The organism is Marinobacter lacisalsi, from assembly GCF_042651045.1.
In the GTDB taxonomy this organism is placed as follows: Bacteria; Pseudomonadota; Gammaproteobacteria; order Pseudomonadales; family Oleiphilaceae; genus Marinobacter; species Marinobacter lacisalsi.
In genome coordinates, this window is sequence record NZ_JBHSDI010000060.1 from 1 (window position 1) to 57,489 (window position 57,489).

At 61.3% G+C, this 57,489-nt stretch carries 48 protein-coding genes (1 of these 48 only partly in view); 24 read left to right on the top strand and 24 right to left on the bottom strand.

Translation table 11 applies throughout. From position 1 onward, the window contains the following. Positions 1–328: 328 nt before the first annotated feature. The 4 genes from ACFOZ5_RS16775 to ACFOZ5_RS16790 are packed head-to-tail and all read right to left on the bottom strand — an operon-like array spanning position 329 to position 3,938. A complete protein-coding gene (locus ACFOZ5_RS16775; protein WP_379889414.1) occupies positions 329–1,129 on the bottom strand; it encodes an inositol monophosphatase family protein in 801 nt (266 codons plus the stop codon). A gap of 58 nt (positions 1,130–1,187) precedes the next feature. Next, positions 1,188–2,354: an HlyD family secretion protein gene (locus ACFOZ5_RS16780; RefSeq protein WP_379889416.1), complete on the bottom strand. Its 1,167-nt coding sequence runs from the start codon at positions 2,352–2,354 to the stop codon at positions 1,188–1,190. Between the two features lie 20 nt (positions 2,355–2,374). Next, entirely contained in the window at positions 2,375–3,295 is a 921-nt protein-coding gene (locus tag ACFOZ5_RS16785) for an MFS transporter (RefSeq protein WP_379889418.1), read from the bottom strand. 25 nt (positions 3,296–3,320) lie between these two features. Next, positions 3,321–3,938 (bottom strand): MFS transporter, encoded by a 618-nt coding sequence (locus ACFOZ5_RS16790; RefSeq protein WP_379889420.1) that lies wholly within the window; start codon positions 3,936–3,938, stop codon positions 3,321–3,323. A gap of 137 nt (positions 3,939–4,075) precedes the next feature. On the opposite strand from ACFOZ5_RS16790, the gene ACFOZ5_RS16795 reads away from it, so the two are divergent. Together ACFOZ5_RS16795 and ACFOZ5_RS16800 are read left to right on the top strand one after the other, a co-directional pair. After that, positions 4,076–5,020, top strand: a complete 945-nt coding sequence (locus ACFOZ5_RS16795; protein WP_379889422.1) for a LysR family transcriptional regulator — start codon at positions 4,076–4,078, stop codon at positions 5,018–5,020. A gap of 147 nt (positions 5,021–5,167) precedes the next feature. Then, positions 5,168–5,389, top strand: a complete 222-nt coding sequence (locus ACFOZ5_RS16800) for a hypothetical protein (RefSeq protein WP_379889424.1) — start codon at positions 5,168–5,170, stop codon at positions 5,387–5,389. 68 nt (positions 5,390–5,457) lie between these two features. Here the strand turns inward: ACFOZ5_RS16800 and ACFOZ5_RS16805 are convergent, their stop codons facing one another. The 3 genes from ACFOZ5_RS16805 to ACFOZ5_RS16815 form a co-directional block, all read right to left on the bottom strand. Further along, positions 5,458–6,759, bottom strand: a complete 1,302-nt coding sequence (locus ACFOZ5_RS16805) for a pyridoxal phosphate-dependent aminotransferase (protein WP_379889426.1) — start codon at positions 6,757–6,759, stop codon at positions 5,458–5,460. A 173-nt stretch (positions 6,760–6,932) separates the two neighbouring features. Then, positions 6,933–8,624, bottom strand: coding sequence for an acetolactate synthase large subunit (locus ACFOZ5_RS16810; RefSeq protein ID WP_379889428.1), 1,692 nt, complete (start codon positions 8,622–8,624; stop codon positions 6,933–6,935). Between the two features lie 69 nt (positions 8,625–8,693). Next, positions 8,694–9,008 (bottom strand): DUF3301 domain-containing protein, encoded by a 315-nt coding sequence (locus ACFOZ5_RS16815; RefSeq protein ID WP_379889430.1) that lies wholly within the window; start codon positions 9,006–9,008, stop codon positions 8,694–8,696. A 217-nt stretch (positions 9,009–9,225) separates the two neighbouring features. Here ACFOZ5_RS16815 and ACFOZ5_RS16820 point away from each other — a divergent pair, with 217 nt between their 5' ends. Both ACFOZ5_RS16820 and ACFOZ5_RS16825 read left to right on the top strand, forming a co-directional pair. After that, entirely contained in the window at positions 9,226–9,720 is a 495-nt protein-coding gene (locus tag ACFOZ5_RS16820; RefSeq protein WP_379889432.1) for a DnaJ domain-containing protein, read from the top strand. A gap of 209 nt (positions 9,721–9,929) precedes the next feature. Beyond that, a complete protein-coding gene (locus ACFOZ5_RS16825; RefSeq protein ID WP_379889434.1) occupies positions 9,930–11,063 on the top strand; it encodes a glutathione S-transferase family protein in 1,134 nt (377 codons plus the stop codon). A 12-nt stretch (positions 11,064–11,075) separates the two neighbouring features. Here ACFOZ5_RS16825 and ACFOZ5_RS16830 read toward each other — a convergent pair whose 3' ends face one another. Both ACFOZ5_RS16830 and ACFOZ5_RS16835 read right to left on the bottom strand, forming a co-directional pair. Continuing rightward, positions 11,076–12,065 carry an adenosine deaminase gene (locus ACFOZ5_RS16830; RefSeq protein ID WP_379889436.1) on the bottom strand — a complete coding sequence of 330 codons (990 nt, stop codon included), beginning with the start codon at positions 12,063–12,065 and terminating at the stop codon, positions 11,076–11,078. 10 nt (positions 12,066–12,075) lie between these two features. After that, complete coding sequence (locus ACFOZ5_RS16835) at positions 12,076–12,858, bottom strand: secretin (protein ID WP_379889438.1); 783 nt, start codon at positions 12,856–12,858, stop codon at positions 12,076–12,078. 345 nt (positions 12,859–13,203) lie between these two features. Between ACFOZ5_RS16835 and ACFOZ5_RS16840 the strand changes: the two genes are divergently transcribed. Further along, positions 13,204–14,280 (top strand): 3-deoxy-7-phosphoheptulonate synthase, encoded by a 1,077-nt coding sequence (locus tag ACFOZ5_RS16840; protein ID WP_379889440.1) that lies wholly within the window; start codon positions 13,204–13,206, stop codon positions 14,278–14,280. A 197-nt stretch (positions 14,281–14,477) separates the two neighbouring features. Here the strand turns inward: ACFOZ5_RS16840 and ACFOZ5_RS16845 are convergent, their stop codons facing one another. After that, positions 14,478–15,131 (bottom strand): LysE family translocator, encoded by a 654-nt coding sequence (locus ACFOZ5_RS16845; RefSeq protein ID WP_379889442.1) that lies wholly within the window; start codon positions 15,129–15,131, stop codon positions 14,478–14,480. A gap of 136 nt (positions 15,132–15,267) precedes the next feature. Here ACFOZ5_RS16845 and ACFOZ5_RS16850 point away from each other — a divergent pair, with 136 nt between their 5' ends. Beyond that, positions 15,268–16,713, top strand: a complete 1,446-nt coding sequence (locus ACFOZ5_RS16850; protein ID WP_379889444.1) for a dihydrolipoyl dehydrogenase — start codon at positions 15,268–15,270, stop codon at positions 16,711–16,713. 81 nt (positions 16,714–16,794) lie between these two features. Here the strand turns inward: ACFOZ5_RS16850 and ACFOZ5_RS16855 are convergent, their stop codons facing one another. Next, positions 16,795–17,067, bottom strand: a complete 273-nt coding sequence (locus tag ACFOZ5_RS16855; protein ID WP_379889446.1) for a DUF2061 domain-containing protein — start codon at positions 17,065–17,067, stop codon at positions 16,795–16,797. A 262-nt stretch (positions 17,068–17,329) separates the two neighbouring features. On the opposite strand from ACFOZ5_RS16855, the gene ACFOZ5_RS16860 reads away from it, so the two are divergent. From ACFOZ5_RS16860 to ACFOZ5_RS16870, 3 genes are all read left to right on the top strand, one after another. Continuing rightward, positions 17,330–17,803, top strand: coding sequence for a Dps family protein (locus ACFOZ5_RS16860; protein ID WP_379889448.1), 474 nt, complete (start codon positions 17,330–17,332; stop codon positions 17,801–17,803). 554 nt (positions 17,804–18,357) lie between these two features. Further along, positions 18,358–19,014, top strand: a complete 657-nt coding sequence (locus ACFOZ5_RS16865) for a YccT family protein (protein ID WP_379889450.1) — start codon at positions 18,358–18,360, stop codon at positions 19,012–19,014. A gap of 35 nt (positions 19,015–19,049) precedes the next feature. Then, positions 19,050–19,985, top strand: coding sequence for a porin (locus ACFOZ5_RS16870; protein WP_379889452.1), 936 nt, complete (start codon positions 19,050–19,052; stop codon positions 19,983–19,985). A gap of 82 nt (positions 19,986–20,067) precedes the next feature. Here the strand turns inward: ACFOZ5_RS16870 and ACFOZ5_RS16875 are convergent, their stop codons facing one another. After that, entirely contained in the window at positions 20,068–21,234 is a 1,167-nt protein-coding gene (locus tag ACFOZ5_RS16875; RefSeq protein ID WP_379889454.1) for an NAD(P)/FAD-dependent oxidoreductase, read from the bottom strand. Positions 21,235–21,451: 217 nt separating this feature from the next. Further along, positions 21,452–22,744: an MgtC/SapB family protein gene (locus ACFOZ5_RS16880; RefSeq protein WP_379889456.1), complete on the bottom strand. Its 1,293-nt coding sequence runs from the start codon at positions 22,742–22,744 to the stop codon at positions 21,452–21,454. 279 nt (positions 22,745–23,023) lie between these two features. Here ACFOZ5_RS16880 and ACFOZ5_RS16885 point away from each other — a divergent pair, with 279 nt between their 5' ends. From ACFOZ5_RS16885 to ACFOZ5_RS16900, 4 genes are all read left to right on the top strand, one after another. Next, positions 23,024–25,264, top strand: a complete 2,241-nt coding sequence (locus ACFOZ5_RS16885; protein WP_379889458.1) for an ATPase, T2SS/T4P/T4SS family — start codon at positions 23,024–23,026, stop codon at positions 25,262–25,264. Position 25,265: 1 nt separating this feature from the next. Then, the gene (locus ACFOZ5_RS16890) at positions 25,266–26,348 is read left to right on the top strand and encodes an ATP-binding protein (protein ID WP_379889460.1); all 1,083 of its coding nucleotides are present in this window, start codon (positions 25,266–25,268) and stop codon (positions 26,346–26,348) included. 127 nt (positions 26,349–26,475) lie between these two features. Further along, complete coding sequence (locus ACFOZ5_RS16895) at positions 26,476–27,306, top strand: TlpA family protein disulfide reductase (protein WP_379889462.1); 831 nt, start codon at positions 26,476–26,478, stop codon at positions 27,304–27,306. A 110-nt stretch (positions 27,307–27,416) separates the two neighbouring features. Then, entirely contained in the window at positions 27,417–28,484 is a 1,068-nt protein-coding gene (locus ACFOZ5_RS16900) for a beta-N-acetylglucosaminidase domain-containing protein (RefSeq protein WP_379889464.1), read from the top strand. A gap of 24 nt (positions 28,485–28,508) precedes the next feature. On the opposite strand, the gene ACFOZ5_RS16905 is transcribed toward ACFOZ5_RS16900, so the two are convergent. Beyond that, positions 28,509–29,504: a ChaN family lipoprotein gene (locus tag ACFOZ5_RS16905; RefSeq protein ID WP_379889466.1), complete on the bottom strand. Its 996-nt coding sequence runs from the start codon at positions 29,502–29,504 to the stop codon at positions 28,509–28,511. Positions 29,505–29,619: 115 nt separating this feature from the next. Between ACFOZ5_RS16905 and ACFOZ5_RS16910 the strand changes: the two genes are divergently transcribed. Together ACFOZ5_RS16910 and ACFOZ5_RS16915 are read left to right on the top strand one after the other, a co-directional pair. Further along, positions 29,620–31,584 (top strand): CASTOR/POLLUX-related putative ion channel, encoded by a 1,965-nt coding sequence (locus tag ACFOZ5_RS16910; RefSeq protein ID WP_379889468.1) that lies wholly within the window; start codon positions 29,620–29,622, stop codon positions 31,582–31,584. A gap of 193 nt (positions 31,585–31,777) precedes the next feature. Then, positions 31,778–33,367 carry an isocitrate lyase gene (locus tag ACFOZ5_RS16915; protein WP_379889470.1) on the top strand — a complete coding sequence of 530 codons (1,590 nt, stop codon included), beginning with the start codon at positions 31,778–31,780 and terminating at the stop codon, positions 33,365–33,367. Between the two features lie 124 nt (positions 33,368–33,491). Here ACFOZ5_RS16915 and ACFOZ5_RS16920 read toward each other — a convergent pair whose 3' ends face one another. The 3 genes from ACFOZ5_RS16920 to ACFOZ5_RS16930 all read right to left on the bottom strand — a co-directional run bounded on the left by ACFOZ5_RS16920 (position 33,492) and on the right by ACFOZ5_RS16930 (position 38,470). Continuing rightward, complete coding sequence (locus ACFOZ5_RS16920; RefSeq protein ID WP_379889472.1) at positions 33,492–34,148, bottom strand: response regulator; 657 nt, start codon at positions 34,146–34,148, stop codon at positions 33,492–33,494. Then, entirely contained in the window at positions 34,145–36,355 is a 2,211-nt protein-coding gene (locus tag ACFOZ5_RS16925) for an ATP-binding protein (protein ID WP_379889474.1), read from the bottom strand. The genes ACFOZ5_RS16920 and ACFOZ5_RS16925 overlap by 4 nt, the downstream gene beginning before the upstream one ends. Positions 36,356–36,460: 105 nt before the next feature. Further along, the gene (locus ACFOZ5_RS16930; RefSeq protein WP_379889476.1) at positions 36,461–38,470 is read right to left on the bottom strand and encodes a hypothetical protein; all 2,010 of its coding nucleotides are present in this window, start codon (positions 38,468–38,470) and stop codon (positions 36,461–36,463) included. A 118-nt stretch (positions 38,471–38,588) separates the two neighbouring features. Between ACFOZ5_RS16930 and ACFOZ5_RS16935 the strand changes: the two genes are divergently transcribed. The 3 genes from ACFOZ5_RS16935 (at position 38,589) to ACFOZ5_RS16945 (ending at position 42,573) form a co-directional block, all read left to right on the top strand. After that, complete coding sequence (locus tag ACFOZ5_RS16935; protein WP_379889647.1) at positions 38,589–40,355, top strand: SLC13 family permease; 1,767 nt, start codon at positions 38,589–38,591, stop codon at positions 40,353–40,355. Positions 40,356–40,440: 85 nt separating this feature from the next. Further along, positions 40,441–41,787 (top strand): selenoneine synthase SenA, encoded by a 1,347-nt coding sequence (gene senA / locus ACFOZ5_RS16940; protein ID WP_379889478.1) that lies wholly within the window; start codon positions 40,441–40,443, stop codon positions 41,785–41,787. 42 nt (positions 41,788–41,829) lie between these two features. Further along, entirely contained in the window at positions 41,830–42,573 is a 744-nt protein-coding gene (locus ACFOZ5_RS16945; protein WP_379889480.1) for a putative 4-mercaptohistidine N1-methyltransferase, read from the top strand. Between the two features lie 428 nt (positions 42,574–43,001). Here ACFOZ5_RS16945 and ACFOZ5_RS16950 read toward each other — a convergent pair whose 3' ends face one another. The 6 genes from ACFOZ5_RS16950 to ACFOZ5_RS16975 form a co-directional block, all read right to left on the bottom strand. Next, positions 43,002–44,231, bottom strand: coding sequence for a heme biosynthesis HemY N-terminal domain-containing protein (locus ACFOZ5_RS16950; protein WP_379889482.1), 1,230 nt, complete (start codon positions 44,229–44,231; stop codon positions 43,002–43,004). Continuing rightward, positions 44,228–45,391 (bottom strand): uroporphyrinogen-III C-methyltransferase, encoded by a 1,164-nt coding sequence (locus ACFOZ5_RS16955; protein ID WP_379889484.1) that lies wholly within the window; start codon positions 45,389–45,391, stop codon positions 44,228–44,230. The genes ACFOZ5_RS16950 and ACFOZ5_RS16955 overlap by 4 nt, the downstream gene beginning before the upstream one ends. A 2-nt stretch (positions 45,392–45,393) precedes the next feature. Then, positions 45,394–46,227: a uroporphyrinogen-III synthase gene (locus ACFOZ5_RS16960; protein WP_379889486.1), complete on the bottom strand. Its 834-nt coding sequence runs from the start codon at positions 46,225–46,227 to the stop codon at positions 45,394–45,396. After that, positions 46,208–47,149 carry a hydroxymethylbilane synthase gene (hemC, locus tag ACFOZ5_RS16965; protein ID WP_379889488.1) on the bottom strand — a complete coding sequence of 314 codons (942 nt, stop codon included), beginning with the start codon at positions 47,147–47,149 and terminating at the stop codon, positions 46,208–46,210. The genes ACFOZ5_RS16960 and hemC overlap by 20 nt, the downstream gene beginning before the upstream one ends. 106 nt (positions 47,150–47,255) lie before the next feature. Then, on the bottom strand, positions 47,256–47,996 hold the full coding sequence (locus ACFOZ5_RS16970) for a LytR/AlgR family response regulator transcription factor (protein WP_379889490.1): 741 nt from the start codon (positions 47,994–47,996) through the stop codon (positions 47,256–47,258). Then, a complete protein-coding gene (locus ACFOZ5_RS16975; RefSeq protein WP_379889492.1) occupies positions 47,993–49,066 on the bottom strand; it encodes a sensor histidine kinase in 1,074 nt (357 codons plus the stop codon). The genes ACFOZ5_RS16970 and ACFOZ5_RS16975 overlap by 4 nt, the downstream gene beginning before the upstream one ends. 99 nt (positions 49,067–49,165) lie before the next feature. Between ACFOZ5_RS16975 and argH the strand changes: the two genes are divergently transcribed. Next, positions 49,166–50,560, top strand: coding sequence for an argininosuccinate lyase (argH, locus tag ACFOZ5_RS16980; protein ID WP_379889496.1), 1,395 nt, complete (start codon positions 49,166–49,168; stop codon positions 50,558–50,560). Positions 50,561–50,590: 30 nt separating this feature from the next. On the opposite strand, the gene ACFOZ5_RS16985 is transcribed toward argH, so the two are convergent. Beyond that, positions 50,591–51,787: a sensor domain-containing phosphodiesterase gene (locus tag ACFOZ5_RS16985; RefSeq protein WP_379889499.1), complete on the bottom strand. Its 1,197-nt coding sequence runs from the start codon at positions 51,785–51,787 to the stop codon at positions 50,591–50,593. A 193-nt stretch (positions 51,788–51,980) separates the two neighbouring features. Here ACFOZ5_RS16985 and ACFOZ5_RS16990 point away from each other — a divergent pair, with 193 nt between their 5' ends. The 5 genes from ACFOZ5_RS16990 to ACFOZ5_RS17010 all read left to right on the top strand — a co-directional run. Beyond that, positions 51,981–54,857 carry a class I adenylate cyclase gene (locus ACFOZ5_RS16990; protein WP_379889501.1) on the top strand — a complete coding sequence of 959 codons (2,877 nt, stop codon included), beginning with the start codon at positions 51,981–51,983 and terminating at the stop codon, positions 54,855–54,857. Between the two features lie 107 nt (positions 54,858–54,964). Then, entirely contained in the window at positions 54,965–55,111 is a 147-nt protein-coding gene (lptM, locus tag ACFOZ5_RS16995) for an LPS translocon maturation chaperone LptM (RefSeq protein WP_379889504.1), read from the top strand. 56 nt (positions 55,112–55,167) lie between these two features. Further along, complete coding sequence (gene lysA, locus ACFOZ5_RS17000; RefSeq protein WP_379889506.1) at positions 55,168–56,418, top strand: diaminopimelate decarboxylase; 1,251 nt, start codon at positions 55,168–55,170, stop codon at positions 56,416–56,418. Between the two features lie 11 nt (positions 56,419–56,429). Then, entirely contained in the window at positions 56,430–57,362 is a 933-nt protein-coding gene (gene dapF / locus ACFOZ5_RS17005; protein ID WP_379889509.1) for a diaminopimelate epimerase, read from the top strand. 85 nt (positions 57,363–57,447) lie between these two features. Then, positions 57,448–57,489, top strand: the beginning of a protein-coding gene (locus ACFOZ5_RS17010) for a DUF484 family protein (protein WP_379889512.1). The gene runs 681 nt beyond the window's last position; the window shows 42 of its 723 coding nt (coding positions 1–42); the start codon lies at positions 57,448–57,450; its stop codon lies beyond the right edge, outside the window.

Genomic DNA, 57,489 nt, shown 5'->3' on the forward strand with positions numbered 1-57,489 from the left:
TTCTGATCAGCCCACTTGGGCTAACCAAAAGTATCCGTCAGTTCACCGGATCTCGCGGGGAATCCACCGGTCCGCTCGCTACCGCGAAGCGGTTTAGTTCAACAGCATTTAGATAGACCACTTCATGATTGGGAAAATCTGACGTCTTCATTATTACAAAATCTGAGAGTCGACGTCTTTCCCGCAGGGCCTATAAATCAGACAGTTAACGAAATTCGAGCGTTCGCCCTCGTGTTCGCCTGACATCTTCTTTTTCTGCAATCAATATATTGCCGAAAACACGACACACTCCAAATCTATCACAAAAATACCCCATGGCCAGTCCCGCTCAGCCCGAAGCGGACACCAGCAGTTCCCGAATCCCGTCATAAACTTCAGGCGCCGTAATCACGTTGTCCTTCCCCCAAAGATCCTCCGGATACCCCTCCGGCACCTCACTGAAATGCCCGGCCTTTGCCCCGGCCTCCCGGGCGATCAGTTTGGCGGCGGCAAAATCCCAGGGACTCACACTCTCGTAGTAGGCGTCCAGCCGCCCACAGGCCACCCAGCAGATATCCAGTGCTGCGGAGCCGATGCGTCGCAGGTCGCGGCAGTGGTGGATCATGACGTTGAGGCGGCGCACCAGGGGTTCCAGGTTGTCCTTGGTATAGGGGAAGCCGGTGGCAAACAGGGACTGTCGCAGGTCGGTGGCGCCGCTGTGCTGGATGGGCTGGCCATTGAGGGTAGCGCCCTGGCCCTTTTGGGCGCGGAAGGTTTCTTCGGAGAAGGGGGCGTGCACCACGCCTACCTGTACCCGGCCTTTTTCCGCCCAGGCGATGGATACGGCGACCTGGGGATGGCCGTAGGCGTAGTTCACGGTGCCGTCGATGGGGTCGACGATCCACAGCGGGGTGTCCAGTTCCTCCGCCTGGGTCAGGTCCGGCATGGTTTCCTCGGACAGGATGCGGTGGTCCGGATAGGCCTTGCGGATGGCATCGGTGATGAATTCGTCCGCCATGACATCCGCATGGGTGACCAGTTCGGTCTGCTGCTTGTAGTCGGTGCGCAGCGTGTTCTCGTCCCGCTCCCGGCGGATCAGTTCGCCCGCCTCCCGGGCGATACGTTCGGCGAAGTCGGCAATGTCGGACATGGGGCTCTCCCTGAGGGCGATGTCAAAAGCATAACCATTGCAGGAAGCGCCCTCTGAATCAATCAACCGCGCGGGTGTCGACAGCTATTACCACCATCATACCGGGGCTGAGCAGAGTGTGATCGCCTTCGTCCACGGAGATGCGCACCGGAATGCGCTGGGTGACCTTGGTGAAGTTGCCGGAGGGGTTCGAGCTGGGGATGAGGGCAAACTCGCTGGTAGCGGAGCGGCCAATCATGCGGATCCTGCCGGAGAAATCCGTATCGGGCCAGGCGTCCACGCGGATGTTTACTTCCTGGCCCACCGACAGGTTGCGCACGTCGGTTTCCTTGACCCTGGCCTCGATCCAGACATTGTCCGGCTGGTACATCATCAGGATGGGCTGGCCGGCGGACAGGTACTCACCGGTTTCCACAAAGGTGCGAGCCACCACGCCATCGGCGGGGCTGGTAACGGTCATATCCGCCAGCAGCGCTTCCTGCTTGCGCACATCCGCGTTGGCCTCCGCCAGCAGTTGGCGCGTAATGGTGGACTGCGCCTCCAGCAGCTCCGGGGTGGGGAGGGTCATGGTACTGCCGGAGAACAACCCGATGCCGGCGGTGTCCAGCTGTGACTGTCGCAGGGCCACCTGTTGGCGGGCGGTCTCCATCTTTGCGCGGGCGGACATCAGGTCGTAATAGTTCCGGTCACGCTGTTGCTTCGACAGGGAGCCGGACTCGAAGAGCGTATCCGCCCGCTGCCAGCTCTGTTCCGCGTCGTCCAGCTCCACCTGGGCCACCTTCAGGTCGGTCCGGGCGGCCTGTAGCTGCTGCTCGGCATTGCTGATGCCGCCCTGCAACTGCCGGCGGGCCTGTTCGATCTGCTGCTGTTCAAAGGCCAGCCGCGCCTCGATTCGGGCTACCCGGGCATTGCGCTGGTTCAGTTCCAGCTGTTCGGGTTGACTGTACAGTCTGGCCACGGTCTGGCCTTTCTCAAGGGAGTCGCCGTTTTTCAGGGGGAAGGCGTCTACACGGCCAGGCAAGCGGGAGGAGACGGTGATCAGGTTGGTGGTCACGCTGGCGTTGTCTTCCACCACATGCGTATGGCGATACCACAGCCATTGGCCCAGCCAGATCAGGCCAGCCACCAGCAGCACCGCCACCAGTAACAGCCTGGCCATCTGCCTGGGCTTCAGGGCTAGCTTGCGTTTGCGGGGGACAGTGTCGTTATTGTTGTTATCAACCATGAAGTTATTCCGTGTCAGGGTCAGTCTGTAGCGTGTTGGGGTGACCGGCTCCAGCGGCTCAGCAGCCAGGCCGGTATCACCACGAAGGTCAAGGCGATCATCACCAGCCAGAAGCCGTCCTGGTAAGCCATCACCGTGGACCAGAACTGTTCGGTGGCGCCGACTTTCTGCAGGGCGGCGGTCTGCTGCCATGCCTGTGGTACGCCCACTCCGGCGAGTATGTCCTGCCAGCGGGCGGCGGTGGCCATGGCTGTGTCATTGCCGGCAGTGATCACGGTGCTGATGTGTTCGCCGTGCCAGGTGATGCGACGGTCCATCATCAGTACCAGGGCTGCGGTGCCGAAGGCGCCCCCCATCTGCAGCATGAAGTTGATCACCCCGGAGCCATAGCCGGTCAGGTGCAGCGGCAGAGAGCCAATAGCCCGGGATAGTGTGGGCGGTGGAAACGACGCCATGCCGGCACTCATCAGGGTGAGGGCCACGGCCAGATAGGTAAAAGACGTATAGACGTCGGCACGGGAGAACAGGAACACCGCGAAGATGGCAAAGGCCAGCCCCGGCAGGGTCATGTAGTGGGACGGATAGCGGTCGCTGAGCTTGCCTATCACCGGCACCAGCAGCGCCAGCACCAGGGTGGAAGGCAGGAATAGCAGGCCGGTGGTGACCGGGCGGAAGTCGAGGATGCCCTGGGCGAACAGCGGCAGCAGGTACATGATGGCGTAGAAGGCGCCGCCGAACACAAAGATCGCCAGGCAGCCGGCCAGGAACGCCCGGTGGCGGAAGATGCCCAGATCCAGTAGTGGCTGGCGGATGTGCCGCTCCCACCACACAAAGCCGACACCCAGCACCAGGGACAGGCCAAGCAGCCCCATGACGGCGTTGCTGTACCAGCCCCATCGTTGTCCGTTGGAGACCGCTGCCAGTAAGGCAAAGATGCACACAAACAGGCTGATGGCGCCGGTCCAGTCAAAGGGTGGTCGGGGGGGCGGTGCCTTCCCGTGTGGGCAGGAAAAGGTAGCCCATCACCATGGCCGCCAGGCACATGGGCGGGGTGACGAAGAACACGTAACGCCAGGTAAAGGACTCGACCAGCCAGCCGCCGATCACCGTGGCCAGGGTGAGGGGCAGGCCCAGGCACATGCCGTAGATGGCGGTGGCCATGCCCCGTTCGTTGGCGGGGAATACCGAGAACATGGCTTCCAGCGCCAGCGGGCGGATCAGTCCGGTCATGGCCCCCTGTACCACCCGGGCGGCGACGATGGCGGCCATGCTGGTAGCCAGGCCGCCGATGATGGACGCCACCACAAAAGTGGTCAGCAACCCCACAAAGGTGGCCCGCTGGCCGAAGGCCTTCACCAGCCACGGAGCGATCAGCAGGGCTACAGTGGTGGCTGCCAGGAAGCCGGTGGAAATCCACTGAACCTGAACGTTGCTCAGCCCCAGGGAGCCCTTGATGTAGGGTGTGGCCACATTGACGATGGTAATGGACATGCCCAGCGCCACCAGCCCGAGCAGCATGGTGAGGGTGACGAGCCACTTGTATTTGGGCCCGTAACGCTGGAACATCATCTCCACTTGCGACATGTGGCTTCCGGACTTGTTGGGGGTTGGCGAATCAGTCAGGAGGCGGCCCCGGGTGACAGGGTCGGGGCCGCAGTCTGCTGCTTTCGTCGGTTACGATGATTTAGCAAGCTGATTAAATGTACCTCAGGGGCGGACATTTGAAAAACCAGGAACTGACACTGCTGTATATCTTCGACGCCATCATGACCGAAGGCTCCATTACCCGGGCGGCGGAGCGGCTGTCGATGACCCAGCCGGCGGTGTCCAATGCGGTGTCCCGGATGCGCCACGCCTGGAAGGACCCGGTGTTCGTCAAAAAAGGCCGCCAGATTGAGCCCACCTCCTACGCCCTCAGCCTGTGGGACCAGGTGCGTAACCCCATGCACGAGTTGTCCCGGGCGGTGAGTACCAGTGCTTTTGATCCGGCCAGCTCACGCCGCAAGTTCCGTATTGCTCTGGTCGATATGATGCTGGACCTGTTGTGGCCGGCACTGGTGGGCAAGCTGGAGCGGGACGCTCCCGGGGTTGACCTGCACGCAGTGCCGTACACCCTGGGTGGTGCCCACATGCAGCTGCGGGAAGCCCACGTGGACCTGGCCATTGGCATGCTGGAGGAGCACGACCACAGCCTGCGCAGTACCTGGCTGGCCGAGAGCGGCTATGTGCTGGCCATGCGAAAGGACCACCCGTTGGCGGGTCGTCCCATCAGCCTGCGGGAATTCCTGGATGCCCGGCACCTGCTGATCTCGCCGACCGGCGACACCCACGGCCCGGTGGACTCGGCCCTGGACGCGATGGGGCTGAGCCGGCGGGTGGCAGTAACCGTCAACCACTTTCCCGCCATTCCGCAGCTACTGAAAACCTCGGATCTGGTCACCGCTCTGCCAGATGGCATGATGCAGGATGAAAGGCTGCGGGAAGGACTATGGCTCACGCGCCTGCCTATCGAGGTGGATCCCATCAGCGTGTACCTGATCTGGCACGCGCGCCATGACCGGGAGCCGGGGCTGATCTGGATGCGCTCGCTGGTGGAGTACCTGGTTCGTGAGAAATGGCAGGATCTGGTGGGGCAAATGACTGACAGAAATAATCGACACCCCTGAATCATCACCTCAGATGATGTAAGAGATACCGTTTAACAATTTTTTTCAGCGACGCAACTCCTCAATAATACAAACATCGAGATCAGCCAAGGCGATCCGCCGCTGATACCCGACGAGTTCCACTATTCGTATTCGAGGAGTTAAATCATGTTCGGTATCAATGCAAACCTGAAGAAATCTGTTGCCATCGCTGTTATCGCCGTTGCCGGCATCATGGGTGCCGCTAACGTCAGTGCCCAGCAGTACTGGATGGAAGAGGTTCTGGAGCAGCAGCTGCAGGAAAAGGCAGCACAGGCTGAGAAAGACAGCGAAGCGAAAGCAACCGCTGACAATGAGTCTGAAGAAAAGGCTGACAGCAACGCTTCATGAGTTGCTGAACGGGCCCCGGCTATAGCGAAAGCTGGCCAGGGCCCGACGCTTTTCGGCCTGCGCAGTTTTTACAGCCCTGCCAGCCACGACTCTATCCGATCCATCGCCATGCCCAGTTTGGGCCCTGCCTGATGGATGAAGTCCTCATTACCTGACAGATCCTGGTCCGCGAACTCGCCGGCGGCCAGTTCCAGGGCCCTTGCCCCGTCAAAGTCCACGAACGCCAGCCTTGCACTGAGCTGATCCGGTACAAAACCGAAATCACTGGCCGGCAGCATTGCTACGCCAGTATCTTCCAGCAGCTGCTTGCAGAAGGCGGCACTGGTTTTGATGTCACGGTTTGCCAGGGCGTCACGGTAGGCCGAGAAGTCCGGGAACAGGTAGAAGGCGCCTTCCGGCTTGCGCACGTCAACCTTCATTGCTGTCAGCCGCTGATGCACGTACTCACCAATGGCTTTCAGCACACGGCGGGAATGGCGCAGGTACTCGTCAATGTCCTCGCCGCCGTTGAAGGCGGTAATGCCGGCATACTGGATAGGCGCGGCGGTGGAGGTGAAGGTCTCGCTGGCGATGATGGCCATGGCGTCCTGTAGTGGCCGCAGCTCTGGCGGGAAGATAAAGGCCCCCAAACGCCAGCCACCGGCGCCTAGCCACTTGCTCATGCCGGTACTGATGATGGTGCCTTCCGGATAGTAGCGGGCGATGGACTTATGGCGACCATCGAACTGCACCTCACCGTAGATTTCATCCGACAGCAGGATCAGCCGGTACTTACGGGCCACGTTGGCGATGGCCAGCAACTGATCATCGGTGTAGGTACAGCCGGTGGGGTTGGACGGGTAGTTCAGGATCAGGATGCGTGGGCGCGACGGGTCATCCCGGCATATGATGTCCAGCTCTTCGGCAGTCAGTTGCCAGTTATTCTCGGCGTGGGTCGGCAGCCAGTGCACCGAGCGGCCGATGATTCGTGCCTGGGGGGCGTAGGATACCCAGCTCGGGCGGGGGATCAGCAGGTCACCGTAGTAGGCCAGTTGCAGGATGAACAGCAGCTCCTTGGAGCCGGGGCCGATGAGCACGTCCTCCCAGCTGCAGCGCATGCGTTCCGCGCGATTGATGTAGCCGGAAATGGCCTCCCGTAAGCCTTTCAGCCCCTTGACTGGCAGGTAGTCCTTCTCGCTGGCGTGGTCCCGCAGCGCCTGTACCACCCGCTCCGGTACCGGAAACGGTGACTGCCCGAGGCCCAGCTTGATGATGTCCCGGCCCTCGGCACGAAGCTGGTTGCTCAGTTCGTTGATGCGCAGGGTGGCGGACGGCTGGATGCCCCGCACGTTGAGATTGATGGCATAACGGTGTTCGTTGTGGATATCCATGCGCTTGTACTTGCCATAGTCATGAGGTGAGTGACACCCGCAGTATAGGCAAGATGCGTCCTGAGGCGAGACTGTCTTCCGATAGGGGATTGCCGAAGGCCAGGAGTCTGCGCGGCAGGCATGGTGCAGACTCCCGGGGGCGTGTTACCCGGCGGGCACAGGTTACTTCCGGGTTAGCCGCAGTCCGCCCTGAGGTCCCGGGTCAGCTCGGCCAGTTCGTTATTGAACACGCGGTCGTTCTCGCTGTAGTCCACAGGCACATCCACCAGGTGTACGCCGCCTTCCTTCATGGCCCGGGTCAGGGTCGGCTGGAGATCTTCCGTCCGCGACACCTGGTGCCCCTGCGCACCATAGGACTGGGCATAGGTGACAAAGTCGGGGTTGCCGTAATCCAGGCCAAAGTTGGCAAACCCTTCCTGGGCCTGTTTCCACTTGATCATGCCATAGGCGTTGTCGTTGATGATCAGGATCACCAGGTTCAGCTTCAGGCGGACGGCGGTTTCCATTTCCTGGCTGTTCATCATGAAGCCGCCATCGCCACAGATGGCCATCACTTTCTGCTGGGGGTAGAGCATGGCGGCCATCATGGCGCTGGGCAGGCCGGCGCCCATGGAGGCGAGGGCGTTATCCAGCAGCACGGTGTTGTTGTCGTAGGCCTTGTAGTTGCGGGCAAACCACAGTTTGTACATGCCATTGTCCAGCGCGATGATGCCGTCATCCGGCATCACCCGGCGCACATCCCGGACAATGCGCTGGGGAATGATGGGAAAACGGTCGTCTTCGCACCGGTCTTCCAGGTGCGCCTCAAGGGCCTCTTTTACCCGCAGGAATTCGGAGAAGTCATGGTTGGGGCAGTGCCCGCAGTTGTCCGCCAGCCACTCCACGCTGTTGGCGATATCGCCCACCACCTCGTGCTGCGGGAAGTACACCGGATCCACATCGGCACCACTGAAGTTGACGTGAATGACCTGCTTGCCGCCGGGCTGCATGAAGAAGGGTGGCTTCTCCACCACGTCATGACCTACATTGATCACCAGGTCGGCATGGTCGATGGCGCAATGGATGAAATCACCGCTGGAAAGGGTGGCATTGCCCAGGTAGCGGGGATGGCGTTCATCCACCACGCCTTTGCCCATCTGGGTGGTGAAGAAAGGAATGTCGGTAGTGTTGACCAGGTGGATCAGGGCCTGGGACACCCGCTTACGGTTGGCACCGGCGCCGATCATGATCAGCGGGTGCTTCGCCGTGCGGATCATGTCAGCCGCTCGCCTAAGGCTTTTCTCGCTGGCGGTGGGGCGGCGGGCGTCGCTGGGGGCAAAGATGTGGGTATCCGGCGTTGCCAGTTCCGAGGCGATATCTTCGGGCAGTTCCAGGTGCACGGTGCCGGGGCGCTCTTCCGCCGCCAGGCGGAAGGCTTCCCGCAGCTTGGCGGGAATGGTGTTGGCGTTGCTGATCTGCCGGGTGTACTTGGTCAGGGGCCGCATCAGGTCCACCACATCCAGGATCTGGAACAGCCCCTGCTTGGATGACTTGATGGGCTTCTGGCCGGAAATCATCATCATCGGCATGGCGCCCAGCTGGGCATAGGCGGCGGCCGTCACCAGGTTGGTGGCCCCGGGGCCAAGGGTGGACAGGCACACGCCGACCTTGCCGGTCAGCCGGCCATAGGTGGCTGCCATGAAGCCCGCTGCCTGCTCGTGCCGGTTCAGAATCAACTGGATGGAGGATTCCCTGAGTGCCTCCAGCAGATCCAGGTTTTCCTCGCCGGGCACCCCGAAAATGTAACGAACGCCCTCGTTTTCGAGGGCTTTGACAAACAGTTGTGCGCCGGTCAGTGCTCCGTCCGTGCGGGATTCGTCGGTCATCTATCCAGCCTCCTGATTGTCGTCGGGATATCCAGCTATTTTGCCCACTTGCAGCCACGCTGCAACAGGCTACTCGAAGCGGTGGGGCTGCAGTTCAATATGTTCCACTCGCTGCCCCAGCATAATCACCCGGCCCAGGTAGCGTTCTTCACCCGTAGTGGTGAAGTCAAAAAGAAACCGTCGCCACACCCGCACCTTGCCCTGCCGGTCGCGCTTGAACCAGAGTCCCCGCAGGTAAACGGCGTCGTCCAGCAACAGTACGTCCATACGTTGGCAATGGTTCTTGGCGGCAGCCAATACGAAGTCCTTGATGGCTTTCGCGCGCCACCAGTACCAGCCGGCGAATCCGATCGCGAACAGCCAGGTGAGGGTAGACAGAGTCACGGTTTGCTTCCATGTTTTCGGGCAGTGTGCCTTACCACAAGTTCCTCGACTGTCAGCGCGCCTGTGTGAACGTTGGGCAAGGCGCACGAGCGCAGGACTGGTGGTAAGGCACACTAGCCTACACTGCCGTGCCGAAGGTTCAAAGTTTGATGATGTGTCATTCACCTGCCGTCATGCACGTGTAGAATCAGGTCTGAATCTGCCGGAGATCATCTGCATGCAATGGATCCTGGGGCTCGGACTGGCAGCCCTGCTTTTCTTTGTGCTCAAGCGCTGGGGTGCACTGGACCCCAGCCAGAAAAAGGCCGCCACCTGGAAAATCGTGCTGGCGGTGGCTGGCGTACTGCTGGCGTTCATGGTGCTCACCGGTCGTGTGCATGTGCTGACCGCAGCGGTGGCCGCCCTTATTCCGCTGCTGCGAAGGCTGCCTTCCCTGCTGAAGTTCCTGCCCCATGCCCGCCGCCTGTTCGGTGAAGGCGAGAAGCCGGGTGGTCAGCAGGAGCAGCAACAGCAGGCGGCATCGTCGGGTCAGATGTCGAAACAGGAAGCCTGCGAGATCCTCAATGTGGAGCCAGGCTGCAGCCGTGACGAGATCGTGGCCGCGCACCGGCGGCTGATGCAGAAACTGCATCCGGACCGTGGCGGCAATGACTATCTGGCCGCCAAGGTCAACGAGGCCAAATTCGTCCTGTTAGGCAAACGCGGCACGTGACACACCCCTGACGCTTTCCCCTTCTGGCTCACCGGGTCTGCGAAGCTGGCGATAACGCGTTATGATGACCGGCCTGTGGCAGGCGGGTGCCTGCCTGTCAAACAATAACACCCGGCGAGTTGCAGACCGTTACCGGCTGATCAGGAGCCCCATTGCTCCCGCCGGTGTGTTCTGTGTCTCCCGGCAGCTTCAGGAGGAGAAGGAAGCGCATGCCCAGTCAGGAAACCACCCAGCGGCTCTATGGTGTCCCCCATTCACTGTATACCGGCATCGCCCGCTGCTACCTGCGAACCCAGGGCATCGACTATGTCGAGGTGCCCACGTCCCATCCGGATTTCGCCCAGCGCATCATGCCCGCCATCCAGCGCAGCATCATCCCGGTGCTGGAGACGCCGGAAGGCGATATCGTCCAGGACAGCCTGGATATCATCGACCATTTCGAAAAACAGGGCGTGCGTTATTCCGCCTATCCGGACGGTCTGTTGCAGCGCGTGCTGGCGGTGATCATTCAGTATTACGGCACCCAGGCCATGCTGCCCCATGCCATGCACTACCGCTGGACCTACCGTGACGATCAGGAAGGCTTCCTCCGGGACCAGTTTGCTGCCGGTGTTGGCGAGGCCATGGCCGACAAGATCATGTCGCGGATGAATTCCTACCTGCCCCAGTTGGGGGTCAATGACCACACCATTCCCGAAATCGAGGCATCCTACGAGGAGCTGCTGGATACCCTCAGCGCGCATTTTGCAGAACATCCGTACCTGTTTGGTGGTCGGCCCTCCATTGCTGATTATGGACTGATCGGTCCCATGTTTGCCCACCTGGGTCGTGACCCGGTGCCTGGCAATATCATGAAGGTGCGGGCCCCGAAGGTGTTCCGTTGGGTCGAGCGTATGACTGCCCCGGGGCTGGATACCCCCGAGTTCCCGGGTTACGGCGACCAGTTCCTGGGTGACGATGCCATCCCGGAGACACTGGAGCCCCTGTTCCGGCAGATTGCCGACGAGATTTTCCCGATGCTGACCGACAAGCTGTCGTTCATGGATGGCCTGATTGCCGAGCACCAGCCGGAGGACGGCCAGCCGGTGTCTCCCAAGCCCCACCAGCGTTATGTGGGTGCGGTGGAATCGTCCTTCCGGGGCGTGCCGGTGCAGGCGGGTATCCAGCCCTACCTGCTGTATGTGCTGCGCAAAGGGGATGACATGCTGGCGGACGGTTCCGCCGACGACCAGGCCCGGGTGCGTGAGGCACTTGCCGCCCGGGGCCTGGCGGATGCGCTGCCGGGTGAGCGCGGCTATACCGTGGACCGTCGCAACCACATCGAGGTGTGGGAGCGCCGCTAGACCACAGGCCCCTCAGCCCTCCAGTCTGGCCAACAGAGTCTGGCGGCGGTCTTCGGTCATGAAGGCCGCTTCCAGGGCGTTGCGGGCGAGCTGGCGGAAGATGTCCTCGCCCCAGCCGAACGCCGCCTGACAGGCCCGGTAGTTGTCCAGTACACCGCCACCGAAATAGGCGGGGTCGTCGGAGTTGATGGTCAGGGTGAGGCCTTCTTCCAGCAAGCGGGGTAGCGGGTGATCCGCCATCTGCTCCACCACCTTGAGTCGCACATTGGACAACGGGCAGACGGTCAGCGGGATGCGCTCCTCCTGCAGGCGTCGGACCAGGTCCGGGTCCTCCAGGCAGCGCACGCCGTGGTCGACCCGGATCACCTTCAGGTCATCCAGGGCACTGCGGATGTAGTCCGGCGGTCCTTCCTCGCCAGCGTGGGCCACCCCAGGAATACCCAGCTCCCGGGCCGCTCGGAACACGTCTGCGAATGGCCCCGGCGGGTAGCCCGCCTCGGCGCTGTCCAGCCCCACCGCGCTGATTTGCGACAGCCAGGGTTGCGCCCGCTCCAGCACCTCCGCCGCACTTGCCACCGGCTCATCCCGCAGGAAGCTGAGGATCAGAGCGGTGCTCAGGTCCAGCTCGCTCTCCGCCTCTTTCATGGCGCCCAGCAGTCCTTCCATCTGCACGTCGAGACTCACCCCACGCTTGAGGTGGGCCTGGGGATCGAAGGACAGGTCGACATGCACCACACCCTCCGAGGCCGCCCGGCAAAAATAGTCCATGGCCAGGTCGTGAAAATCCTCGCGGGTCAGCAGCACCGCCATGCCCTGATAGTACAGATTCAGAAATGACGGCAGGTCGCTGAAATCGTAGGCGGCCCGCACTTGCTCCACCGAGTCGTAGGGCAGGGCAACGTCATTGCGACCGGCCAGCCGGAACATCAGCTCCGGCTCCAGGGAGCCCTCAATGTGCAGGTGCAGCTCGGCCTTGGGCAGGTTCTTTAGAAAAGCGTCCATCGGGTGATCCTTAAAGTACGTCGACTTTTACCTGAAATTGCTGATTGTCCTGCCGGTTGCCACCCACCTGGTAGGTGATGCCGGACCGCTCGCTCTGCTGGCTGGTTTCGGTGCTGCCCACTTCCACCCATTCGCCGGGGGCGACCCGGCGCTGGGTGACCACCGCGTCGGTTTCGTAGCCTGCCATGCCGGAGTCCGGGGTGTTCTCGAACGCGGTAATGCTGAGCTGGATCTGCTGGTCGGAAATGCGTTGCGGGGTGACGATAAAGCCACTGCGGATATCCACCTGCTGGTAGATGGCGGCAGGATTGCGCCCGGCCCGGATAGCCACCGGCAGGGTGCGCACCTGGCCGGAACTGATATGGGCGGATTGTCCGTCCTGAACCACCAGGTTCCGTTCCTGGGTACTGCGGGTGCTGGTGGTCCGGCTCTGGCCCTGAATGGTCACCACGTTGCCGTGCCCGCTGCTGACGCCGCCACTCTGACGCTTGCCCTGCACCTGGCCACTACTGCGAACGGTGATGCGTAGCTGCACCGGGGCCACGTCCATGGTCCGGATCAGCTGGCTGATTTCGTCCAGCACCGCCGGCTCGGCGCGGGTCACCAGCTGGCGGCCCTGGGCCGCCATGGTCAGCTCGCTTTCCGGATACAGGGCGCGTAGCTGGTCCGCCACTTCCTGGGCCGGGCGGTTGTCGAGGGTGAAGGTGCGGTTCTCCGGTGCCGCCTGCGCAAGTACGGGAACCAGGGTAAGGGTAAGTAGCAGGATCAGAATGCGAACGGAAGCACTGGCCATGAACATCTCCGCAGAAAAGTTGAAGGCGCCGGTTGCAAACCGGGAAAGCCGGGGGGTATATTGGAAAGCATGAATACGACTAACGCACCCTGTCAATTGAATCTTATGACACGCTTCGCAAACGCGACGGCGGGTGCGGCGGTGTTTTTCTGGTGGTTTTTTGGTTATGGCTTTTATTTTAGCCAGAGCCGCGGCCGCCTGTAGCACACGCAACACAGAATCAGGAAAAGGCAGCCCGGCACCACACCCAGGCTGCCACCGGACAAGAAAAAGCCCCGACTGGTAGCCTCCCCAGCCGGGGCTTTTTCGTTTCCGTCAGGCTAATAAAAGAAGGATTGCAACACCATGAACATGCCGCTGGAGGTCCGCACAACTCAGGAGGCCAACACCGTGGAAGCACCTGCGGATCAGCAACCGGAAACACCGGGGCCGGTTGCGACGCCGTTGCCCACCCCCGCAACGCTGCGCCAGGAGATTCCGCTGCCGGATTACCTGGTTACCCAGATCAGGCGTCACCGTGACGAAATCCGCGCCATTCTCAACGGTGACGATGACCGGCTGCTGATGGTGGTGGGCCCTTGCTCCATTCACGATGAAGTGGCTGCCCTGGAGTATGGTGAAAAACTGTCCGCACTGGCGGACGAAGTCAGTGACCGCATGCTGATTGTCATGCGGGCCTACCTGGAGAAGCCCCGCACCACCGTGGGCTGGAAAGGGTTGCTGTACGACCCGGAGCGCACCGGTGAGGGCAACCTTGGCGAGGGGCTGCTCCGGTCCCGGCGCTTGCTGGTGAACCTGGCCCACCTGGGGTTGCCCCTGGCCACCGAAGCCCTCAGCCCCCTGGCCATGGACTACCTGGATGACCTGGTAAGCTGGACCGCTATCGGGGCCCGTACCACCGAGTCCCAGATCCATCGCGAACTGGTCAGCGGCCTGCCCATGCCCACCGGTTTCAAGAACGGCACCGACGGCTCTGTCGGTGTGGCGGTCAACGCCATGAAGTCGGCGGCCCACGGCCACCACCGTCTTGGTTTCGATGGCCACGGTCAGCCGGCGATGATTACCACGCCCGGCAACCCGGATACCCACCTGGTGCTGCGCGGTGGCCGTGGCATCACCAATTTCGATGCCGACAGCGTTACGGCCGCGGTGGAGGCCCTGTCCGGGGCCGGTGTGAGCACATCGGTCATGGTGGACTGCAGCCATGACAACGCCTGCAAGCAAGCGGAACGGCAACCGGATATTGCCCGTGAGGTGATCGGCCAGCGCCGCGCCGGTAACGCCGCCATCAAGGGGCTGATGATCGAGAGCTTCCTGCAGCAGGGGCGGCAGGATGACGGCGAAGAGCTGTCCTATGGCCTGTCCATCACTGACCCGTGCCTGGGCTGGGACGATACTGAAGCGTTGCTGCGGTCGCTCTGAGGGAGTGTCCCGTACGGCTAGTTCGCTGACTTACTGCGTCGCGCCCTTCGGGAGCCACTGAGAGCCTTGAGAGCTGTGTTGCACTGACTCGATTTGGAACCACCGGAGCGCCGGCCGCCAACCCTTCGCCACCGCGCCTTGCTCTCAAGGCTCTCAGTGGCTCAGTAAGTCAGCGAATTAACCGCACGGGACACTAGTCAGTCTTTTGTAGGGCTGCTGTCGCCGGATACCGTTGACAGGAGCAATTGCCCTGCCAGTAGCAGCAGGACGCCGCCCATCAGCCGGTCCAGCCAGTGACCGAAACGGTCGAACGTCCGGCGGACCCGGGGCAGGGTGAAGAACACGGCCACACCGGCGAACCACAGGCCGGTGGCCACGGCCATGTACAGGCCATAGCCCGCCTGGACCGCTACCGGGGTGCCCGGGCTGATGATCACCGAAAACAGCGATACGAAGAACAGTGTCGCCTTGGGGTTGAGGGTATTGGTCAGAAAGCCCAGACGGAAGGCGGCAGGCCCGGATTGGCGCTTCGCACCACGGGTTTCCACGTGGATGCCCCCCGCTTTTGATTTCAGACACTGTATCGCAATCCAGGTCAGGTAAAGTGCGCCTATCACTTTGAGGATGGTGAACAGGGTCAGAGACTGCTGGATCAGCAGACCGATGCCCAGCAGTGAATAGGTGATATGCACCAGTATGCCCAGGCCGATGCCCGTGGCTGTGAGCAATGCGTTTCGCCGGCTCTGGCACAGGGCCTGGCGCAGCATGATGGCGAAGTCGGGCCCCGGGCTGGCGACGGCCAGCAGGTGGACAACGACCACAGTCGCAAATTCGGCCCAGTAGACAGACACGTGTGACCCTGCAGTTGAGTTCATGGAAAGCGGGCAGCATAGAGATTAATTCAGGCTTTCGCCACCCGCCATAGTGGACCTGTGGGAGAGTCTGTCTATAGTCTGGGCAATAGAATCAATCCGACTGGAGGTGTCCGTGGTCAAGCGCAGCAAGGTTGAAGTGGCCGTTCTAGGGGCTGGTACAGCGGGTATGGGGGCGTACCGGGCGGCCCGCAAGCACACCGACAAACTCGCCCTGGTGGAGGCTTCCCACTACGGCACCACCTGTGCCCGGGTGGGTTGCATGCCCAGCAAGTTGCTGATCGCCGCTGCCGAGGCCGCCCATGATGCACGGCATGCCGACCTGTTCGGTGTGCGCACTGGCGAGGTCAGCATTGATGGTTCAGCGGTGTTGAAGCGGGTCCGGGACGAACGGGACCGTTTCGTGAGCTTTGTCCTTGACGCTGTCGAGGACTTTCCGGAGGAACACCGGTTCCGGGGACAGGCCCGCTTCCTGTCGCCGCACCGCCTGAAGGTAGGCGATGATCATGAGATTGAGGCGGACCGGGTGGTGATCGCCACCGGCTCCCGTCCTAACGTGCCCGGTTTCCTGAAAGCGGCGGGCGATCGTCTGGTGGTTAACGACGACATCTTCGAGTGGCAGGACCTGCCGGAATCCGTGGCGGTGTTCGGTCCGGGTGTGATCGGCCTCGAGCTGGGCCAGGCACTGGGTCGCCTGGGCGTCCGGGTGCGGATGTTCGGGGTCGGCGGCTCCGTGGGCCCGATCCAGGATCCGGAAATCCGCCAATGTGCCCTGGATACGTTCAACCGCGAGTTTCCCCTCAACCCGGACGCGGATACCCGCAAGATCGAGCGCACCGCTGACGGTGTCGCCATAACGTTCGATGACGGCGAACGGGGCGTGGTCACCGAGACTTTCGACTACCTGCTGGCCGCCACCGGCCGGCGGCCAAACATCGACGGCCTTGACATACAGAATGCGGGGCTGGAACTGGACGACCGCGGCACGCCCTTGTTTGACCACTACACCCTGCGTTGCGGGAACAGCCATATTTTCATTGCCGGCGACGTCAACAACAGCCAGCCGCTGCTTCACGAGGCGGCGGATGAGGGGCGAATTGCCGGTAACAATGCCGGTCGCTATCCGGACGTGCGGGCCGGGTTACGCCGGGTGCCGCTGTCGGTGGTGTTTACCGACCCACAGATCGCCACGGTGGGCAAGACCATTCAGGAGGTCGACGACGCCTGCCGCGGTTGTTTCGCCGTAGGGTCGGTGTCCTTTGAAGGCCAGGGGCGCAGCCGGGTGATCGGCCGCAATCGTGGCCTGTTGCGGGTGTATGGCGAACATGGCACCGGGATTTTCATGGGGGCGGAAATGTTCGGTCCGGCCGCCGAACACATCGGCCACCTGCTGGCGTGGTGTGCACAACAGCGCATGACCGTCTCCGCCATGCTGGATATGCCGTTCTATCACCCGGTGATCGAGGAAGGGGTGAGAACGGCACTGCGGGACCTGAACCACCGGCTCAGTATCGGGCCGGCGGTGGTCGAGCACTGTCTGGATTGTGGCCCCGGTGGCTGAACGGCCGATGTTGATGACCACACCGCGCAAGCTCAGTCGGGAGCCATCCTGAGGGCGGGCGTCCTCAGCCGTTCGCCGTCTTCAGGCCGTGGTCAGGTTCCTGCCGTCTGCAAAAGACGCCTGCTGCTTGCGGCGGGCCCTGCCGGCCCAGAGCTTTTCGTGAAAGAAATAGGCAACGGTGTTGATGGCCGGTTCCACCAAGGCAATCAGGCTGCCAATGAGCAGGTCGCCAGTGAGCAGGTAGGCGACGGTAAACGCCACGGTGAAGTGGGTAATAGCGAAGGTTACCGTCTTGATAAACGAGTTGTCGCCCTCATGTTCATGATTATGCAGGAAAACTTTCAGGGCACTCATGTGTCAGCTCCCGTTTGCTGATGTCGATGAGGTCATTGAACAGCAAACGCGAATTATTGTTAAGTAAATTAATCTTTGATAGATGATAGCGTAAGGTTATCGAAAGTGTGTTACCTGACAAAGGCAGCGCTTATGGATTTCAGGATAACTATTGGAAATGGCTATCGAAGGTATTGACGAACTCGGCTTTCGAAGGTAGAGGCGGCGGAGTATATTCAACATAGTCAAATTGACAATCACCGCAGATCAAGGAGTTACTGTAATGGGTACCAATTTTATCGGACTGGATACCGCCAAAACGGAAAAGCTGGCGTCAGCACTCAATGAGCTGCTGTCCAACTACCAGATTTTCTACATGAACGTTCGTGGTTACCACTGGAACATCAAGGGCGACAACTTCTTTGAGCTGCACGCCAAGTTCGAGGAACTTTACGACGATCTGTTGCTGAAGATTGACGAGATTGCCGAGCGGGTCCTGACACTGGGTCATCGCCCGGCGCACGCCTATAGCACCTATATAGAGCAGTCCAGTGTGCCCGAGCGCAAGGATGTTTCTGATGGCAAAGAGGCGGTCGAGAATATCGTGGACAGCTTCGCGAAGCTGATTGGCAAGCAGCGTGAACTCTTGTCCCTGGCCGGAGAGGCCAACGACGAGGGCACCGTTGCACTGATGAGCGATTATATTTCCCAGCAGGAAAAAACGGTCTGGATGTATCGTAGCTATCTCGGTCAGTAATCACCGGTATCTCTGGCACTACCCCTTCCCTGGCGGCCAATCGGCCGCCTTTTTTTTGCCTGTCATATTACTGACATCGATTTGTCTTCTTTTTGTCGTCCCACTTTCACAAATGTGTCATGGGTTTTCTTTGTGACTCGATAGTTCATTGACGGGAACTCCTTTGACTATCCAGAAATACACCCGTTTCAGTAACTCGCTCCTCCCGATATCTTCCCTGTTACATCACGATTTTTCCCATTGCATCGTTGCCACGACTCCCAATAACGGGTGCGGCTATTTTCCAGTGGCGAGAATTATCAGAACTTAAACACAAAGTTAACATTTCTGTAATATTTTGCGGGCATGATGCCATTTCAAGTTTGATGACTGGTTGATTCCAGGGGTCAGATTTGAATGTTTATTTTTGAGTTGGCTTTGTGTTCCCGGAGCTCTGCTCCGGTTTTTTAAATTCGAAAGTATCGATTCATGCTGGCCTTGTAACTTTTTTTTAATAATGCGGCTTTAGCATCGGGGTCGGTCGAGCAAAGAGTCAGGAATCAGGTGTTATCTTTGTGAACTATTTATACGCATTGGTTCTTTTTATATCAGCGCTTGTTTCATTCCATGTCCAGGCAGAGGTGACATTACACCTGGGGGAGGGAGTGAGAATCCACGCAGTTGATGGAAAATCCTATTCGAATCAGGAGCTTTTATCCGGAAGGCCCAGGCTGACACTGGATGACGGTGTTCATCAGATTGTCGTGGATTACCAGGTGGAAGTCGGGCGCGGCAATGATGATGGCGTTATCGATCATTCGTCTGCCTTTGTGATCTTGTTTAATGCAGAAGATAAGGCGTTAACACTCTCTGCTCCGCCTGTTTCAACTCGCCGTGAGCTGGCTTCATTCAATGATAACCCTGGCTGGATTCTTCATGACGACATCGGGAAGGATCATGAATTCCATATGGATGTGCTCGATATATCCGGTTTTCAGCTTGTCAGGGATTATGAGGAAGAGCTTTCAGAGTTCAATAAGAGCCAGTCGAAAGCGGCTTTGCGAAGGGTGAATGCTGATATCTCTGAAAGTGAAGCGGTTACTGAATCACTGCCGCAGGTTCAGTCTTCAAATGATCAGGTAATGGTCAGGAAGATGCTTCGCTACTGGTATATGAAAGCTGACGACCAGACGAAAAGTGAAATGAAACGCTGGATAAACTCCGGTTATTAAATAAAACGTAGTACCAATCAATGGAGTATTGATAAATGAAAAAGATCCTTCTCGCTGTTGCTGTGTCTGTTGCTGCCGGTTCTGCCAACGCCGCGACCGTTTATGATGCCAACGGACTGACCTACAAGGTCAATGGCGACTTCCAGATTCAACTGCGTAAGAAAATTGGCGATGACACCAGCGAATACGTGGATTTTGATGACCTGGAGATCAAGAACTACATCAGCTATGACCTCGGTGGAGATCTGGCGGCGTTTGGGCGCGTTGATTTCGACTTCAAGGATCAGGCCAACGGCAAGGATAATGTTACTCCGCTGGAAGAAGCCTATGTCGGTCTCCGGTACGGCGTAACCTCATTCTCCTTTGGTAAGCAGAACTTTGCTTCCGACGAGTTCGGTGTTGAAGAAGCCTACGAGGCGCCGCTGGATGAGGACCGTTTTGACGGTGTCGACACGGATGGTGATGACACGTTCCGTGTGGACGTGGAACTGGACAACGTCTACCTGGTATCCAGTTATGAACTGGAGGCTGAGGATAAAGATGGCATTACCGGTGAATTCTTTGACATCTTTGCCTTTACCGACATCGCCGGGCTGTCACTGGGTGGCGGTTACCAGAAGCATACCCCGCTGGTTGGCGATTCACTGGATACCTGGGGCCTGAGCGCCGGTTATGATTTTGGTATCTTCGGACTTGCCGCGGACTACAGTGTCACTGATGACAGCAACACTGACCTCGATACCGCCCTGTACAACGTTGCCGCCACCTTTGATGTAACCAGCACCACTGGCATCGCTATCGGTATGCAGAACGAGGAAGAAGATAACGCCGATGACATTACTGCCTGGTACGCCAACGTAACCTACAAGTTCCCGGCCCAGAAGAACGTCAGCGTGTTCGCGGAAGTGGCTGACAATGATGTTGATGAAACCGACATGGGCTTCCTCGCCGGTATGCGGGTCAAGTTCTGATTGTTGGAGGATTCCAACGTCCTTGTGAGATGTGCATTTTGAGTTAACGACTTTGCCGGGCCTTCGAGCCCGGCTTTTTCGTTCAGGCCGGACGCCAATAAGGGGTTTCGCGACCGGTGCCGGACAGCTGTGGCAGTTCCAGCGGCGGGACCTGCTGGTGCAGGAACCAGCGTTCAGCGACGACGCGGCGGGTAAACCAGTGGGATTTCATCAGGCTGGCAGCGAGGGGCATTTTCACCCAGTCAGGTACCAGAGCCGGCGTGTCGCTGTGCATTGACCGGGTACCGAAGCGCTGGGCAATGGCCTCGCCATAGGGCTGCAGGCTTCGGGCGGAGAGGTCGGGTTCGCTGCGGATGACGTTGGCCGCCATCAGGGCCGATTCCACCGCGGGCCTTATTCCCTCACCACTCTGGTTAAAGGCGAGGCCGGCAGCATCACCGATCAGCATGACCCCGTCATCCACCAGGGGCCTCTCGGCGTGGTCGTAAAGCAGGTAGGTGTGATCCTTGAACTGGCCGGGCAGATCCGGGGGAATACGCCCCTGGGACTGCATATGGGTCACGAAGCGCTCCAGGTGCCGGGAAAGGCTGCGGGAATCCTCCCTGCCCAGTCCCACGTTCAGGTGGTTGCCCTTGCGGAAGATCCAGGCGTACCCTTTCAGGTCACGGCAGAACCAGAGTTCCGGCCGGTCGCCGCGGGCGTTGCAGGCCTGCGCCTGCTCCGGTGTCATCTCGAATTCCATTTCCCGGGCACTTACGACGGTCTCGTGACTACCCGGGCCGGCTCCGAGGTACCGTGCCACAGGGCACGCGTGCCCACCCGCTCCGACCAGCAGGGGAGTTTCCCAACGGTCGTTGATCACCCAGTTGCCATGGGCCTGATGGATAGAGTCGATGGGGGTGTCCAGCGCCTGGTCGGTATGGACCCGGCTGAGGAGATAGTCGTCGAATTCGGCCCGCCGGACACCGTAACTGACGTTCTCGCCGTGGTCGTTTTCCACGGCACGGCTGCCGATCAAACCAATGCGGAAACCGCGAATGGGCTCGAGGAGGTGATCCCTGCCGTAATCTCCGGGAGTGATCTGGAGCGCATCAAAGACCGCCGGGGTTACCCAGCCCGCGCAACTCTTGTCCCGGGGAAACCGTGCCTTGTCAATCAGCAGGATGCGCTTTCCGGTCTGCTGCAGGGCCCAGGCCAGGGTTGAACCAGCCGGCCCGCCGCCCACAATGATCAGGTCGTAGTAGTCCATCTCAGAGGGTTCCTTTCCACGCTGGGCGGAATGGCAACATGTTTTGCGCTCCGGTCTTTGTTGTTATTGGTTCGGGTGGGCTGCAACGGAGTTAAGGTTACGCCCGGATTGCTGTCCAATGAATGAACAGTATAGAAAATGACCGCCGTTTGTCACCTGTTCTTTAGCGGCCCCGGGTCAGTGAACCCATCAAACGGGATGCCAGCATGGTGCGCGGTCACCCACCAATATTGCCGACCCAGGCAACCGCCAGCCCAGCGGCCAGTGACAGCGCCATGGGCACTCCCACCAGCAACCCCAGGCGGCGGGTACCGATGGTGGCTGCCATGGTGGTCTTCACCAGGTTGTTCACTGACGCAGCAATAACAATTCCCAGCACCGCCGTGCCGGCCGCGATGCCATCCCGGGACATGCGGGTCAGGGACAGGGTAATGGCGTCCACGTCGGTGATGCCCGACGTGGCGGCCAGAACGTAGATACCGATATCGCCGAGCCACTCTTGCAGCCATTCCCCCAGTACCAGGATGACGGTCAGCAGTACGCCAAACACCAGGGCGGATTTGAGGTCCAGCGGATTCTGGTTCAGTGCGGGCTGCTGCACCTGGATATCGCTGCGGCTGCGCAGCCAGATGACACTGGCCCCGAGATAAAGCACCGCCGCCATGGTTGCCACCGGCCATACGAGGTCAGGCAGCAAGCCCCGGTTGATGATGGCGCCATAGATCAGGATGCGGGGAAACATGGTGCCGCAGGCAATCAGAATGCCAGCGGCATACATGGGCGTCAGTGGTCCGGCCTGCCTCGACTGTCGGGAAAAGTGCAGGGCCAGGGCCGTGGACGAACTCAGGCCGGCGAACAGGCTGGTAAACAGGATGCCCTTCTCGGCGCCGCCCATGCGGATGGCGAAATAGCCGACAAAGGAAACCGAGGCAATCAGCACCACCATCCACCAGATCTGGTAGGGGTTGAGTACCTCCCCGGGGCCCATGCCCCGGTTGGGCAGCAGTGGCAGCATTACCACAGTGATCAGCAGCAGTTTCAGGGCGGCATCAAGTTCGTGGGCCTGCAGGCGGTTGAGGGCGCCGTGGATTTCCGCCTTGTTGTCCAGGATGAGGGCGGTGATGACCGCGGATGCGGCCGCCAGGGCCATGTCCACGGCAACCACCATGGCGCCGAAACAGAATGTCAGCAGTAGCCCGATAATCCCGGTAATGCTGTAGTCGCCACTTTCCGGTGCGCTGGTGCGATAGGACACCAGGGTCAGCCCGACCAGGCCGAGAAGCATGCTCGGGAAGACCCAGGCTGTCAGGGCATCACTCAATAGCGCGGCGATGGCCCCCAGCAAACCGGTCAGGGCGTGAGTGCGAATGCCTGCAATACGCTCGCCAGCCTTTTTGTGACGGGCCCCCCAGCCCCTCTCCAGCCCGATGAGGGCGCCCAGCAACAGCGCTACGGCCAGCTGGATGGCGATCAGGTTGTTCTCCAGAAACGAGCTTGCGACTTCATCCACGGCGGGTCAGCTCCGGTCCGGTAAAATTGCGTATCGGGATATCCGATGGATCATGGTAGTGTGGCACTGGTGTCCCGTTTGGTTAATTCGCTGATCTATTGCGAATTAACCAAACGGGACACCAGAGGGTTGGATTCCTGAATACGATTGGCATCCTTACGGCACAGGCCCAAGGATAACGGAAGTGGCCAGATTTCGTTAACCAGACAGGTTGGTCCGCGCGGCCTGTTGTCCCGTTCGGTTGCCGGCTTCGGCCGGCATCGTTATTCGGAGGGTATGATGACTCCCATGAAGTCCCGCATTGCCGAGGCCCTGCGGACTGTGCCTCGCCAGGCGTTTGTTTCCTCCCGGGATCTGGAGCCGCAGCTGTCCGGCCATAGTATCCCGAGCCGCGCCACGATGCGCCAGATACTCGAAGCTTTGCCATCGTTGCCCCGTCATAGCCGCGTGCTTCATGTGGGGGCCGGCTCGGGGTATGTCGCTGCCGTTCTTGCCCGGCTGTTTGACAGCGTTGTCGCCATTGACCGTAACCCCGCCATGGTGGAGTTGGCAGCCCACAATGCCGAGCGACTGTCGCTGGACAACCTTTCTTTCCAGAGTGGCGATGCCGAAGAAGCGATGGCCCCGGGCGACGGTTTTGATGTCATCCTGGTGACCACCTTCCTGAGCTCAATGGATGCCCTTATTGCCCAGCTCAGGGAAGGTGCCTCCCTGATATGTCTCGAAGCGGTTCCCGAAAGTCCTCCTGTACTGGTTCACCATCAATGGCGATCTGGCGTGCTGCACAGGCAGGGGATCCTTTGCCGGGTGGATTTCCGTCGCAGCACCGAAGAGGCCCTGATTGATCTGGGGCTGCTGCCGGAAGACAGTGCCGGCGTACCGGTTCCCCCCGGGACCACACCTATCCGTCAGGCGCTCAAGAATCCCGCGATCAGTGAACGCGAGGTATACCGCCAATTGGTGTCGACCCGGCGGGGGCTGGTTCTGAAGGAGCTGGATGCGCTGCTGGCGGACGTCGATCCGGCATTGTTCGCCCGCTTCTCCCGGTCGTTCCTGGAACATCATCGTCTGATTCCGGTGTATCAGCGGGACCGGCAGCTGTATGTGGTGAGTGATAACCCTGACGCCCACCTGGACGCCATCGCCCACCTGACGGACGCCGAGCTGTCCCTGTTGCTGGTGACCCCTACGGATTTCCGGCGGCTGTGGTCTCACCTGTCCATTTCCGAGCGCGGCAACGAACTCTCCTCATCGGCCCAGACCCAGACCGAACACCATGCGGACGACTCCCTGGAAGCCAGCCGGGAAGGTGAGGTTACGCCCTACCTGGTCTCGCTGTACGAAGGCATTCTGCTGGAAGCGGTCAGTCAGCAGGCCAGCGATATTCATATCGAGCGTTACGGCAGCCGGGTGCGGATCAGGTTGCGAATCGACGGTGAGCTTCACGATCTCAACCACTACCGGATAACGCCCGGCCAGGTACTGGGCGTGGTCAGCATCATCAAGCTGCGTGCGGAACTGAACATCGCCGAGCGGCGCCTTCCCCAGGGCGGGCGCTCACGGCTGAAATTTGGTGATGTCCACTTTGACCTGCGGGTTCAGACCCAGCCTTCACTCCATGGTGAACACGTGGTGATCCGTCTGTTGCGTCAGACCGGCCGGGCCATGACCATGCAGGAACTGGGGATGTCGGCAAAGCTGGCGCGAAAATACCAGCGTCTGCTGGACAACCCCGCTGGCCTCATACTGGTGGTTGGCCCCACAGGGTCGGGCAAGTCCACGACGCTCTATGCCGGTCTGCAGGAACTGGCGGATGATGGTCGGCGCAAGGTCATCACGGTGGAAGATCCCATCGAGTACTCCATCGACAACATCCAGCAGACCCGGGTGCGGCCGGGAATCGGGTTCAGTTTCGCGGATGCGATGCGGTCATTCGTGCGGCAGGATCCGGACGTGATCCTGGTGGGCGAAATCCGTGACCAGGAAACCGCGCTCGAAGCCATTCGTGCCTCCCAGACCGGTCATGTCGTGCTGTCCACCCTGCACTGTAACGACAGTGTTGACGCCCTGCAGCGGCTCTATGACCTGGGCAGTCACCCCAACTCCATCGCCAGCGAGCTGCTGGCGGTGATAGCCCAGCGGCTGGCGAAACGGATCTGTCCGGACTGTCGCCAGCCTGCAACACCGGATCCGGCGGTTATGGCGGAACTGTTCCCCGAGGGGCCGCCAGCGGATTTCCAGTGCTTCGAGGGCAAGGGGTGCCCCCATTGCAAAGGCCGGGGGACCCGCGGTCGTGTTGCGGTGGTGGAATTCCTGCAGGTAAGCCGGGATGTCCGCAACGGCATTTCGCTACAGCCGCCGGTGGGCGAGATGCGCAGCCTGGCCCTGGATGCGGGCTTGATCACCATGCGCGACAGTGCATTGGACCACGTTATCCAGGGTACGATTCCCCTGTCCGAGCTGCCGAGGATATTGCCGGAAGACCGGATGGGGCCGGAACAACGGGGAGGCCGTCGTTGAGATGAGCAGACAAAAACAGAAACTGCCCGCGGAACTGGAATTCCGGGGCGAGCTCGAGCGCCTGCGGAAGCAGGACCGTCACCCGGTGCCGCCGGGCTGGCAGATGTCGCCGGTGGCCGTGGAAACGTTTGTCGAGGGTGACGAATCCCTGGGTATCGCCCGCAAGTTTGTCTGTGCCCCGGGCGTGGTGAAACGCATCGTGGTGGCATTGTGTACCAACCGGGGCGCCTTGCTGGTGGGTGAGCCGGGCACCGCCAAATCCTGGTTGTCGGAGCTGATTACCGCTGCCGTCAGTGGTGATTCGTCCCTGATTATCCAGGGCGGGGCGGTCAGCTCTGTGGCCCAATTGTTGTACAGCTGGAACGAGGCCATTGTCCGTGACCGCGGACCCTGCCCGGAGGCCCTGATACCCAGCCCCATGCTCAGGGGGATGCAGCAGGGGCGTTTCGTCCGTTTCGAGGAGATTGCCCGCTGCCCGCAACCGTTGCAGGATTCCGTGCTGGCCCTGTTGTCCGACCGGGTGATCACCATCCCCGAGCTGGAAGGCGAAGCCGGTGTTATCTATGCCAGTGAAGGCTTCAATGTGATTGCCACCTCGAACAGTGTGGACGAAGGGGTCAACCGTATGAGTGCCGCGCTCAAACGGCGTATGAACTTCGAGACCATCCAGCCCATCAACCACATCGAGGATGAACTGGATGTGGTCATCCGGGAAACCGACAAGCTCAACCGGAAGGGGGGTGTCGATGTCAGCCTGCCCCCGGAGATTACCGAGATGCTGGTCACCATCTTCCACGAGCTGCGCACGGGCCAGTCTCTCAGTGGCCGCAGCACCGATCGCCTTGCCGGTGCTGCCATGTCGACAGCTGAAGCCGTCAATGTAGCCCACGCGGTCTGTGTGAATGCCTTCTATTACAGTGACGGGGCCGTGACGGCGGAAAGCCTGATGCACTTTATCCTCGGCTCCGCCCTGAAGGACCACCCCGAGGACCGGCGCCGTCTGCGCCACTACTTCGATACCGAAATTGGCGAGCGATCCGGCAGTCACTGGCAGGACCTGTATGCCCATCGGGGCCTGATCTAGCAGCATGCCCGCGATGACTTGGCCGACTGACTCCGGGTGACCCTGCCCGGAACTCTATGCACGCACTGCGGTCAGAGCTGGCTCGTGGCCGGTTGATCTGTCCATTCACCAATATCGAGGCGTGCGTATGTCCACTCTGTCCCAGACGGTTTCCCTGGGCCCCCTGGGTTTCACCCTTTCACAGTTGCTGATGGTATTTGCGCTGGTGGTGGCCCTGCTGGTCGGAGCGTTGATGGGCCGGCGTCACCGGGTGGTGGTCAGCGATGCCCTTTTTAGCCTGATTCTGGTTGCCCTTGCCGGCGCCAGGATGGTTTTCGTGCTTCGCTATCACGACAGTTATGACAGCGTTCTTGCCATGATCGACATTCGTGATGGCGGATTTGACGTGACCGCCGGGGTGGTATCCGCACTGCTCTGGCTGTGCTGGCGGAGCTGGCGGAGTTCGCCGCTGCGCCGCCCGCTGGCGGCTGCCGTGCTGTCGGCGTTAGTGGTCTGGGGGGCGCTCAGTTCGCTGATCCTGCTGATCGACACTCAGGCCCGCCCCGTACCGGATCTGGAGCTGGCTACCATGGAGCAGCAGGGGTCAGCCAACCTGCGGGGCTTTCAGGCCGATCAGGCACAGCCCATGGTGGTGAATCTGTGGGCCACCTGGTGCCCGCCCTGCCGCCGGGAGATGCCGGTGCTGGCGGAGGCCCAGGCGGAACACCAGGCCATTGACTTTGTGTTTGTGAATGTCGGGGAGGAGCAGGGCACCATCCGGCAATTTCTGGACTCTCAGGCACTGACCCTGGACAACATCCTGCTGGACAGAGGTAACCGTCTGGGGGCCATGACCGGCGCCCACGTGCTGCCGACCACGCTGTTCTATAATGCCGATGGGTTACTGGTGGACAGCCACACCGGCGAGCTTTCCCGGGCCACCTTGCGGCAGGGGCTGGAAAAACTGGGCCCCCGTTAGTATCGGATACCCGCCGCCATTGCCAGGCATGATCCGGGATCGCTATCCTCCCTGTTTCAGGCGTCCGGCCCGTCCGGGATTATCACCATGCACAGAGGGTTACGGTAGCAATGATTCCGAAGCTGGGAATAATGGAAGGGTTCTATGGGCCGCTGTGGCAATGGGCCGACCGCCGTGCGCTGATGACGCTGCTGCAGCCCCATGGCTACGGCTTCTACTGGTATGCGCCCAAGGCGGACCGGTTCCTGCGCCGGGCCTGGCAGGCCCCCCATCCACCGGAAGTCGCCGCAGGCATTGCGGATTTCGCCCGCTGGTGTGATGACCGGGATATCGAATTCGGTATCGGTCTGAGCCCCTGGGAGATCTTTAATCACTTCGATGACACCGCTCGCCGGGCGCTGGCGGACAAGCTGGCGTTCTTCGAGTCGGTGGGCGTGAGCCGGCTCGCCATCCTGTTTGATGATATGAAGTCGGACACCCCCGACCTGGCCCGGCGGCAGGGGGAGATCATTGACTGGGTACGGCAACGCACCGGTTTCCGGCAGCTTGCGGTCTGCCCGTCCTATTACTCCGACGACCCCGTGCTCGACCGGGTATTCGGCGAGCGCCCGCCCGGCTACCTTGAGGAGCTTGGCAGGGCCCTTGACCCGGAGGTGGACGTATTCTGGACCGGCGAGGAGGTCTGTTCCCGGGAAATCTCCCCCGGGCATCTGTGCCGTGTTGCCGGACAACTGCGACGCAGGCCACTGTTGTGGGACAACTATCCGGTGAACGACGGCGATCGCATGTCCCGCCACCTGCACCTGCGGGGATTCACGGGGCGACCGGCGGCCAATGCCGGCCTGGTCAGCGGCCATGCCATCAACCCCGCCCTGCAACCCACCCTGACCGCCATTCCGGCCCTGACCCTGGCCCGGAGCTACCGGCAGGGCGAAGACTACTGCTACGGTGAGGCGTTCCGGGAGGCCGCACAGGAGGTGGTTGGGCAGGACATGGCGGATCAGTTGCTGACGGACCTGCTGGTGCTGCAGGATGCCGGGCTGCACCGGATCAGCGATGACAAGGCGTCCACATTAAAGGCGACCTACAGTGCGATCAACCATCCCGCCGCCCGGGAGATTGTGCGCTGGCTGGCGGGCGACTACCAGGTGACCGATGAGATGGTACAGACCCAGTAGTCCCAGTGTCCCGTCGGGACACTACTAGTCGCAGGTCAGATTGCGGGCCTTGCTGAAGCGTTCCATCATGGCGGCCTGTTCCCGATCCCTGTCCTGGTAATGCGCTGGCAAGGGCCACAGATCGTAACGGTAATCGCCCACAGCAACGTCCGTGTTGCTTTCCGCTTCACTCTGGTTTGCCGACATATGCGGGGTGAGCACCCGTACCTCCAGTTCCGGGGCCCTCTGCTCCAGGACCGCCACCAGTCCCTGCCGGTTCTCACTGTGGAAAGTGCCGGTAATCATCAGTACCTGATGATCGGGATGGGCGTTCAGGGCCTTCAGAATCTGGTCGGCCATGGTGCTGTCCCGCAGCAGCTGCGCCTTGAACGTATTTTCCAGGCGTTGCTTACCCTCTTTGGAAGGTTCGCCATGATCACTGCCACCCATGCTGGTCATGAACCTGTCGCGGTATCCGGTCATAGCCGGGAAAGGCTGATCCGGTAGCTGGCTCCGACGTTGTCCCGGCAGCGCTTCCAGATACCCGGCTCCCTGCCGGCCAACGCATCGAACCACATCCGCCGGTGCGTTGGCAGCCACGACCGGCAGATCATGTTCACGGGCATACTCCACCATCGGGCGATAGGAGGCCTGGTAGTTTTCCCAGGCGCCGGCGTCTTCCACCATCTCCTCCTCACCCAGTTCCCCGGCCAGGTACCGGTTAACGGGCGTCTGGCTGTCCAGGTTGAAGGCCTCCAGGGCCAGGATCTGCCTGGGGTTGCGCTGGTGCAGCGCGGCCTGCAGGCGTGCCTGAAGAAGATGGGCGCCCTGGTGGCCGTGAAACTCGCCGACCACCACTACGTCAGCACCGGCCAGTGTTTTGGCGACAGTCTCGAGGTCTACGATCCGGTTGTCGTGGTCGCGTATCACCGCATCATAAAAGGTGGTTATCCTGGCCGGAGTCTGAGTTGCCGGCACGGTGGTGCATGCCTGTAGCAGAATGCCGAGGGTGGCGAGGACGGCCGTACGATGGATCTGCATGAGCGGTTTCTCCCTTGTGCGGTACCAGTGACGCCCTGTTCCTAACGGCATTCAGGGGGTGCAGGACAGCGTAAGTACGTTATTCTAATGGGATTGTCTTTCAGATAGGTACGTCATGCTGCCATTTCGTATTGTTGACCGGATCAAATTCATCGTCGAGCGCCAGCTGGTCAAGGGCGCCGGGTTCCAGTTACTGGTGGTGGCAGCCTTTATTGCCGCCATCTCGCTGGTGGGCGGCATCCTGGTGGCGCCCCTGGACGGCGAGTTCGACCATGTGGGCAATGCCATCTGGTGGGCCTTCCTGCGCCTGACCGATCCGGGCTACCTGGGTGACGATGTCGGTGCCTGGCAGCGGTTCGTGTCCACCCTGCTGACCATTAGCGGTTACGTGGTCTTCATGGGTACCCTGGTGGCCATCCTGACCCGCTGGCTGATCGCCCGGATGAGCGAGCTGGAGCGGGGGCTGACGCCGGTCACCCTGAAGAACCATATCGTAGTGCTGGGCTGGACCAGCCAGACCCCGCCCCTGTTGTCGGAGCTGCTCGGTTCCACCGGGCGCATGAGGCGCTTCCTGGAGAAACACGATGCCTCGCGGCTGAACCTGGTGGTGCTGTGTGAGGAAGCCGGCGCTGGTCAGCTCCATGAACTGCGCACTGAGCCGGGTATCGGGTCCCGTGCCCGTCAGGTGATCCTGCGCTCCGGCCTGCCGATCCAGCCGGATGCCCTGCACCGGGTGGCCTGCCTGGACGCGGCGGCAGTGATCGTGCCCAGCTCTGCCCACGAGGCCGGCAGCCTGTTCACCGCCGACGTGGAAACCGTCAAGGCGTTGTTATCCATAGCGGCACAGGCCCGTCATTACGACACCGGCCTGCCTTTCGTGGTGGCCGAGTTGCAGGATATCCGCAAGCTGCCGGTGGTCGAGCGGGCCTACCCGGGGCCGTTCGAAGTGGTGGCTGGCGACGCCACCATCAGCCGGCTGATGGTCCAGAACATCCTCCACCCGGGCCTTTCTGAGGTCTATAACGAGTTGCTGGCGGGTGAGGATGGCAATGAGCTCTACATCCGCAGTGGGGACTCCGTGGCCGGGCTGACGCTGGAGGAGCTGGCAACACGGCGGCCCGACGCCATCGTGCTGGGTATCCTCAAACCGCTAGGGACGGGTTGGCAGGTCACCCTGGCGGCACCGTCAGAGACGATGATCGGGGTCGAGGACCGGGTAGTGATGATGGCCCGCAGCTACAGCGGGACGGAGCCGGATAACCGTCAGGAGCTACTGCAGCCTGTCACCCGTCCGGCTCTATCCAACCGCCGGGCCCGGGGTGTTTCCGCTCAGCGCCATCGGGTGTTGGTGATGGGCTGGAGTCGTCGGGTACCCAGTCTGGTGGCCGAGTTGGCCAGTTATCCGGGGCGTGGGTTCGAGGTGGACGTGGTGTCCGTGGTGTCGAGCGCAGAACGGGAGCAGGCCATTCAACGTTACTGCGGGCCGGAACTGGCGATCACCTGTCGGCACCTGGAGGCGGACTACATGGTGGAGGAAGAGCTGCGGAGAATGGCACCGTCGCAGTACGACAGTATTGTGCTGGTGAGCAGCGACCGCTTTACCTCGGGTGAGGAAGCGGATGCCCGGGCCATGGTCGGCTATCTGCAACTGGAGGACCTGTTGCAGGAAAGCCAGAAACGGCCCCAGCTGATCATGGAGCTGAGCGACCCTGACAACCGGCAGCTGCTGTACGGTCACCAGAGTGAGATGATGATCAGCTCAATGATCCTCAGTCATGTACTGGCCCAGGTGGCCCTGCGCCGGGAGCTGCGGGTGGTGCTGGATGAGCTGTTCACCGTCGGTGGTGCGGAAATCCAGTTCCGGGCTCCGGAGGACTACCCGTTGCCGGCCAGTGCCAGCTTCCAGGTTCTGGAAAAGACCCTGGCGGTGGAAGGGGAAGTGGCGCTGGGGGTCTATCGTGCCCGGGCTGACGAAAAGGGTCACCGCCTCCAGCTTAATCCGTCCAGGGCAGAATACCTCGAGCTGAAGCCGGGGGACCAGTTGGTGGTGCTGGCCATCACGGCTGATGAGGGGGTTTAGGGCCTGTAAAGTCAGTACGTTACAGGCTTCTCGTTGGTATTCATGAGAAAAATGCCGGAAATAGATAATATAAATTTCAATTATGCGTCCGGAATGACTAAAGTAGGCCCCATCTTCGGTGATCTGCTTAAATTTTGAGCGGAGCGCTGTTTCACTGAAAGATCCTCAACCCTAAACAGCAAGGACTGAGACCATGCCTTACGCACAAGACGTTGATCAGATTGCTTCCATCCTGAAGCAGAACCCGACCTGGAACGCTATCAACCCGAAGCACGCCGCTCGCATGCGCGCCCAGAACAAGTTCAGGACTGGCCTGGATATCGCCAAGTACACCGCCAAGATCATGCGCGAAGACATGGCGAACTACGACAAGGACACTTCCCAGTACACCCAGAGCCTGGGTTGCTGGCACGGCTTCATCGGCCAGCAGAAGATGCTGTCCATCAAGAAGCACTTCGGCAGCACCAAGCGTCGTTACCTGTACCTGTCCGGCTGGATGGTTGCTGCCCTGCGCTCCGAGTTCGGTCCGCTGCCTGACCAGTCCATGCACGAGAAGACCGCCGTTTCCGGTCTGATCGAAGAGCTGTACACCTTCCTGCGTCAGGCCGACGCGTGGGAACTGAACCACCTGTTCCGCGCCCTGGAAGAAGCCGAGAATGCCGGCGACAACGCCAAGGCACAAGAGCTGATCAAGCAGATCGACAACCACGAAACTCACGTTGTGCCGATCATTGCCGACATTGATGCCGGTTTCGGTAACGCCGAAGCCACCTACCTGCTGGCCAAGCAGATGATCGAAGCCGGTGCCTGCTGCATCCAGATCGAGAACCAGGTGTCCGACGAGAAGCAGTGTGGCCACCAGGACGGCAAGGTGACCGTTCCCCACGCCGACTTCCTGTCCAAGATCAACGCCGTTCGTCTGGCGTTCCTGGAACTGGGTGTTGATGACGGCGTCATCGTTGCCCGTACCGACTCCCTGGGCGCAGGCCTGACCCAGAAGCTGGCTGTTACCGACGAGCCGGGCGACCTGGGTGACAAGTACAACAGCTTCCTCGACGGCGATTACATCGAGAAGCCGGAAGACATCAACAACGGCGACGTTGTGATCAAGTCCGATGGCAAGCTGATGAAGCCCAAGCGTCTGCCTTCCGGTCTGTTCCAGTTCCGTCCGGGTACTGGCGAAGACCGTGTTGTCCTGGACTGTATCACCAGCCTGCAGAACGGTGCCGACCTGCTGTGGATCGAAACCGAGAAGCCCCACGTTGGCCAGATCGCCAGCATGGTTAACCGCATCCGTGAAGTGGTGCCCGACGCCAAGCTGGTCTATAACAACAGCCCGTCGTTCAACTGGACCCTGAACTTCCGTCAGCAGGTATTCGATGCATGGAAGGAAGAAGGTAAGGACGTGTCTGCCTACGAACGTGCCGACCTGATGAACGCCAAGTACGACGACACCGAGCTGGGCAAGCTGGCCGACGAGTGGACCGCCAACTTCCAGCGCGACGCTGCGCGTGAAGCGGGTATCTTCCACCACCTGATCACCCTGCCGACTTACCACACCGCGGCCCTGTCTACCGACAACCTGGCCAAGGGCTACTTCGGCGACGAAGGCATGCTGGCCTACGTTGCTGGTGTACAGCGTAAGGAAATCCGTCAGGGTATCGCTACCGTGAAGCACCAGGACATGGCCGGTTCCAACATCGGCGATGACCACAAAGAGTTCTTCGCTGGCGACGCGGCCCTGAAGGCCGGTGGTAAAGACAACACCATGAACCAGTTCTGATCGAACGGTTTGTTGTCCGGTCCGGGCTCTTCGGGGCCCGGTACCACCAGACATAAAAAGGCCGGCGGGAGAGATCCCGCCGGCCTTTTTTGTATTACGCCGACTGCCCGGCCTTCGTCTCTCTCTACCGAGCTTCCAGAAGCCCGAGCTGGATAGCGGCCTGGACCGCTTCAGCGCGACTTCTGATCGACAGCTTGGCATAGATATTTTTGATGTGATGAGCCGCCGTGTGATAACTGACCCCGAGTTGGGTGGCTGCATCGGCGGTTTTCATGCCATTTGCGATGGCTACGAGGAATTCGCGTTCCCGGTGGCTCAGAAGCTCCCCCTGCAGTGTCTTTCCGTTGCCCTCTGCTGGCATTCGATTGCGGGCGTGATCCAGTATCCGTCTCGCTATAGGCGCCGACAGTGCCGGGATGCCATCGTCCATGGCCAGAAGGGAGCGGACGATGGCGGCCTGGGGCTCTTCCTTGAGCAGGTAGCCGTTGGCACCGGCCTTGAGTGCCGGAAAAAGATGTGCGTCGTCGTCATACATGGTGGTGACAATCAGCTCTGCAGCCGGAAACAGCGAACGGCATCGGGTGATGAAATCTACGCCATTGCCATCAGGCAACCGCAGATCGACGAGGCAGAGGTGGGGAATGAAGCTCTCCAGGCTTGCCATGGCAGGCTTGAGCATGCTGAAGCAGCGGATAGTAGCGTCGGGAAATGCCTGCAGCACCGACTCCTGCAACCAACGCTGGGCGTCGGGGAGATCCTCCAGGATGATGACCCGCGTCATGGGTTTGCTCCTTTTGTTGTCTTTGCCACAGGGTCCACCGGTATCTGGCACCGCAGTCCGGTGCCTCCGCTCAGTGGGCAATACCAGTGTGCCGTCCCGCCAATTTCCAGTGCTCTTTCCTCCATGCTGTAGATACCGACCCCGGAGGCTTCCGGTTCACCGATACCACAGCCATCGTCGTAACAGTCCATGATCAGGCCCTCTGTACCAGAGTCATGGATGGAAACCCGGATATACCGGGCCTCTGCATGCTTCAGCGTATTGGTAATGAACTCCCGCAATATGCGCATCAGATTGCGCTCCGACCGTGGCGACAGGGTCAGAGCACCGGCATCCGTATCCAGCGTCATGTCGAGGGTAACACCGAAAAGCTGGCAGCGGCTGCAGGCTTCGGAATACCAGCGGTTGAAGCTTTGCTCCAGCGCAGTGTGCTGTTTCTGCAGCCCCTGGATAACGTCCCTCAGTTCTACCAGGCATTCACGGGCCAGTTTCCCGGTTTCGGTCTCCCCCGCCCGGTAGATGACCGAAAGCAGGCGCGCGCCCACATCGTCATGCAAGTCGCGGGCGACCCGTTTGCGCTCTTCCATCACCCCCTGCCGGAAACGATCTCGGTAGTTTGCGGCATAGCGAAAAAGCATCAGTGTCTGATCAACAAAGGCCAGGTCGTTGCGATCAAACAGTCGCTGTCCACCTTCGGCGTAGCCCAGTACCAGGTTGCTGGAACCCGAGGGTGTCGGCACCCGCAGGCGCAGGCCGTTGTCGTCAATGGTGCAGACAGACTGGCTGCCGACAGCCTGCTCCATATGGAGCGGCTGCAGGCTGCGCTGAATGATGGTGCGCCACTCCTGATCGATGTCGTTCTGGGTATCGAAGGCATCGGCGGTCAGTTCCGGAAGCCGGTGGGAAAAATCGTCGCGCCTGGTCCTCGGCATGAGTCGCCGCAGAAAGAGCTGTCGCAGGGGGAAATAGAGCCAGCCAGCAAGGGCCAGGGTGACCAGCAGGCTGAGGCTGGTGGACATATCCAGAAACACGATCAGGATGGCATCGAGCGCAATCACCATGACCCCGCAGATAAACCAGAACCAGGCCATCAGTATCCAGCGGTCCAGATCGAACAGGCGAAACCGGACAATGCCCATGGCAATGCCCAGGTAGGACAAGACGAACAGGATCCACGCCCACTGCTGATGAATGAGGGAGGGCTGGCCCAAAAGCTGGGGGGCAACAACCAGTCCCAGATAACCCAGCACGCCGCCAAACCAGGAAAAAACAAACCATTTCAGCCGGGCTCTTGCTACCGGTTCGGTCCGGGTCCGGTGCCACTGGGCGAAGGCCAGAATGACATCCAGTGCGGCCCAGCCCATCAGGCTGACCCGTGCGGTCAGGTCCAGGCTGTTGCTCCACTGACCCCAGTTGGCGGCGAGAATGAGGGCAACGGCAGGCACCATGAAACGTTCGAATCGCCAACGGCCAAGGCGGGTCGGGTAATACCAGAGCAGGGCGGTCCCGGCGCCGGCGAAGAGCATGGCACCGAACTGATTGATCCGTGACAGTGTCAGGAACAGCCCTGGTTCCATGGCCAGCTCCCGGGTCGTGTAAATGGCACTGGCGATGATCGCCAGGGCCAGAGCGAGACCGGCCAGGGCGTAAAACCGGGGGCCGGGCTCGTTCTGCACAAAGGCCCAGGCCCCTACGCCCATCCAGAAGATGGACAGACCGCAGATCAGCTGGATCCAGAACGAAGCGGGTAGCCCCGAAAGGCTGGAGGCATGAGACGCCGAAACCGGGAGGTAGACGGGCGTGATGACGCTGTTGGCCAGTAACTGCGGCGGGTGGTAGGGGTTGATGACGGCCAGCTCTGTGTCCGGTGCCCTGAGCAGTTCCCAGATTATCGCCTGGCGCTCGAAGAAGCGGTTGTAGATCTTGTACACCGGTGCGTCGTCCGGTTCCGCTATGGCGTCACCGGGCTCCAGGCGAAATACCTCGTCGCCGTTTCGTAGAGCAATGATTTCCTGCCCCGGTCGAATTCTGCCCTGCACGCCAGAATCATCGGCAACCGACATCACCCGGACACCATGAGTGCCGGGTTCGGTATGAATGCCCACCCGGGGCAGATGGGTTGCCAGGTAGACCGCCGTTAGTGCCAGTAAAACACCAATGGTCAGGCCGGCGGACAACAAGCTCGCTGGAGGCCATTGTCTGGGCACTCGTGACGGACTCCTGTGTGAAATTGGCGAATACTGCTATCAGTAAAGTCTGCAACCATAAGAAAATGCAAGTGCCCGGGGCGAGAGAGCCCCGGGCGGCAGGACTCAGGGCAGTTCTACAAGGACCATCAGGCCCAGTTCCGAAGGATCGGCACTGCCGTCACCGTCCTCATCGTAGGAGGTGCGGAAGATACCGATGCTGCCGTCATGGTTAAGGTAACCTTCGGCCAGGGTGACGCCGGTACCGTCGTCATCGTTGATGGTGATGCTGGTGGCGCCATTGCTGAAAATATCCACCGACAGGTCACTGGTGGTCCAGGTTTCTGTGCTCTTCTCGATCAGGTCCGTCAGCCCCTCGTACTTCTCTGCCCGCTCGATATTCAGGTCGAGGCTGGGCGTGGCGCTGGCGCCAAAGCTCAGCGTAGAGTCGAAACGGCTGCGGGCCAGGTTCAGGCCATAGGTGTTATACATTTCCACGGCCAGGAACTTGACCCGGTAGTTGCGGCCAGCGAGATCCGGAGCACCATCGGTTGGCAGGCGGACCATCAGAGTGTTGGATATTTCCGCAAACGAACCGTCTTCACCATTGAAGGTGCCTCCAAGAACGATGCTGAAATCCTCGTTGACGAATACGTTGGCAGGTTCCCCGCCTATGGAATCTATGCTGCCGTCGGCCTGGAGAGTGAAGGGAACGCCAGCTTCGGCACCACTGGAGTCACTGGAGAAGGTTGTGGAGCTGAAAGAGCGACTCAGACTCATGAACTGCTCGGTACCGATATCGATGGTGCTGTCGCTGTCGCCGTTAAAGGTGATTTCGTTGTGCTCGTTTTCCACCTCGTAGACATTGTTCTCGAAATAGGTGCCCAGATAAACGCGCCCGAAGGTGCCCGTCATATCGGCCGCTGTGGCTGACTCAGGGAGGCGGACAAAGGTTTCGAGGGCATACCTTGCCTCTTTGCCATCCTTCCTTTCCGGATCGACAGCACCGGATTCGTCGGTCAGATAACGCACCAACGGGTCGCTTTCCACCAGGAAGAATGCGGCGGTGTTCAGGGCCTTTTGAAAGCGCAGCACTCTCGGCGGGAAGCGGGAGCCAGACTGGCCGTCACTGGAAATGTTTTCCTCGAACGGAGTCTCCAGATAGAGTTCGCCTCCGGCGAGATAGTCGGCGGAAAAGCTCTCGTTATCACCGGTTTCCGGGAGTCCAGGTAAGTAGTTGAGCCAGGCGTTGCCGTCCTGCCCTCTGATCTGAGCCTCGGCCTCAGCCCTGGGGTCTACGGTGAGGGTGACCACACCGTTGCCCTGGTCACTGAAGGTGAAGTTGTCGCCGTACGCTTCGGCAGCGAAGAAGCCGCTGCTTCTGTCGCCATCGTCATCACCAAGGAAGAACTTAAGGGCACTGCCGCGCCAGTCGCCGGCAATCTCGGTGACATCCGCAGTGTCACTGGTAATGCGATCCACCTGGCCGTCCACGAATTCACCGATCTCCTGATCCAGCTTTTCGAGCATGCTTGAAAGGTCTGCCGTGGCGGCGATGTCGAATTCTTCGGCCTTGCCCCGCAGTGTCAGCACGGTGTCGGTGTTGAGCGTATCGAGCTCAGTTCCGTTTTCGATAAACCGTTGCAGCACATACTCGGACAGGGGGGTGATATCGACGTCCTGTTCGAGGACCTGGGAGCGCATTTCGGCATTGGAGCCCTGAATGCGCACCACCAGATTGCCCGCCAGGCTGACCCCCTCGGGAATCTCCAGGGTGTAGACACCGGTGATGCTGGTCTTGTCAGTAGCCAGAACATCGCCAATCTGGTCCCCGTTATTGTCGACCCGGACAAGCTCCACATCGGCACCATCAACCGGTTGCAGTCCGGTAATAGCTGCCGCGGCTGGGGGCACCAGGAAATTCAGGGCAATCTGCAGGGTGGACTGTGGCTGAAGTTGAGCGACGCTTCCGGCAGGTGCTTTGGCGGTACCCTCAATCGTAGTAACTTCCGTGCCGCCATCCCCGGTGTCATCGTCGGGGGTTGAAGATGAAGATCCGGATGATCCGCCGCAGCCGGTCAGCACCAGCGCGGAGGATGCCACCAGCGCCGGCAGCCAGTGTTTGATAGGTTCCATGGGTGTTCTCCTGTCTTGTTTTCTGGTTTTCTGCGATAGTCAGCCTCCTGGAAATAGCCCCGGGGCGAATCCCCAAAACAGGGGGGCTGAATGTAAAAAAATGTCATAGAGGTAAATGGTGACGACGGATCAGGGGATTGTTTTCGCCGTATTGCTTACCACGCTTGGCCTGTTTGTCTGGAACCGGATTCGCTTCGACCTGGTGGCCATGCTGGCGCTGCTGGCGGTTGCCGTTGCAGGGCTGGTGCCCACGAATGAACTGTTTGCCGGTTTCGGTCATCCGGCGGTGATTACCGTTGCCGCGGTGCTGGTGATCAGTCAGGGACTGGTGAATGCCGGGGTGGTGGACAGCATCGCCCAGGTGCTGGGCCGCGTCGGTGACCGACCCGCGGTGCAGGTGGCCACGCTGACGGCGGTTGTGGCCCTGTGCTCGGGCTTTATCAATAACGTGGGTGCCCTGGCCCTGCTGATGCCGGTGGCAATCTGGATGGCGCGGCAGTCCGGGCGTTCACCCTCCTACCTGCTGATGCCCCTGGCCTTCGGTTCCCTGCTGGGGGGCACCATGACCCTGATCGGTACGCCGCCAAACATCATCATCGCCTCCTATCGCGAGGGTGGTGCCAATTTCGGCCTGCTGGACTTCTTTCCGGTCGGGTTTGCCATCACCGTGATCGGTGTGACCTTTATCGCCCTGGTTGGCTGGCGGCTAACACCCCGTCGTGGCGAAGCAGACAACGGTGAGAAGCTGTTCAGCGTCGGTGACTATGTGACCGAATTGCGCATTCCTGAGGAGTCCGACTACGTCGGCCGTACCCTCCATGACCTGCTGACCGACAGCCGCGATGACGCCGACCTGGCCGTGCTGGGACTCATCCGTGACGACAGCCGCAAGCTGGCACCCTCCACCTATCAGGTCCTGCGTGCGGGAGATCTGTTGCTGGTGCAGGCGGACACCGACAGCCTGCAGTCTGTGGTGGACAAGGCCGGCCTGGAGCTGGGCAGCGCGCCGGAGGACTCGGAGCTGGAGGAAGGTGACTCCCGCATCGTCGAGGCCGTGGTCACCCAGGATTCCAGCCTGGTTGGCCACACCGCCAACCGCCTGCGCCTGCGGGAGCGCCAAGGCCTGAACATTATTGCCGTGGCCCGGCAGGGGCAGCGTATCGACAAGCGGGTGGCGCAGGTTGCCCTGAGAGCGGGGGACATCCTGCTGGTGCAGGGGCATGAGGATGACCTCGACGGGGCGCTGCGCGAGATTGGTTGTCTGCCCCTGGCCGAGCGCGGGCTGCGGTTTGGCGCGCAACGTCGTATCTGGATCGCGGGTGGTATATTCCTGTCGGCCATAGGCCTGATACTGAGTGGCCTGCTGGCGGCACCGGTGGCCCTGGTGGCCGCGGCCGTGGCGATGGTGCTGGTGAATATCCTCGACACCACCGAGGCCTACCAGGCCATCGACTGGTCGATCATCGTACTGCTGGGGGCAATGATACCGGTGGGCGGCGCCCTGGAGTCCACCGGCGGTGCCCAGCTGATTGCGAGCCAGTTGCTGGCGGCGGGGCAGGGGCTGTCACCGGCGGTGCTGCTCGCCGTGCTGATGGCAGGCACCATGCTGTTGTCCAATGTGGTCAATAACGCGGCTGCCGCCATTCTGGTGGCACCCATTGCCCTGAGCCTGTCTGGCCAACTGGGTATCGCCTCGGACGCCACCCTTATGGCGGTAGCCATTGGCGCGTCCTGTGCCTTCCTGACCCCGATTGGTCACCAGTCCAATGCCCTGGTGATGGAGCCTGGTGGGTTTACCTTCGGTGACTACTGGCGCCTTGGGCTGCCCTTGTCCGTGCTGGTGGTGGCGGTGGCGGTGCCGATGATCCTGCTGGTCTGGGCGTGAGGTGCTGGCGCTAATTTACCGGCCGCACTGATCCACTGTGTTAGTCTTTGGGTAGATAATACGAAGATTCCTTGAAAGGTTCGGTATGTACGACAAAGAGTGGTTGCTACAACGGCTGTACGACACACGCGACCGCACCCTGGCACTGGTGGATACCCTTTCCGACGACCAGCTGCAGGTGCCCTATCATCCCGGTGTGAACCCGCCCCTCTGGGAAATGGGGCATTCAGCTTTCTTCTATGAGGTGTTCGTTCTCAATCTGCTGGATGGAACCCCGAGCTACGACCCATCCATGGACGACCTGTGGGATTCGTTCCACATTGAGCATCGTGATCGCTGGAACCGTGAGATCTTCCCCGGCCGTGAACAGACCCGGGGTTACATGCTCACCATCTACGAGCGTGTGGCCAGGCGCATCCGCGAGCAGCCCCTGGATGAGTACGCGCTGTACCTGTATCGCTACGCCATTTATCACCAGCACATGCACATCGAGTCCATGACCTGGTGCCGGCAGACCGTGGGCTATCCGGCGCCACCGGCGGTGGTGGATCCGATGTCCGACAGCCTGTCTGGTGATCACGAGACCCTGGGAGACGCGGAGATTCCCGCCGGCTCCTGGCAGGTCGGCATGCCCGGCGAGTCTGAACGATACGCCCGCGAGGACTTTGCCTTTGACGGTGAGAAGCCCCGTCATGCTGTCACCCTGGACGCCTTCCGTATTTCCCGGACCCTGGTCAGTAATGGCGAGTTTCTGGAGTTTGTTGAGGATGGCGGGTATCGCAGGCCCGAGCTGTGGTCTTTCGGCGGTCGCAAGTGGCTGCAGACTGAAACCGACGTGTCGCTGGTGTATGGCGAGCGGGAGCCGGTGCTGAGAGAGCCCCGTCACCCGTACTTCTGGCGCCTGCGCAATGGCCAGTGGCAGCAGAAGCTGTTCGACCACTGGCACCCCCTCGACCCTGGTGCACCGGTATTGCAGCTTTCCTACTGGGAGGCGGAAGCCTGGTGCAACTGGGCTGGCCGGCGCTTGCCCACGGAAGCAGAGTGGGAAGTGGCCGCGCTGGGGAACCGGCCCGGCGAGCCCTTCAGGCGTTTTCCCTGGGGCAATGAGGCGCCCACCCGGGAGCGGGCCGATATGGACGCGACCATGATGGGCCGCCAAGCGACCAGCGCCCTGCCGGCGGGGGAAAGCCCGTTTGGCTGTCGCCAGATGATCGGTACCGCCTGGGAATGGACCAGTGATCAATTCCTGCCCTACGACGGGTTCAAGGTGGACATGTACCCGTTTATGTCTACTCTCCAGTTTGGGGACCACAAGGTGACCCGGGGCGGCGGTTGTGCCACCTCATCCATGCTGATCCGTGGCACCTATCGGCAGGCTTACCTGCCCCAACGCAATGATGTCTACACCGGGTTCCGCACCTGTGCGGTGTGATGACGCGCTTAGCAAAAGAAGGCCGGATCGGAGAAATAATGCATGAATGTCTATGAAACCGATGAGTTGCTGGGGCAATACCTGGCCTTTCACTATGGCGACAGCCATTTCGGTGTCGGCAACTACCCCGCGCGCTGCGCCAGCGCCTGTCTGGAGGTCATGGCCGGCCGCGACAAGAAACGGGCCCTGGATCTGGGGTGTGCCGTGGGGCGCACCAGCTTCGAGCTGGCCCGGGCCTTCGAGGAAGTGGTCGCCCTTGACCTGTCAGAGCGTTTTATCGGCGCGGCCAACACTCTCAAGACTCAGGGTGAGATTGAGTACTTCCTGCGTGATCAGGGGGAACTGGGGGAAACCTCGGTGGCAAGCCTGGCAGGCCATAACCTGGCCACCCACGCCGACCGTGTTCACTTTGCTGTTGAGGATGCCTGCAATCTGCGGCCTGACCACCGGGGCTACGATCTGGTGTTTGCCGGTAACCTGATTGATCGGCTCGAGGATCCCGGCCGTTTCCTGGCCAGTGTGCATCACCTGCTGAATGAGAATGGCGTGTTGGTGATCAGTTCACCCTACACCCTGCTGGAGGAGTTCACCCCCCGGTCGAAGTGGATCGGGGGCTTCCAGCGCCATGGTGAGCCCTTCCGGGTGCTCGATGGCATGAAGGAAATCCTGACGCCGCATTTTGATCTGATGCGCGAGCCGATGGACGTACCCTTTGTGATTCGTGAAACCTCACGGAAGTATCAGCACACCATTGCCGAGCTGACCGCCTGGCAAAGGAAGGTCTGATCGTTTGCTAGTGGGTTCGGAGGGGGGCCTTGGGGCGGAGGTGTTTTCTCCGCTGCAATTCACGGTCCTTCCCTGGACCGACGACCTTGCACCGCGCTCAGTCCGGCCAGCAATCACAGATTGCTGTCGTTCGCTTGCGCACGAAGCTTCGCTTCGTAAACGCTTGGTTCACCCATGGCGCTGCTACGAAAACACCTCCGCCCCAAGTCCTGCAGTCTATAGTGCTGGCCTCGTTTATCTGAACTTCGGTGTTCATGTATTCACGGTGCTGCACTAAAGTTCGGTCGAGGATATGGTGGGGCTCTTTTGGAGCAGGACCATGGATGGTCCGGTGCAAGGTCGGTACAGGACGTACCGTGAATTGCAGCGTAAAAAGAGCCCCACCATGTCCTCAGCCCCCGTGGTCAAAAGCCCTGCTACAGGGTCTTTCAGGCCTTGGGCATTGGCAGCTCAGGTAAGCCGGTTTCCTTTACCAGGCCCTGCATCAGTAGCCGCATGCTAGTCTCCTCGTCACCCATGTGGGCATTCAGCCGGCTGAGCTCGGCCAGGGTTTCCTGGCTGCGACGCAGGTGCAGGCTGGTTTCGAAATACTCCCGGGCCTTGCCCCAGAGTTCGTTGCGCAGGCTCAGGCGCCCCAGGGCCAGCAGCAGGTCGGGGTTGTTGGGGCGGTCCTGCAGCCAGCGCTCGGCGGCCAGCAGCTGTTCATCGGGCTTGGCGCCGCAGATGCGACCATAGAGGTGGATCAGCTCGTCGCTCCAGTGGTTGCGCAGTACCTTGCGCAGCAGGGTCTCGGCCTGGGCTTCTTCACCGGCCCGGGCCAGCAGCTCGGCGTACACGCGAATGGTGTGCTCGTCCCGGCGCATGGAGCCGGGGAGTTCGTCCCACAGCCGGGTCAGCGGCGACAGGTCCTGGTTGCCCTGACGCTGGCATTCGTCCGCGGCCCGTTGCAGCAACTTGTGCCAGGCCGTGCGTTCCAGCCGGTCCAGTTCCGCGCTATCGCCCAGCTGGCGTTTGCGTAACTCAGGCAGAAGTCGTGAGAGTTCCTTCCAGTCTTCCAGCCGCACATAGACGGTTTTGAGCAGTTTGAGCACGAATGGGTGGTGGGGGGCCTGCTTGCGCAGTCGCACCAGGGTGGCCAGGGCCTGCTCCAGGCGGTTGGCGTTCAGTTGCAGCTGAGCCTGGGTGATGCCCACTGCCAGGTCGGAGCCGGGGGTGCTTTCGAAGGCCTTGCGCAGCAGTTCATCCACATCGTCGTGGTCGCCGGCTTCCGAGGCGGCCTGGGCGGCTGCCAGGTAGTTGATCAGTGGGGTGTCGGCATGATCGGCCGAGGCTTCCAGTTTTTTCCTGGCATGGGGCCAGTTGCCTTCGGCCAGGGCCAGCAGGCCCTCTGTGGTGCGGCGGCGGGCCCGGCGTTTCTGGCCCCCGGCCAGCCAGCCGGCAACAGCGCCCGTCTGCCGGGTCAGTCGGCGGATCAGCCAGATCACTGCCAAGACCACCAGCACCAGTGCCACCATCAGCACCAGCCCCACCCAGAAGTTGGTCTCAATCAGGTAGTTGCCCAGGCTGATGCGGATGTAACCCAGGTCATAGTGAATGCCCTGGCTGAGCGCCAGCCCGAGGAGCAGTGCGATAACAAGGATGACCACAATTCGGATCATGACGCATCATCCTCGCTGCCGGAATCGTCCTGCGAGTCTTCTGAATTCTCCTCGCCGCCGTTCATGGGTGCCTCGTTATTGGCATGGCGTCCCGCGATGCGACCCTTTAGCAGCGTCAGGGAGCGGCTGATGTCCGGCAGCTCCGGATTGATATCACGCGCTTTCAGCTCCGCGAGGGAATTCTTCAGGGCCTCAATGCGGTTCTTGCTGTTGTCGTACCAGGTGTTGAGGGAGTCCAGTGCCTTGTCGAGTGCCTGCTGGTAGAGATTTTCGTGACCACGCAGCACTGCCAGTTCGGCCTGTTCCAGCATCAGCTGCAGGTTCAGCCGGGCCCAGGCGCTCTGGTCTGGTGACAGCAGCGGCTTGACCGGCTCGTCCAGCCGGCGGATGGATACCACGTTGCTGAGGCTGGATTTGGTGCGCTCCCAGGCCCGGGACAGGGGGCTCGAGTCCTCGGCGGTCTCGGTGTTGTCGCGGTCCTGGCCGTTGCTACTGAAATCAGGTGCCTTGTCGGTCAGAGCCCGGTCGGTCAGCTGGGTAACGGTATCGCGGGCCGCTTCCAGCTGCAGGTACAGGCCGGTTCGATCCACATCGTTAACGCTTCGCAGGGCGAGGATTTCCCGGGCCAGCTGTTCCCGTACCGGATATACGCCGATATCGTCGGTTTCCCTGAGCACATCGTCGGCCGACTTGAGCGCCGCCAGGGCGCCACGAATGTCCTTTTCAATCACCAGGCGCTGGTTGGCAATACGCATCAGGTATTCAGCTTCCGCCAGCAGCCAGTCGGTCCGGGTGCGGTTGCCGGCATCGAGCAGTTCTCTGGCGGCGTGGTCGATCTGTCGCTGCTGTTCGCTCAGGGTTTGCTGCTGTTCCCGCAGGGTGGTTTCCAGGGACTCAAGCCGGTCAGACTGGCTGCTGCTGCCCTGGTTCAGCCGTTTATCCAGTTGGCTGTTCATTTGGGTGACGTGCTCCAGGGATTGCTGGAGCTGCTGCTGGTTTTGCCACTGCTGCCAGCTCCAGAGCCCGAGGGCAACCAGGCCTGCCAGCAGGATCAGGCACACCAGCCACAACGGCCAGGTTCTGGGGCGGCGGGGCTCTTTGGTTGGGGGCACAGTCGCGGGAAGCTGCTGGTTCTGATCGTTGGATTCGGTCACGGGCATCCTTACTGGCTGTCAGGGCGATCCGGGGGCGCGGGCTGATCCTCGCGGGTCTGGTCAGCAGCATAGCAGCCAATCACCCGGTTCACGATGTCCTCGTCTGCCATGCCGCTGGCGCAGATTACCCGGGTAAACCCTGCGTCCAGGGCCTGGCGGGCTACCCGTTCCGTTGGAACCAGCAACAGACTTTTTCGACAATTATGGCTGCTATTGTTACTCAGTGCGATGAAATTGTTCAATGTTTCCCCGGACAAGACGATGATCACGTCGGGTTGGAACTGGTCCAGGTTGTCCATTCTGTCAGCTCTGGAAGGGGTTGCCGGCTGGCGGTGATACAGTGGCAGCACCGTCACCGAGGCGCCCCGTTGCGTGAGCGTCTCGCGGATCAGTTCGCGACCGTGGTCGCCCCGGGCCAGCAGCACTTTCTCGTGCTCCAGTTGTTGCAGGGAGGGCAGGGCCAGCAGGGCTTCACTGGTGAAGCCGTCCGCCGGGTGCTCCGGGGTCAGTCCGGCCTTTTCCAGGACAGCAGCGGTACTGGCGCCAACCCCGTACCAATGAATGCCGGTGGGGAACTGCGGCCACCAGGTGTCAATCCGCTCCAGTAATTGCCGGGCAGCGTAGGGGCTGACGGCAATTACATGCTGGTACAGGTCCAGGTCGAGCAGGGTCTGCCGCTGTTCGGGAGTTTCCGGTAGGGGTACCCGTTCCATGACGGGCAGGGTGCGGCTGTGAGCACCGGCCGAGCGGAAGGCTCCGGCCAACCGGGAGGCTTCCGGCTCGGGGCGGCAGATCAGTACCCGCATGTTGGCCAGCGGGGGATTATTCCGGCGTGTGCCCATAGATCTCCGCCAGAATACGGTCGGCGCCCATCTTCAGCAGGTCCTCCGCCAGTTCCCGGCCCAGTGTTTCGCCATCCTTTCGGGGGCAGCGGCCTTCCACACGCAGGATCTCCTCCCCGTTGACCTTGCCCACCAGGCCCCGCAGCCACAGGGTGTCGTCATCCTCCAGCAGGGCATAGGCGGCGATGGGCACCTGGCAGCCACCTTCCAGCCGCCGGTTAAGGGCGCGCTCGGCGGTCACCCGGTCCCAGGTGTCCCTGTGGTTCAGCGGGGTAAGCAGATCGACCAGCTCCTGGTCGCTCAGGCGGCATTCGATGCCCAGGGCGCCCTGGCCGACCGCCGGCAGTGACAGGTCGTCCGGCAGGGTGTAGCGGATACGGTCGTGGAACCCCAGGCGTTTCAGGCCGGAGGACGCCAGCACAATGGCCTGGTAGTCGCCGGCATCGAGCTTGGCCAGGCGGGTGTTGACGTTGCCCCGCAAGGTGCGGATTTCCAGGTCCGGGCGATAGCTCCGCAGCTGGGCTTCACGGCGCATGCTGGCCGTGCCCACCACGGCGCCCCGGGGCAGATCGTCCACGGTCGCGTAGTCGTTGCTGATAAAGGCGTCGGTGGGGTCTTCCCGCTCGCAGATGGCGACCAGGCCCAGGCCCTCGGGGAACTCCATGGGTACGTCTTTCATGGAATGCACGGCAAGGTCGGCGCGGCCGTCCAGCATGGCTTCTTCCAGTTCCTTCACGAACAGGGCCTTGCCACCGATCTTGGCCAGGGGTACATCAAGAATCTTGTCGCCCTGGGTCTTGATGCCGACCAGCTCCACCTCGACGTTGTCGTGCAGGCGTTCGAGCTCGGCCTTGATGAATTCCGCCTGCCAGAGGGCGAGGGCACTTTTACGGGTTGCGATGCGCAGAGTACGTTTTGCCATGATGTCGATGTTCTTGAGCGGTGAGAATGGGTGGTCGCCCGGGGTACGCCCGGGACCGTTCAGAAGATTGCGACAAGCCTAACGCGATGGCATTGAAAAGTCCCGTTTACTGGTCGCGCAACCATTGCCGTACGTGAGCGACGTGGCGGCGGCTGACCGGCAGGGCCTCATCCGTGTCTGCCAGCCTGACCTGACACGACCCATCCTCCAGCCGTTCCAGGGAGCGGATGAAATGGGTGCCCACCAGGGTGTGCCGGTGAATGCGCAACAACTGGTCCGGAAACCGGCTTTCCAGGGCCTTCAGGCTGAGATCGGTCAGCGTCTCGCGGTTGTCGTGATGCAGGGTGACGTATTTCTGGTCCGCCTCGCAATACCTCACACGGGTCATGTCCACCAGTTCGGTACCCCGGGCACTGCTGACGCTGAGGTGGTGGCCCTCGTCAGCGGGCTGTGTCTGTAACGCCTGGAGCTGGACCCGGTTAAGGCGCTCGGCCCGGCCCAGGGCCTCGGACAGGGCTTCCCGCCGGACCGGTTTGAGCAGGTAGGCCACCGCCTGAACATCAAAGGCGCGTATGGCGTATTCATCGTAGGCAGTGCAGAAGATGATGGCCGGCGGGTCGGGTTCGGCGGTCAGCTGTGCGGCCACATCCAGGCCGTCGGCGCCGGGCATGCGGATGTCGAGCAATACCACGTCAGGCATGTTCCGGGCGACAGACGTCAGCACCTGATCGCCGGTGGCAGCCTCGCCCGCCACCTCGTAGCCTTCGAGCCCGGCAACCATGCGGCCGAGCCGTTCCCGGGCCAGGGGTTCGTCATCGGCAATCAGTACGCGTCTGTTCTGGGTCATTGTTTGCTGCTCGCGGTTTGCCAGGGAAGTCTCAATGTCACCGTATACAGGTCGCCCTGCTGGCTGTGTTTGAGTACGGCGGTCTCGCCGAACAGTGTCTGGATGCGGGCCTGGGTGTTACTGAATGCCACCCGGTTGCCCTGATGCTCGCTGGCGCCATTTTCCGGTTTCGGATTCTGTACCAGCAGATAAACGTACTGACCGCTGCGCTGGCTTTCAATAACCACGGTGCCGCCTTCCGGGCGCGGCTGGATGCCATGATAAATGGCATTTTCCACCAGCGGTTGCAGCGTCAGTGGCGGAATGGCCTGGTCTTCCAGCGCCGGGTCGTTGCGCCACTCCACCTTCAGCCGGTCACCCAGTCGCAGCTGCTCCAGGGCCAGGTAGCGGCGGCACAGGCCCAGTTCCTCTCGCAATGGCACAATACGCTCGGTGGTCTTCAGCGATGCCCTGAACAGTTCCGACAGATCGAGCACGGCGTCTTCCGCCTGTTCCGGGCGGGTGCTGATCAGGCTGGCGATGGTGTTCATGCTGTTGAACAGGAAATGAGGGTGGATGCGCGCCTGCAGGGCGGTCAGCCGGTAGGTCATTTCCGCCTGCTTCTGCTGGCGCCACTGGTGTTGCAGGTAGAAATAGCGCAGTACCATCAGCGTGGCGATGATGGCGATCAGCAGGCTCTTGCCCACGGCCTGCCAGTGGTCCGGGGTGGACTCCGGGTACAGGAAGGCGCCCGCGAGGCTGCTGAACAACAGGACATCCAGCGCGACCAGCGTCACCATGACCAGGGTGGCCCGTGGAGTTGTGAGCCCGGAAAGCCAGGGGCGGGCCAGGCAGATCAGCGCTGCGCTGGTGAGCACGGTCCACTGCACCAGCAGGGACACCAGGCCGAAATAGTTCCAGTCAAGCCACTGGCCGCGGGCGTGGGCCATGGCCAGCAGCATGACCATCAGTTCGCTGCTGATCACCAGCATGAACACGGAACGCACCCGGCACAGGTCCGGCACGAAGAAGCCGCCACTGGCGGCGCCGGGGTCATCCTTATGACGGTTTCTGGTACTGCCGGTGTTCATGCGGGTGAGAGTCCTCTCCGGGGTGCCGGGGTGTTATAATCCGCACACATTTTTCGCACCCGGATCATTCTGCCGGGCCGTCAGCAGGAAAGATACACCATGACCGACCAGAACAAGAGCTCTGAAAAACCCTGGGGAGGCCGTTTCAGCGAGCCAACCGACGCATTTGTGGAAAGGTTCACGGCCTCCGTGGATTTTGACCGGCGCCTGTACCATCACGATATCCGTGGCTCCGTGGCCCACGCAACCATGCTGGCGGAAGTGGGGGTGCTGACCGCTGACGAGAAAGACCAGATCATCCAGGGGCTGGAAGAGGTCCGTGCCGATATCGAGCAGGGCAGGTTCGAATGGTCCGTGAGTCTGGAAGATGTCCACATGAACATCGAGGCCAAACTGACCGAGCGCATCGGTATCACCGGCAAGAAACTTCACACGGGTCGCAGCCGTAACGATCAGGTGGCCACAGACATCCGCCTGTACCTGCGGGACGAGATCGATGCCATCGCTTCCGAGCTGGCCCGCCTGCGTGGCGGTCTGCTGGATCTGGCCGAGCGTGAGGCTGACACCATCATGCCGGGCTTTACCCACCTGCAGACCGCCCAGCCGGTGACCTTCGGTCATCACCTGCTGGCCTGGGCCGAGATGCTGGAGCGGGACGCCGAGCGCCTGCAGGACTGCCGCAAGCGGGTCAACGTGATGCCCCTGGGCGCCGCCGCCCTGGCCGGTACCACCTACCCCATCGACCGTGCCATGACCGCTCGCCTGCTGGGTTTCGACCGGCCCACGGAGAACTCCCTGGATTCGGTCAGTGACCGCGACTTCGCCATTGAGTTCTGCAGTTTCGCGGCGCTGCTGATGACCCACCTGTCCCGCTTCAGCGAGGAGCTGGTGCTGTGGACATCGGCCCAGTTCGATTTCATTGATCTGCCGGACCGCTTCTGCACCGGGTCGTCCATCATGCCCCAGAAGAAGAACCCGGATGTGCCGGAGCTGGTGCGTGGCAAGGTCGGTCGTGTCAACGGCCACCTGATCAGCCTGCTGACCCTGATGAAGAGTCAGCCGCTGGCCTACAACAAGGACAATCAGGAGGACAAGGAGCCGCTGTTCGATACCGTGGACACGGTCAAGGGCAGCCTGCGGGCCTACGCGGACATGATTCCGGCCATTACCGCCAGGGCCGACAACATGCGCGAGGCGGCCCGTCGCGGTTTCTCCACCGCCACCGATCTGGCCGATTACCTGGTCAAAAAGGGCGTCGCGTTCCGGGATGCCCATGAGATTGTGGGCAAGGCCGTGGCGTTGGGTGTCGCCGAAAAGAAAGACCTGTCGGAGATGACCCTGGAAGAGCTTCAGCAGTTCTCCGACACTATCGGCGACGACGTATTCGACGTGCTGACGCTGGAGGGCTCAGTGCAGGCTCGGGATCATCTTGGTGGTACGGCGCCGGATCAGGTCAGGGCGGCGGTTGCCCGCGCCAGGTCACGGTTGGGGTGATTTGCCGGGAAGCGCTGGCGGGTCGCCGTTTCAGGCGATGGCGCCGGCGGAGCGACTGCCCTGGTCGGTGTTGCCCAGCTCCGTCAGGGGCAGGGGCGCGCTGACCAGTTTGCCCTGGATCAGGTGGATACCCATGTTCTGCACACGCTGGCGGGCTATGTCGTTTTCCACGTTGGTGGCAATGCTGATCTTGCCAGTGGAGTTGGCGATCCGCTGCAGCGCTTCCATCATCACCAGATGCGTGGGTTCGTCTTTCATCCCCTGCATCAGTTCAGGTGCCAGCTTGATGTAATCCACTGGCAGGCGGCCGGCCAGGCGGTAACTGTCCATGCTGTTGCCGGCGCCATCGAGGGCGGTCTTGCAGCCGAGGCGCCGCAGCATGCGGCAGGTCTGGCGGCAGTCGGCAGTGTAGGCAACGGCATGATGGGCTGGTATCTCGAAGCACAGAGACCCGGGGTTCAGGCCGGTCTTTTCCAGAGCGCGGGCAATGAAGCCGGGAAACGAGCGGTCCTGCAGTGAGCCGAGTGACAGGTTGAAGCCGCAGTAGCCCAGTGTTTCGGATAGCTGTCGGTGCCGGTAAATATGGCAGAGCGTCTGCTTGATCACCTGTCGGTCGAGTCGTCGTGACAACTCGAACCGTTCGATCAGGGGCAGGAAATCCGGCGGTGTCATGGCGATGTCGGAGCCGTTGGCGCCCCGTAGCCGGGCCAGTACCTCGAAAGCCAGACCGCTTGCGCTGGTGTTCAGGGATTCGATGGGCTGGAACTCCAGGGGCAGGCCGCCCTGGGCCAGGCATTCGCGGATGTGAGCCAGCAGGGCCTTGGTCTGGGCAATGTTCTCCCGGTTGACGGGTTTGCCCGGCTGCCGCGTTGGTGCTTTCTTGGGAACGACGACTGCTTCTGGTGACCGGCTGTGTGCCTTTTCAGCGCGCCCTTTGCGAACGATAACCCTGGCCGCCATGAAATAGCCCCGACCATGACGCAGGGTCACCGTCAGCGGACGGCCCGTCTCGTGATAGTTGGCGTAATCCGGACTCAGTGGATTGTCTTCAGCGGAGGCAATCAGCTGTTTGAGGGGGCGCCCTTCGAGATCGCTGCTACTATAGCCAAGCACCAGCAGAATATTGGGATCGGTATCCGTCACGGTGCCGTCCTGGCCGATGGTCAGAACGGTCGTCACAGTCTCGCCGGCCCCTGGGCGGTGGCGGCAGATGACGAGCTCATTCACGTCAGAGTACTCCTGTCTCAGTCCCGGGACTGCATTATTATTCTCTGGCGTCCATTGCCGATTGCCTGAGGTGATAATGGTTGGTAATTCGCTCAGGTTGTTCTTCTGGTAGGCTATCCAAATGCCAACCCGATCACATTGTACAGATAAAACGGCGAAAGGAAACGTCTCGATTCTGGAGTGGTATTAGAACGTGCATAACCGTCCTGTATTGGTAGACTTTTCCGAAGGTGTCGACCGCAAGGTTCTGAAACGCATAACCGATCGTTTCTGCACCCTGAACCAGTTGAGGCTCGATCGTGCCCGTTCGTCGCTGACCTGGCGGCAGCAGATTGTGCTGGATCTGTTACCGCTGGTGTTCCATCTGAACCATCCGGCCCTGCCTGGCTACCATGCCAGTGACTGTCCCCATGGTCTGGACCGCTACCAGCCCTCCGATCTGGCCATTCACGCCGCCCAGCGGCTGGCCCGTTCCTTTCGCCCCAGCTCCGGGCGCAATACGCCGGGGGAGCTCACCGGGCTCTACCTGATGGGCAGCCCCGGCTCACTGGGGCATTCCGTGGCCAGTGACCTGGACGTCTGGGTATGTCATTGCAACGACCTGGCCCCGGGCCGTATTGCGGCACTCCATGAGAAAGCCAGACGACTGTCCCACTGGGCGGCGGACTATGGCCTGGAGCTGAATCTGTTCGTATTCAGTGCCGACGACTTTCGCCACGGACGCCAGGAGGCGGAAGTAACGGGGGAAAACTGCGGCAGCGCCCAGCATTATCTGCTGCTGGACGAGTTCTACCGCACTGCCATACACCTGGGTGGTCGCTATCCCCTGTGGTGGCTGATACCGGCGGAAGAGGAAAAACGCTACAGCGAGCTGACGCGTTTCCTGCAGGACAACCGCTTTATCCGGCCCGATGAGTATCTGGATTTCGGCGCGCTGCCGTCCATTCCGGTCACAGAGTTCCTTGGTGCCGGCATATGGCAGCTTTACAAGGGCATCGATTCCCCCTGGAAGTCGCTGCTCAAACTGTTGCTGATCGAATGCTATGCCCGTGATCGTCGCAACGGCCTGTTGTCCGGTGAGTTCAAGAAAGCGGTCTACAATGGCGACGCCACGGTCGATTCGGCGGACCCCTATGTCATGCTCTACCGCCGCCTGGAGCAGTGGTTGCTGTCCATGGAAGCACCGGGGCGCCTGGATCTGGTTCGCCGCGCCCTCTACCTGAAAACGGGGCTTCCGCTGACCCGCGCCGCCGAGACCGCCAGTCGCTGGCAGGGCAGGATCCTGCAGCAACTGGTGTTCGAATGGGGCTGGCAGCGGCAGATTCTGGCCGAACTCGATGCCCGCCACGAGTGGCGCGTGGAGACGGTGACGGACTTGCGTCGGCGGGTGGTGTCGGAGCTGACCCACAGCTATCGCCTGCTGTCCCGTATGGCCCGTAGTGACAATGTGCGTTCCAGTATCAGCACCGCGGACCTGAACCTGCTCGGCCGCAAGCTGTATGCCGCTTTCCAGCGCAAGGCCGGCAAGATCGAGATCATCAACCCCGGCATCGCCCCGTCACTGGCCGAGGAGAACCTGTCGTTCTGGCGGCGAAGCCCCGTGGCCGGGCATCCGGGGCCCGAAGGGTGGTTGTTGTTCCGTAACCTGGATAGCCTGGCGGACACGTTCTGGCAGTCTCCCATTCGACGTGCCGGCAGCCTGGTGGAGTTGGTCGTCTGGTGTCAGTGCAATGGTCTGTTGTCACCGGTGACTCGCCTCAACCTGCGTCAGGAAACCCCGGATGCCGAGACAGCCGCCCTGCTGACGGTGAAGGACCTGCGAGGCATGGTGGGTTTTATCCGCCAGTATCTTGGTGTGCCCCAGCCGCCATCCCGGGACGCACTGATGTCGCCGGTACATCCGGAAACCCATCTGCTGCTGGTCAATGTCGGCGTCGACCCCCAGGCCAGCCTGACGGAGCGGGGGCTTCACAAGCTCAGTGACCAGCACGATTCCCTGGGTTTCAGCGGTGGTCGTGACAATCTGGTAGCGACCATCGAGCAGGTCACCATCAACAGCTGGCGCGAGGTGAGCCTGCAACGGTATGTCACTGGCGATGCCCTGGTTCAGTGTCTGAAGAACCTGCTGGCGATGGCAGCCCGGGATCCCGCCAGTACGCCCTCCATCGATGTGTGGTGCGCCCGCGGCAGTCACTCCCAGGCCATTACGCGCCGCGTCCGGGAGCTGGTGGAAGATGTCATGCAACAGTTCTTTGCCGGTGGCACCGGGCCTCACCCGTTGCGCTACCTGCTGAGGGTTGATAAGCGATGGTTTGTGCTGCGTTTTGAGGGCTGCGAACCCGGGTTTGTCGGGCTGTCCACCGATGAGGAACTGATGGACTACCTGGCCCGTCCACAGCAAGACTATACGCCGGTGGTGCCGGACCGGTATGCGCTGCAGCAGGATCCGGCGTTCCGTGCCGTCTGCCAGGCGTGCCAGCCGGGCGTCATCCAGATGTTCTGGCAGCCCAGCGGGCGCAGGATCCGCTTCTGGGTGACCGACGAGACCGGCTCCCTGTATGGCTGGAGTCAGCCCTGGGCCGGTGGTCGTCGGCAGGCCCTGGTACCTCTCATGCGTTTCCTGGAGAACCTGGCCGAGCGGCGGCAGCTACGCCAGATGGCCGGTGCTGAAAGCCCGGTAGCCGAGCTGATCTGCAATGAGGTGATCGTGCAGGCCGGTGAGGCCCGTCTCGAGCGCACCCCGCTGGCGCCCGAATCCCTGGCCCTCGAAGGCATGGAGCTGCAGGCCGTCGGTGTACAGCAGGGTGATGGCAGTCTGCGCTTTGACCTTTTCTGCGACGAGCAGGAGTTTTCGTTCCAGGAATACGGCGAGCGGCAGATGGCGGCGGTCGCTCATCATGTCCGGCAAGGGCGCCGTCACGGTGAAAACTACCCGGTGTACCTCACGGATCTGCACCTGCCCCACGACCTGGATCCGCAGATGTGGCAGCAGGAACTCCAGACCTGCCAGTATATCTGGTACCGACAGCAGCTCCAGCTGGCCCTGAACCGCGAGCTGGGGCTGACCTGAGCGCCCCGCTGGCTCGCCCTGGCCGGGCTCCCTCAGGTATACTGCGCAATCGATTTTATTGAGGTGCAGCCCCGTCGCGACAGGGCTCCCGGCAGGAAGGTCTGATCATGAGAACTGCAATTTGTCTGGCCGTGCTGGTAATGATGTCCGTTCTTGCGGTCGGATGCGGCCAGAAAGGACCGCTGGAACGACCCCAGGAAACCGATACAGCCGTGTCGCCGGCGGATGACGACGCCCGGACAGCCTCTGAGTAACTACGAGTCGCCTCTGCGTCAGGTCAGGGGCCCAGAACCGTTAACAGGAACATTTCATGGATCAGTTCAGCTATCGTGACGGCCAGCTGTTCGCGGAACAGGTGGCGGTGGCCGACATTGCCCGCGAGCATGGAACGCCGGCCTATGTCTATTCCCGGGCAGCCTTCGAGAACCATTACCGGGCCTACGATGATGCCCTGGCGGGCCGCCCGCACCTGATCTGCTACGCGGTCAAGGCCAACAGTAACCTGGCGGTGCTGAACGTGCTGGCCCGTCTCGGAGCCGGTTTTGACATCGTTTCCGCCGGTGAGCTGGAACGGGTGCTGCGTGCCGGCGGCGATGCCAGCCGGGTGGTGTTTTCCGGCGTGGGCAAGCAGCCCTGGGAAATGCGCCGGGCCCTGGAAGTTGGCGTGCGCTGCTTCAATGTGGAGTCGGATACCGAGCTGGACCGCCTCAACGAGGTAGCGGGAGAGCTGGGTGTGAAGGCGCCCGTGTCCATGCGGGTCAATCCGGATGTGGATGCCGGCACGCACCCCTATATCTCCACCGGCCTCAAGCAGAACAAGTTTGGTATCGACATCGCCGACGCCCCCCGGGTGTATGCCCGCGCGGCGGAAATGCCCAACCTGGATGTGCAGGGTGTGGACTGCCATATCGGTTCGCAGCTGACCACGACCGCGCCGTTCCTGGACACCATGGACCGGGTACTGGCGCTGGTGGACCGGCTGGCGGACGAGGGTATCACCATCCGTCACCTGGATATGGGCGGTGGCCTCGGGGTGACCTACGATCAGGAGCAGCCACCGTCGCCGGCCGACTATATCGGCGCCATGGTGGAGCGCCTGGGAGACCGGAAGCTGGAACTGGTGCTGGAGCCCGGTCGCTCCATCGCCGCCAACGCCGGTATCATGCTCACGCGGGTAGAGTTCCTCAAGTGCACGGACGAGCACAACTTCGCCATTGTTGATGCTGCCATGAACGACATGATCCGCCCGGCTCTCTACAGTGCCTGGCAGGCCATTGTGCCGGCCTCCCCACGCCCCGAGTCAGAGCAGAAGTCCTGGGACATCGTGGGCCCGGTGTGTGAAACCGGCGATTTCCTGGGCAAGGACCGGCTGCTGGCCCTGGCCCCGGGCGACCTGCTGGCCGTTCGCTCGGCGGGGGCGTATGGTTTTGTCATGAGTTCCAACTACAACAGCCGTAACCGTCCCCCGGAACTGATGGTGGATGGCGACCGTGTTCATGTTATCCGTGAGCGGGAAACACTGGATGACCAGCTCCGCCACGAACACTGCCTGCCGCAATGAGTGAGGATGCGATGAGCGGACCAAGACGCAACAGTCAGGGCCCCACGCTGTCTTTCACCAAGATGCACGGCCTGGGCAACGATTTCATGGTGGTGGATGCCATCAGTCAGCCATTCCGCCTGCGCCCGGAGATGATCCGCAAACTGGCGGACCGCCATTTCGGCGTGGGCTTTGACCAGTTGCTGGTGGTAGAGCCCCCCGGGCTGCCGGATGTGGACTTCCGCTACCGCATCTTCAATGCCGATGGCTCGGAGGTGGAGCAGTGTGGCAACGGCGCCCGTTGTTTTGCCCGCTTCGTCCGTGATCAGCAGCTTACCAACCGCCGGGTGATCCGCGTGCAGACGGCTGGTGGCGTGATCGAATTGCGCGTTGGCCGGGAAGGCTGGGTGACGGTCAACATGGGGGTGCCGGAACTGAACCCGGCCGCCATTCCGTTCGCGGCGGAGTCACGCCAGCCGGTCTACCCGATAGAGGTGGACGGCCAGACCGTGGAGCTTTCGGCGGTGTCCATGGGTAACCCTCACGGAGTGCTTCTGGTGGACGACGTGGACACAGCGCCAGTGGCCACCCTGGGGCCTGCGCTGGAACGACACCCGCGGTTCCCGGCCCGGGCCAACATCGGATTTCTGCAGGTGCTTGACCGTGGCCGCGCCCGCCTGCGGGTGTTCGAGCGTGGGGCCGGGGAAACGCTGGCCTGCGGCACCGGCGCCTGTGCCGCGGTGGTCGCCGGGCAACTGCGCGGGCTGCTGGATAACCGGGTGCGGGTCACACTCCTCGGGGGCGACCTGGTGATTGAATGGCAGGGGGAGGGGGCCGCTGTTATGATGGAAGGACCAACTGCCCGTATCTTTGATGGCCAGATCCGCCTGCCTGGTGACAATCGCCGCCGTGGCCGCCGTCAATCGGGTCGCCAGTCGGAACGCCGGCCGGTAACAGAGCGCTGAACCGGGTGGGCACCAGAGTCGTGACGCCCGGGTCTGTAAAACAGCGGCCCGGCAGAAGGCCGTCGCAACAACAGGGGAACCTTCAGTGGATGCAACCTTGACCGCCGAGCAGGTGGCGGAGTACCTG

What these genes read in the sequence shown, in the direction of transcription:
- ACFOZ5_RS16775 (WP_379889414.1), bottom strand. Translation starts at nt 1,129, where the DNA reads ATGTCCGACATTGCCGACTTCGCCGAACGTATCGCCCGGGAGGCGGGC.
- ACFOZ5_RS16780 (WP_379889416.1), bottom strand. Translation starts at nt 2,354, where the DNA reads ATGGTTGATAACAACAATAACGACACTGTCCCCCGCAAACGCAAGCTA.
- ACFOZ5_RS16790 (WP_379889420.1), bottom strand. Translation starts at nt 3,938, where the DNA reads ATGTCGCAAGTGGAGATGATGTTCCAGCGTTACGGGCCCAAATACAAG.
- ACFOZ5_RS16800 (WP_379889424.1), top strand. Translation starts at nt 5,168, where the DNA reads ATGTTCGGTATCAATGCAAACCTGAAGAAATCTGTTGCCATCGCTGTT.
- ACFOZ5_RS16805 (WP_379889426.1), bottom strand. Translation starts at nt 6,759, where the DNA reads ATGGATATCCACAACGAACACCGTTATGCCATCAATCTCAACGTGCGG.
- ACFOZ5_RS16810 (WP_379889428.1), bottom strand. Translation starts at nt 8,624, where the DNA reads ATGACCGACGAATCCCGCACGGACGGAGCACTGACCGGCGCACAACTG.
- ACFOZ5_RS16820 (WP_379889432.1), top strand. Translation starts at nt 9,226, where the DNA reads ATGCAATGGATCCTGGGGCTCGGACTGGCAGCCCTGCTTTTCTTTGTG.
- ACFOZ5_RS16825 (WP_379889434.1), top strand. Translation starts at nt 9,930, where the DNA reads ATGCCCAGTCAGGAAACCACCCAGCGGCTCTATGGTGTCCCCCATTCA.
- ACFOZ5_RS16830 (WP_379889436.1), bottom strand. Translation starts at nt 12,065, where the DNA reads ATGGACGCTTTTCTAAAGAACCTGCCCAAGGCCGAGCTGCACCTGCAC.
- ACFOZ5_RS16835 (WP_379889438.1), bottom strand. Translation starts at nt 12,858, where the DNA reads ATGGCCAGTGCTTCCGTTCGCATTCTGATCCTGCTACTTACCCTTACC.
- ACFOZ5_RS16840 (WP_379889440.1), top strand. Translation starts at nt 13,204, where the DNA reads ATGAACATGCCGCTGGAGGTCCGCACAACTCAGGAGGCCAACACCGTG.
- ACFOZ5_RS16855 (WP_379889446.1), bottom strand. Translation starts at nt 17,067, where the DNA reads ATGAGTGCCCTGAAAGTTTTCCTGCATAATCATGAACATGAGGGCGAC.
- ACFOZ5_RS16860 (WP_379889448.1), top strand. Translation starts at nt 17,330, where the DNA reads ATGGGTACCAATTTTATCGGACTGGATACCGCCAAAACGGAAAAGCTG.
- ACFOZ5_RS16870 (WP_379889452.1), top strand. Translation starts at nt 19,050, where the DNA reads ATGAAAAAGATCCTTCTCGCTGTTGCTGTGTCTGTTGCTGCCGGTTCT.
- ACFOZ5_RS16875 (WP_379889454.1), bottom strand. Translation starts at nt 21,234, where the DNA reads ATGGACTACTACGACCTGATCATTGTGGGCGGCGGGCCGGCTGGTTCA.
- ACFOZ5_RS16885 (WP_379889458.1), top strand. Translation starts at nt 23,024, where the DNA reads ATGACTCCCATGAAGTCCCGCATTGCCGAGGCCCTGCGGACTGTGCCT.
- ACFOZ5_RS16890 (WP_379889460.1), top strand. Translation starts at nt 25,266, where the DNA reads ATGAGCAGACAAAAACAGAAACTGCCCGCGGAACTGGAATTCCGGGGC.
- ACFOZ5_RS16895 (WP_379889462.1), top strand. Translation starts at nt 26,476, where the DNA reads ATGTCCACTCTGTCCCAGACGGTTTCCCTGGGCCCCCTGGGTTTCACC.
- ACFOZ5_RS16900 (WP_379889464.1), top strand. Translation starts at nt 27,417, where the DNA reads ATGATTCCGAAGCTGGGAATAATGGAAGGGTTCTATGGGCCGCTGTGG.
- ACFOZ5_RS16905 (WP_379889466.1), bottom strand. Translation starts at nt 29,504, where the DNA reads ATGCAGATCCATCGTACGGCCGTCCTCGCCACCCTCGGCATTCTGCTA.
- ACFOZ5_RS16910 (WP_379889468.1), top strand. Translation starts at nt 29,620, where the DNA reads ATGCTGCCATTTCGTATTGTTGACCGGATCAAATTCATCGTCGAGCGC.
- ACFOZ5_RS16915 (WP_379889470.1), top strand. Translation starts at nt 31,778, where the DNA reads ATGCCTTACGCACAAGACGTTGATCAGATTGCTTCCATCCTGAAGCAG.
- ACFOZ5_RS16920 (WP_379889472.1), bottom strand. Translation starts at nt 34,148, where the DNA reads ATGACGCGGGTCATCATCCTGGAGGATCTCCCCGACGCCCAGCGTTGG.
- ACFOZ5_RS16930 (WP_379889476.1), bottom strand. Translation starts at nt 38,470, where the DNA reads ATGGAACCTATCAAACACTGGCTGCCGGCGCTGGTGGCATCCTCCGCG.
- senA (WP_379889478.1), top strand. Translation starts at nt 40,441, where the DNA reads ATGTACGACAAAGAGTGGTTGCTACAACGGCTGTACGACACACGCGAC.
- ACFOZ5_RS16945 (WP_379889480.1), top strand. Translation starts at nt 41,830, where the DNA reads ATGAATGTCTATGAAACCGATGAGTTGCTGGGGCAATACCTGGCCTTT.
- ACFOZ5_RS16950 (WP_379889482.1), bottom strand. Translation starts at nt 44,231, where the DNA reads ATGATCCGAATTGTGGTCATCCTTGTTATCGCACTGCTCCTCGGGCTG.
- ACFOZ5_RS16955 (WP_379889484.1), bottom strand. Translation starts at nt 45,391, where the DNA reads ATGCCCGTGACCGAATCCAACGATCAGAACCAGCAGCTTCCCGCGACT.
- ACFOZ5_RS16960 (WP_379889486.1), bottom strand. Translation starts at nt 46,227, where the DNA reads ATGGGCACACGCCGGAATAATCCCCCGCTGGCCAACATGCGGGTACTG.
- hemC (WP_379889488.1), bottom strand. Translation starts at nt 47,149, where the DNA reads ATGGCAAAACGTACTCTGCGCATCGCAACCCGTAAAAGTGCCCTCGCC.
- ACFOZ5_RS16970 (WP_379889490.1), bottom strand. Translation starts at nt 47,996, where the DNA reads ATGACCCAGAACAGACGCGTACTGATTGCCGATGACGAACCCCTGGCC.
- ACFOZ5_RS16975 (WP_379889492.1), bottom strand. Translation starts at nt 49,066, where the DNA reads ATGAACACCGGCAGTACCAGAAACCGTCATAAGGATGACCCCGGCGCC.
- argH (WP_379889496.1), top strand. Translation starts at nt 49,166, where the DNA reads ATGACCGACCAGAACAAGAGCTCTGAAAAACCCTGGGGAGGCCGTTTC.
- lptM (WP_379889504.1), top strand. Translation starts at nt 54,965, where the DNA reads ATGAGAACTGCAATTTGTCTGGCCGTGCTGGTAATGATGTCCGTTCTT.
- lysA (WP_379889506.1), top strand. Translation starts at nt 55,168, where the DNA reads ATGGATCAGTTCAGCTATCGTGACGGCCAGCTGTTCGCGGAACAGGTG.
- dapF (WP_379889509.1), top strand. Translation starts at nt 56,430, where the DNA reads ATGAGCGGACCAAGACGCAACAGTCAGGGCCCCACGCTGTCTTTCACC.